The sequence below is a fragment of the Paenibacillus sp. Mc5Re-14 genome (assembly GCF_001049835.1).
GTDB lineage: Bacteria > Bacillota > Bacilli > Paenibacillales > Paenibacillaceae > Paenibacillus > Paenibacillus polymyxa_C.
In genome coordinates, this window is record NZ_CVPD01000001.1 from 3,576,029 (window position 1) to 3,633,419 (window position 57,391).

Sequence of the window (57,391 nt, forward strand, 5' to 3'; positions counted from 1 at the left end):
GTGCAAAAATATTATCCACCGGAAGATTTTGCGAAGTTAAAGGAAGAGGGATTACAGCGAGGATTCAGCCACGTCGAATCCGGTCCGATGGTCCGCAGCTCCTACCAAGCGCATGAGCAGGTGAAGTCGGCCGCTCAGCATAAGGAAGAAAGCGCCCTTTCGCAGGTTTGATCCGGGAAAGGCGGTCAGAATAGCTTGTTTCAAATCGGTGGTAAAAACTATGAAGTGTTGCAGGATCACAAGAACGGGTGGAATCCCGAAGCCTTTCGTGATCGCTATAGTGAAGTGTTGGATCGCTATGATTACATTATTGGCGATTGGGGTTACAATCAGCTTCGCCTGAAGGGGTTTTATCGAGAGGGGCACCCCAAAGCCAATAAGGATACATCCATTGTGGTATTGGACGATTATATTAATGAATACTGCAATTTTGGCTGTGCCTATTTTGTGCTGCAAAAAAGCCGAGAAGTTGAAAATAAGAACGGCACCAGTGATGACTTCGTTCCTCCCGACATCCAGCAGTTGGTAGATGCTCAAAGGGAACAAGCGGGAACGTTAGATTTCGAAGAGCGCCAAGAGGTATCGCAGCCTTCAGCTGGACAAACGGAATGGCCGCAACCACAGCAGGATTCCGCAGCTACAGAGGAGTCACGAGTGGAACAGCCTTCAGAAGCCCGTGAACCACGCGAGTTGCAACGTAGGGAACCGAAGGATGCTCAGGAAGTGCGTGAACGACAGCCACGTGAAGCTCGCGAAAGTCGGCCATCCAGAGAAGGACGTGAAGGAAATCGGCAGCGTGAAGCACGTGATTCGCGCCAGCCAAGAGAACCGCGTGAAGCAAAGGATGGGCGAAGTTCGGGGGAAGGGCAGCAAGCCCGTGAACCACGTAGGCAGCGCAATCCGCAAGGAAATTTCGATAAAAAAGAATCGCGTGGGCCACGTTATGATCGCCAGCCCAAGGAAAATCGGGAGGGACGGCAAGTTCGTGTCTCGCGTGAACCCGAGGGCCAGCGTCAAAAAAATAAAACATTCACATCTCCACAACAAAACGGTTCCTGAATTTTCAGGAGCCGTTTTGTTTGTAAGTTCCTCCAAGGCTGCCAAGTTATGACCAACTTTTTGCCTATTTAAAGTGGGGATATGCCCTCCTGATCAATTAAAAAAGAGCCGGAGTCGGCTCTTTTACAAGTTCTAATTGAGAAAAGCGTTACGTACCCGATCCCAAAATGGGAAAGGACGGTAACGAGCGAAGCTGATCTTCTGACTTGCAACCTGACATCGAACAGAGATTAAGTCATCCACAGGAAAGTTCAGGTGATCTACTGTCAGTAGAAGACGCTGATCTTTCCGTGAAAAAATATCACAATGATGATGTTTTGGCAGTAGCAGTGGTGATCCCAGTGTCCGATACACACGGTTATTAATGGAAGCGATCTCAGTTAATTGCAATGCTTCGATGGTAGGGTGAACCATAGCTCCGCCAAGTGCCTTATTATAGGCGGTCGTTCCTGAAGGTGTAGAAACACATATACCGTCACCACGGAACATTTCAAAGGTGATATCGTTAATATCTACTTGGGCAACGACCGTGCCATCTACCCCTTTTAACGTAAACTCATTCAGGGCAATAAAAGAAGCATTGCCTGACTTCTTGTGAATTTCCAACTCAATCAGTGGATACTTAACGATTCTCGGGTTAAGCGGTCCCTCAGATCCGCTTTGGCTCATCAGGTGGATTAGCTCCTCCAGCTCGTCCGCACGCCAATCCGCGTAAAAGCCCAGATGACCGGTATGTACACCAACAAAGGCTATATCCGGAATGCGGTCAATGAAGGTATGAAACGCATGAAGCATCGTACCATCGCCTCCTATAGACACGACGATTTCTGGCGATTCGGCATCCAGCTTGAAATTCTTTTCTTGGGCAAGACGGTGAAATTGCTGACTCAAGTCCATGGAGTGCTGATCCCCGCGATCCAGAACATAATATCTCAAGATGAAAAGCTCCTTTGTCATGGGTATATACCGATCATAATCAATTATGAGCAAGAACACAATCGTTCATTGCCGGTGTATTCCTCTCAATCGTACGAATAAGCGATTTGTACCCACGCTTAACCAGGAGAGAGCCAGCATTCCAGTCAGTATACAAGCAAGAAGCAGCAGACTTTGCAGTAGCATAGCGGACGAGAAGCCAGGGGACCATGCGATATCATGTACCGGAGAAAAGACCGGAGAGCTTCCCTGTCCCATTAACGGGCGCCATAACACGAGAGCTAGCAGTGCGGAGATGATCCCATGCGCAGCCCGGGCCAGCAAAAATGGCATATAGCGGAGATTCGTCATATTTAAAATACTTGCAACCTGTGCATGGACCGATAGCCCGCCCCAGGAGAGAACAAAAGCTGCTGCAGCTACCTTGAACGGTAATGCCGCTGCTGCGGCTCCACCTGCAGCTTGCGCACCTAAAGTGACTTCAAAAATACCACCTACGATGGACTCTGTTAATGCAGGAGGAAGACCACAGGCAGACAATAAGCTAGCCGTAAGCAGATGTAGCCCGCTCATTAAGCCAGAGTTCGTCAAAGCTTCTAAAATGACGCAGAAGAATACAACCAGCCCTCCTACGACAATAATAAGGCGTAGGGAGGAAGCAATCGCCTGACGAAGCAACTCACCCAATGGACGTCCGTCTTCCAAACGTGCTGTATGCATAGCATATAACGCTTGGCGCAGTGGTCCAGGCTGCTTATTGCGACCTGTTGTTATTGTGTTAGCAGACTTCGACCAGGTTTTTTGAGGAGGCTGAGAACGTTCGCTGCGAATATCGTTTTTTTCTGAACGGGAACCATGAAAACGCATGAGTAGTCCGATGATGAGAACACCACCGTAATGGGCCGCTCCCAGTACGAGTGCAATTTCGGGTTGATGGAAGAAGCCAACCGAAACTGCACCGATCAGAAATATCGGATCAGAGGAAGTCGTAAACGCGACCAAACGTTCACCTTCAATGCGTGTGATCCATTTTTGCTCCCACAGCTTTGCGGTTAATTTGGCCCCTATAGGGTAGCCGGATGCACAGCTGACCGCAGCGACAAACCCCCCGCAGCCAGGTACACGGAATAGAGGTTGCATCAGTGGGTCCAGTAGCGCACCTATGAAATGAACAATTCCAAAGCCGAGAAGAAGCTCGGAAATAACGAAAAATGGAAATAAGGACGGGAATAGCACATCCCACCAGATGGCAAGACCGCGAAGCCCGGCATTCAGAGAAGATTGCGGATACACGGCCATCAGTATGAATAGGAATAACAGCATAAGGATGAGCAAAGGAAGCGAGAAACGGTGGTACAGCGACATGGAGGCCCCTCCTTTGGAGTTGTACTATTATACCTATGTCGGGGATGGACAAAGAGTACAAAAAAGTAAAGAAAACGATTACATGGAATGCTGTTTTTTTGTAAAGAGTATGTTAAAATAAAAAAACAACGATTCCATAACCTTAAGGATGGAGTGATCAGGATGAGTATCGTTGCCGGTCTGTTTGTATGTGCTTTTGTGTATGTAATTCGTGCCTCTCTCGTCCATCCCGGTGAAGAGGATTGGCGGAGTTATTAGTGGAATTCATGGAATGACGAAGCGATGTGCAGCGAAGCAAACCTCTTCATATGTTAAATTGATAAAATGACGCTTATTTTTAGCGTCATTTTTTGATTTTTGTTATAATACGAGTGTATATTTATTACCATAGCACAGAAAGTTGGAGGAAAAGTGAATCCTAGCCTGAGCATTTATGACAACCTTGGGGGTGCAGAAGGTATTCGTGCTATTATTGAGGCCTTCTACCCGAGAGTTTATAAAGATCCGTTGTTAAGTCCCCTGTTTCCTAAAGACATGGAGCCGGTAAAGGAAAAGCAGTTTATGTTCCTAAGCCAGTTTTTTGGAGGGCCGTCCCTCTTTTCTGATGCATATGGTCATCCGATGTTACGTGCCAGACATATGAAGTTCCCCGTGACGGAGGAGCGAGCAGAGGCATGGTTGTCTTGTATGGCAGATGCGTTAACGGATACGGGAATTGAGGAGCCGCTTCGTTCCATCATACTTAGTCGTTTGTCCGGTCCTGCGCATCATTTTGTAAATACCCCGTAAGCTTTCGGGGATTGCCGAATTTTGGAGAGGGTTGTAAAAACATTGGAACTTGAACCGTTATATCAGATCAAAATCGTCTGCCCGCAGTGCGAACAAGAATTTCAGACATCCCGTGTCAGACCAAGCCTAAAGAAGGCTATTCGTACCGATTCAGATTTTTGCGCTTATTATAAGAACGAAAATCCGGATTTTTATGTCGTACGGGTCTGTCCTCATTGTGGATTTACTTCGACAGAGCACTCTACCGTTCAGTTAAGCGATCAGCAAACCAAGCTATTTAAGGATAAAATCGGTAATCGCTGGCAGCCTCGCGAATATGGCGGGCATCGTAGCTGGGAAGAGGCATTAGAAACGTACAAATTGGGTTTACTCTGTGCACAGGTCATCGGAGAAAAGGAACGCGTAGTAGCCAGTCTATTGCAGCATATTGCATGGATGTACAGATACCAGGGGAATGAGGAGCAGGAGCTTCGCTTTCTCAAATTTAGTTTGGATTCCTATGTTCGAGTCTATGAGCTGGAGGGCGTCGGTGCGAATAATGCCAAACTGCTTTATCTGATTGGTGAACTGCATCGACGTACGGGTAACTTTAACGAAGCAGTGCGCTGGTTTTCGCGTGTCATTAATGACAAGAAAATTATGGATGCAGCGATGATTAGAGCTTCTCGTGAACAGTGGTCTGTCCTGCGTGAACAAATGCTGGCAAAAAACTTCCAGCTACCTGAGGAAATGCAGAACGCAAGCTCCTCTTGAAGAAATAAAGGTGTGCACTATGAGCGATCTAGGCTCATGGTTCACACCTTGTTTGTAAAACGAGTTATCTTATCTTGCAACTGCCTCATAAGTTAATGATGGCGCAACGTGGTATCTGACAGCAAATAATCGTCGTCACAATCCACCAAAGTAACCTTGTTATGGCAGCATGGAAACACAAGCAGCTTTTTCATGCCTTCATGAATGAGCTTAAGCTCTTTGGGCTTCAGGGGTAGCAAGACGTTATCATGATTGCAAAACGGACAAGACTGTACATAAACATCTCCCATGACAATGTCATAAGGCCAGGTTTTATCAAAAGGAATCATGATTTGTCCGATTCTCCGCCGTTCGAGCCAGCGGTGTCTTCTTTAGCCAGTTCGGCCAGCTTTTGCATCAAAATGTGCTGGGGTGTATGCATAAGGTGTTCCAGCGGAATGCCGAGTTTTTCGGATAATTTCACAGCCGTTTCCGGCGAAATTTGTAAGGGTCTCATCTTGTTTTCCTCCTAATTGTAGTGATTGTATCATCACGATGTAGCTTTATTGTATATGAAACCACATGAATTCGCCAAAAAAGAAAGGTGGAACTATTATGAAAACACCGTTAAAGCAAACATGGGATCTGGAATCTATTTTTAGCGGAGGCTCTTCCTCTGCCTCATTTCATGCATTTTTGGAAGAACTGGAGAGCAAGGTCCAACAGCTGCAATCCCAGCTTAAAGTAGCCAAAGTGCCACAAACGGTGTTGGATACCGAGCGTCTGGATAGTGTTCTGAATAGCATACAGGAGCTGTTTAATGGAGCATCGCAGGCAGGTTCTTTTGTATCTTGTTTAACTGCTCAAAATCAGCATGACAAGCTGGCTGTTCAACTGGGGGCGCGTGTCAATTCATTATATGCCCAAGGGAAAAGTGCTTTAGTCGCTTTTCAGAACTTGCTGGCACAAACCAGTGAAGACATTTGGCAGAAGTGGATGGAGCGCGAAGCGATTAAGCCGATTTCTTTTGTCCTGACTGAATACCGGAACGAAGCGCGTGAAAAAATGGCTCCTGAGCTGGAGAGCCTTGCATTGGATTTGGCAGTGGATGGTTACCATGGCTGGGGTGACTTTTATGATACCATTGTCAAAAATATGACGATCCCTGTGCCTGAAAATGGTGAGATTGTAAACTTGTCTGTGGGTCAGGCAGCTAATAAGCTGGATGAAGCAGATCGCAGCGTACGTAAAGACGTATTTGCACGTTGGGAAGAGGCATGGACTCAGGTTGAGGACTATTGCGCCGATACACTGAATCATCTGGCAGGTTTCCGCCTCAAGCTATATGAAAACCGAGGCTGGACAGACGTGCTCAAGGAACCGCTGGAAATCAGCCGTATGTCAGCCCAAACGTTGGACACGATGTGGCAAGTGATTAATGAAACCAAGCCTATTGTAGTTAAATACCTGGAGCGGAAAGCCAAGCTTCTAGGCTTAGAAAAACTGTCCTGGCATGACATTGAAGCTCCGCTGGGAACATCAACCACTAAAATCCCTTACGACGATGCAGCCGCAACGATTGTTGAGCAATTTGGTAAATTTAGTTCGAGAATGGCTGACTTTGCCCAGATGGCTTTTGAGAAAAGCTGGATCGAAGCAGAGGATCGTCCAGGCAAACGTCCAGGCGGGTTTTGTACATCTCTGCGTCTAAGCAAAGAAACCCGTATTTTTATGACCTATGCCGGATCACCATCCAACGTTTCGACACTGGCTCACGAGCTCGGACACGGTTATCATCAGCATGTGATGAATGAATTGCATCCATTGAATCAAAATTATGCTATGAACGTGGCTGAAACGGCATCGACGCTGGCAGAACTGATTGTATCAGATGCTTTGCTGGAAGCTGCTGAGGGTCAGGAGAAAGTAGCTTTGCTAGAGGATAAAATTCAGCGTGGTGTAGCCTTCTTCATGAATATTCATGCCCGTTTCCTATTTGAAACCCGTTTTTACGAACTGCGGAAAAAGGGTGTTGTAGGGGCACAGCAATTAAGTGAGTTGATGGAAGAAGCGCAGCGTGAAGCGTTTTGTGGGGTTCTGGATGAGGCTCATCCTCATTTTTGGGCTTCCAAGCTGCACTTCTATATTACGGAAACTCCTTTCTACAACTTCCCATACACGTTTGGGTATATGTTCAGTGCAGGGATTTACGCTTTTGCGAAGGAAAATTCGGATGGCTTTGCCGACCAATATGATGCTTTGCTGCGTGATACAGGTCGCATGACAGTAGAAGAACTGGCCTCCAAGCACTTGGGTACCGATTTAACACAGGCTGACTTCTGGCGTAACGCCGCACAAGTTACTGTTCAGGATATTGAGCAATTTTTGCAAATGACAAAATAACCGAGTTATTTTAGAAGGTCTCCCGTAAGGGGGGCCTTTTTTGTGATTTTTGCAGAGGATGATGAATAAAGTCGCAAAATGTCGAAGTGTAATTGACACTACCTGTTAGCGAAATTTAAAATGATGGATATACTTAGAAAATAGTTATAAATACCCAATTATGTTGAATTTGATTGTAAGCTTAAAAACCTTCGCATATAATTGAGTCGTAAGACCTATTAAATATTTTAATACAAGGTATATAGGAGGGTTTTTTTAATGGATGAAGTAGGTCAATTGTCGTTGGCGAGGCAGATGGATATCGTTTTTAAAGAATTGGATAATGAACTGGCGGGTTTATCGTCAGGCATCGTATTTGTACAAATACGGAATAATGTAGTTGGTAAATTTGGGATTCGGCATAATCCAATTGCAGGCAAAGGAGGCACATTTGCAGCAGTAGAACCAGGCTTATCTGTACAGCATCGGGATCATTTTCGGCGTATGGCTCTGGAAACGCTAAATCACAAGCGTAGCTGGACTCATGGTGAGATTGCTTTCGATTTTGCCATCAGACAAGGAACAATCTTGGTAGATGCAACCTTAGAATCCAACTACAACATGGCGAATCTCATGATCCGCTATAACAAGCCTACATATCGCGCGGCTAAATCTGAATAATCATCGACATTAAAAAGAGCAAAGTAAAGAGCGGTCTTCTTATGAAGACCGCCTTTGTTATATACCCGTTATAACGTATTTTGGTAAATTACGATAACGGAATGCTCATGTGGAATAATGACGCTTATTGACCTGAACGACCGGATAATTGCTGTTCGGCCAGCTGTACTAAGCGTTTAGTGATATAGCCTCCCAGAGACCCAGCTTCACGGGACGGCATATCACCATAGTAACCGTCTGCCGGAATGGTGATGCCCAGTTCTTGCGCAGCTTCATATTTCAATTGTTGCAATGCGTTGTTGGCTTGAGGAACGACTAGAGTATTACTACGACGTCCTCTGCCTTGATTGGCTTCATACATGTGTAGTCACCTCCTTCGGCTGTGATGAGGTTAGTATGCGACAGAGTTATGAAAATATGCGCCGAAGGAAGGAAAGTGACTATAGGGAAATTACGGATATATGATATGAATCTGAGTTTTGAGGTCGATGGATTGTTGAGGCTCCAGACGGATCAACCCACCATCTCCGACTGGGTCTGGGAAATTGGGAGCATCAGATAGCCAGGTATAAGGCTCAATGCAAAGATACTGATCGCATTCCCCTTTGGTATATAGCACCCAATATTTAAAGTATTGCTCATCTGCTGTGTAGCGGATTTGATAGCCATCATCACGAGTCAAAACAGCTTCAGCAGGGCCTTCCGTTGCTCGCAGCACAGTATCCAAATTTGTTCCTTTCAGAGATAGACCTGAGGAGAGCTGTTCCAAATGATCTAAAGAAGTAATGACACCTGTAGGCAGCTGCTCAATATCCTGTTCGTATACTCCATTCACCGGTAGCTTCAGGCGCCAGCGCTCAGGTTCTCCATCCACCATAAACCAAGTGTGGTATCCCAAGCCGAATGGGGCTGTTTTTTCACCTAGATTTGTGACGCGCAGCGTTTGACTTAATACGGTGCCCTGCAAACGATACGTCATTTCCAGCCGCAAAGGAATGGGGTATTGTTCCATCCAGTGCGGATCACTTTCTGTCAGAAGCTCGGTTGTTACGCTGCAACCATCTTCATCCTCTTCAATATCGCTGCAACGCCAGGATTGATTGCGATGCAGACCGTGTATATGATTGTCGTTGGCTGTATTACGGTCAAACTGATATGGGACGCCGTCAAACTCAAATTGTCCTTTGCGAATTCGGCCAGGAGGAATCAAAATAGGTAAGCCAAAATGATATGGCTTTTGTAAATAAAATGCCAATTCTTCCTCGCCAGGTCGACGTACGATATCCCGGTTCAGCTTCAGATCACGCACGGAAATAATATTATTCCCGAGACGAGGGATCATTGTAACTTCCAATTCACCACTATGTAAAACATACGTGTCGTAACCGTTCCAGTGTTCTTTGGTCACTTGTTTCATATTCATGCTCCTTTGTCCACTATAATCGGTTGAAGCTTCGTGTCATTATGATAACAGATTTTTGGTCATATGGCACAATCGTCATTTGACAATAACAGTAAGCGGAATTATCATTAATGTAGCTTAGAAAGAAATGACATGGATAACACGATGATGAGGACAAGTAAGCTTTTGCATAAGCTCTTCAGAAAGCCGGTGGTGGATGAGAACCGGTGAGCCAGCACTGCTGAATGGACCTTGGAGTGCCGCACAGAACAGGATTTTGCTTTCCTCAGTATGACGGCCGATTGCTCCCCGTTAACGGAGCTTTAAGATTGCAGCGGCCACGGGGGATAGCTCCGACAACTAATAGGCTGACGGCAATGAATAAGGGTGGTACCACGGTCTCGCGTCCCTTGAGGATGCGGGGCCTTTTTGCGTTCTAAAATATTGAAATAAACGGAGGAGGAAGAATATGAAAACCGTACTTTCAGGTATTCAGCCTAGTGGACAACTTACTTTGGGTAATTACATCGGCGCAATGAAAAACTTTGTGAAATTGCAAGAGGATCACCAATGTTACTTTATGGTTCCAGATCTTCATGCGATTACCGTACCGCAGGAACCAGCTCAATTACGCGAGCAATCGGAGGCGGTGGCGGCATTATTTATCGCAGCGGGTATTAACCCAGAGAAATCCAACGTCTTTTTACAATCCCATGTTCCTCAGCACGCTGAGCTGGGATGGTTGATGACGACACTGACGAATATGGGCGAGCTCGAACGTATGACTCAGTTTAAGGACAAGTCTGCTGGCAAGGATTCCGTAGGAGCAGGGCTGTTCGTATATCCGTCGTTAATGGCAGCCGACATTTTGCTCTACAATGCGGATCTTGTCCCAGTAGGTGATGACCAGAAACAGCATCTGGAGCTGACACGGGATTTGGCGGGCCGCTTTAATCACCGTTATGGAGATTATTTTACTGTTCCCGAGCCGTATATCCCTGAAGTAGGGGCGAGAATTATGTCCCTGGATGATGCATCCAAAAAAATGAGCAAGAGTAATCCGAATGCAGGCAGTTTTATTGCGCTACTGGACGATCCGAAAGTTATACGCAAAAAAATCAGCCGCGCCACTACCGATTCGGGCAGTGAAGTTAAATATGATCCGGCCAATAAACCGGAAATTAGTAATCTAATGAGCATTTACAGCCAGTGTTCCGGTTTGTCGCTCCAAGAAGTGCAGGATCGTTATGAAGGCCAAATGTACGGGACATTTAAAAAAGAACTGGCAGAGACGGTTGTAGCTATGCTTGAACCGATTCAGCAGCGCTATCGCGATATCCGGGAATCCGGTGAAATTGGACATATTTTGGCCCGATCCGCAGAGCGTGCTCAAGAAGCTGCTGAAGTCACGCTGTCTGCGGTCAAAGAGCGTATGGGCTTTTTGCCACGTGTACGCTAGAGCCTATTGAAGACAAGACAGATGGGGGCTTCTGCAAATCGACTTAAGAGCGACGTTGTCGGGCCTTGATTACAAAGCCCCAGCCGATATTGCCGACAGATAAAAGCCCCAGTAATATAGCAAGCCATGCAGAATAGCTGATGGATATAGCGGCTGCTGTCAGCAGGACAATGGATGAAACGGCGAACCATAGGGATAGACCTTTGCTCATGGTAAAAACCTCCAGCCTTCGAATGTTGAATTTCAGGAATAAGTAGATGTAAGTGAGCCATAATAATCTTGCAAGCTTGCAATGAACCTCACTCACAAAGAACTGAAAGGAGATTCAAATATGAGCAGACGTCGTTCAAACAACCTGCAAGTACCGCAGGCCAACGCCGCTTTACAACAATTAAAATATGAGGCAGCTCAAGAACTTGGCATCACCATCCCTCAGGACGGTTACTTCGGTAATGTCGTTTCCCGCGAAACAGGTTCTCTTGGGGGATACATCACGAAAAAGCTGGTCCAACAAGCAGAACAATCCTTGTCGGGCAGCAGCCGCTTGCAGTAATACACATAAACACTCCCATCTTGGAAGCTGTATTATGAGCAGCTGTGATGAAGGAAATCCGGAGCGATCATGCTCCGGATTTTTTTGCGCATGCTTACGACCATTGTGAATCACGTCAGTCTGCTTCGTCAAGAGGGCGCTTACATGAGATGCTTTTTTTACGGGAATGGTCAAAAAAACAGCAAGCCCCCGTTTAAGGGAGACTTGCTGCCTGTAATTCACTGCGGCTTATTGTTAGCTTGTAAATATTTTTAATTCGTATGCAGGGAAAGACGTTTTTGCATTTTTTCGTCACTGAGCCATCCGATATAACTGTTGATCAGTCCGAATTGCTTATCCATCGCGACCACCGCCACGAATGGATATTGCCTCCGGTGGCGATACCTGACGTCTCCCCATCGCACAATATAACCCCACTCCAGTTCTTCCACCTCGGCAACGGCAAAGGAAGAAAAATAGCGAAATGCTTGCACGTCGCGATAGGATGTAGAGGCTTCTACGGCTGGGTGTGTGGATGGAGTTGCGTGTTTCGTCCAAAATAAATGCTTACCATTTAATCCGCCAATGTCATAGCTTCCATTCTGATGAGCTTTTACCACATGCCACCGGTTCCATGATACCGTGGGAATGATATAATAGGTGTCGCCTTCCTGACGCTTGTTGTCCATATCACGTACCGCTTTTCTGGTAATAAAATGACTCCAGGTTCGCCAAATGTAATAGAGGCCAATAATGACGTACAGCGTAATAAATAAGGGAGCGGGCGGAACCAATCCGGTGACCCATAGCATTATCGCAGCAACATGAGTGCCGAAAATAAAGGGGTCAAAAATATGGATGATATTCCAAGATATCCACTTATTCGTGAACGGCCGAAATGCCTGGGTTCCGTACGTATTGAATAAATCTGTGAATACATGCAGGCAGACGGCAATCGTTACCCATAATGCTACATGACCCGGGGGCACATCCCTGAAGATCAGGCAAATCAGTCCCGTTATGGACAAGATCCATATCAACCAGAAGGGGATAGAATGCGACAGTCCACGGTGATTGCGAATATAGGCTGCATTATTTTTCAACCGAAGCAAGGTATCAAAATCCGGAGCTTGTGACCCTACGACTGTAGCGAGCAGTATGACTGCTGCTAGCTTGGGATCTCCGGCGACGACAGGATCAGTATAGGCCAGCCCGGCCAACCCGACTCCCATGACAAAGTGTGTGGCTGTATCCATATCTGTCGCTCCTTTTGTATTGTTTCCTGTACTTATTACTACCCAAATTTACTGTAAACGATCAACAGGGGTGATTTGCCATCTGAATTGTGAACGTTTTGTGCGTTTTCTGTCAAACTTTTTGGGGTAGGTATATGATAAAATTTATATCGGAGTTCAACTTACTCCCGAATTCATACATCTCTAAGGGGGAGTTACTCACAATGGATAATATTAGTTATAAGACTTCTTCGGATGCGGCTACCTATTCTGTAAAATCTAAACCACCCGGCAAGGCGGGCACTTGGAAAGATTTTATTACAGTTACCAAGCCAGGCATCCTTCGTACTAATCTGGTTGCAGCCTTCGGTGGTTTTTGGTTAGCATCGCAATGGGACGTTGACTATATAAAGTTAATTCTTACACTTCTAGGTACAATGTTGGTTATGGCATCTTCTTGTGTCTTTAACAACTACTTTGACCGTGAGTTGGATTTGAAGATGGAGCGGACACGTAATCGCTCACTGCCGACTGGGCGTCTGACCCCCACAACGGTGCTGTCATACGCTATTATTTTGGGCATCGTCGGATTGGCTGTTTTATTCTCCTTCTCTGGTGTGAAGGCAGGGCTACTGGGCATATTAGGTATGATTGTCTACGTTGGCATTTATACGCTCTGGTTGAAACGTTCGTCTACATGGAGTACATCCATCGGCGGTATTTCTGGGGCTATGCCTCCGGTAATTGGTTATGTGGCCGCATCGGGCCGTATTGATATGGGCGCTTGGCTCTTATTCGCACTACTGTTCTTATGGCAACCGCCTCACTTCTGGGCACTTGCTATTCGCAGAGTCGAGGAATATCGCGCAGCAGGATTTCCATTGTTGCCAGTCGTGAAAGGTATCCATCGGACTAAGATTCAGATGATTCCTTATATTGTGCTGCTGATTCCGGTACCCATCCTTATGTATGCTTATGGATATGCCGGTATGATTTTTATGATCGTGTCCGTGTTATTGTCCGTGCTTTGGGCATTTTATGCCTTTAAAGGCTTTACGATTAAGGAAGAAGAAACGGATTCTTGGGCAAAAAAAGTATTTTTCTTTTCCATTAACCATTTGACACTCAGCTTCTTGCTGATGATTGTTGATACGGTTCATAAGTTCTAATATCAATCTTAGAGGGATTGGTGATGGTGCACTATAAAGCTGTCCAACAGGCATGAAATTGACCTGAGGACAGCTTTTTTATTTACAGGACTAAAGAACAGGAGGGTATATAATGTATTCCTCAAGCCCTGCTTTTTCCAACTGGGCAATCACATATTCATCCGGAGTACCTTCTACACCAGCATAGCCTTTGCGTGTATACATATGAAGTGCATCTGGAAAAGCGTCTGCAAGCACCCCTCTTATTTTTTTTCCTGAGCTGTCGTTGTCCATAAATAAATATATTTCGTCATGCTTAGTCCGCTGGCGGAGGGATTCCAATTTTATAGAGTTTAGTGTACCGAAGGTGCATAAAATGTTGACCTCCGGATCGAGTAATCGGCGGAGTTTACTGCGGTCATTTTTTCCTTCGACGATCACGGTTATCGCCATTTTGCTCACCCCTTGCTTGATGCCTGTGCTCGAAATTCCCCGGGAAATGAAAGAATATGTGTATAGTTTAGCTCTAAAAGGGGTTCCCATGCAAAAAACAACAAAACAGCCTGCCAGAAGTGGCAGGCATGGGTACATAGTCAGCATATTAGGGCATATCAGACATCAGATCCAGCAAGTACGAAGAATGATGACGAGCAGAACATAAAGAACAAGAATGGTACCAGTTGAAGTGCCGAAAACAGGGCAAGGGCTTACAGGATGACAGTGGCTCACGGGCTGCACCTCCCTTTGTAAATGAATTGTTCAGTCAAATTAGTCTATGTTAAGTAGGGTATTAGGTACTGTGCGTATGCCCTCTAGAACGTATTTTGGGCTTTAAAGGTAGTATCTCAGCATGCCCCCTTAGTTGTAATTAGGAATGGTAAGGACCCGAGGCAGATAGTGGTGGTGTAGGAGATAATCGCTGAATGGGAACGAATAGCAGGCCAGTCATCAGAATCAGAAATGCGATAAAAAAAGGAGATATGTGATTCGGAAGCTGACCCGCCAGTACAGGCCCGGCAAAGGAGCCGATAGACGTTGCAATGGATTGCAGGGCAAAGGTTTTGCCCAATCGAGCACCTCCAATCCGTATGAAGAGAGAGGCCAGCGCTGGAAAAATGATGCCTTTGGCTGTTCCCAAAATAAACAGGATAATGCCTATTATCGCTTCGGGCGTAGTGGCGAGTGCGTAGAAGCTTAAAGACATCAGAATAATGCCGCAAAGTAGCCTTACCATCGGTGAATATTTGTTCAGAAAAAGCAAACTGAGCGTACAGAGTGCTCCCAAACTGATGATGGAAAAGAGCAATCCGGTGGACATCATGGATGCAGAACCGTTATTTCGTAATGGGATCTCGTAAAATAAAATGCCTTGTGCGCACGCCAAAACAAAAGGTAGAAGCAGGTAACGCCAATTGAATGGTAACCGCGTCTGTGCTGGCGAGAGTGGAGCGGGTGTCGTATGACCATCAGATAATTGGGCCTGCGGAGCGGGTGCTTTTTTGGGTAAGGTGAAATAAGCCATAAGCCCCGTGATTACGAGAATGATACCAAGGGAACTAAATGTCTCGCTAAAGCCAAAGCTGGCAACGATAAATGCGCCTGCGGCTGGAGATAGAACAGAGGCCAACGTGTGGACGACACCATGTCCCGACATATATTTGCCCTGGGTAACCGGATGATCAGACAGTTGCGCCAGCATGGCCAGACAGGCTGGAGATAAAAAGGCCAACACATAGCCACTAATCGCACGCAGAAAAAGTAATTCCCACGGTGTATGGATGTACGATTGAATGATCAGGATCAGGCCTGCAGCTGTCAGGCTGAACATAATATATCGGCGACTGCCGTGTTTGTCGACTTTGGGACCTGCCATCAAGTTACCAGGCAGGTGAGTTAGAGAGTAAATCCCCATCATCCAACCGATAAAGGTAGGGGCTGCCCCCAGAGAGATTGCGAATGGTGTCAAAATAGGATATTGTGCATGCAGATCAAAAAAGGCAATGAACAAAAAGAGATACAGCCAGAGGGCTGTTTTCATGTGAATGACCCCCTTTCCTTAATGTAAACTTCCATCTTACTTCGTATTGGCCCTTCCTAAGTTGTACGCCAGATTGGACGAACATAGACCACTTTGTATGGACAAGAATTGAATGACAAGGTATGTATTAGACCTAAGCTGACAGGACATTGCGTAATCATGTATAATTACAGAGACAATTTTGCAATTTGAATCATGTAGTTGGAAACGGGAGTGTAGCGAATGGATAAGAACGTCTGGTCAGAGTTTTTGGAACATAATTGGCAGATCGTTCAGGATAACTGGCTGTATATAGTGATTGGGCTTGTCCTATTGTTAGTCATATTGAAGATTGTAAGAACTCTCGTAAAATGGCTGATCGTCATTGTTGTGATTGCAGGCTTGCTAGTCTACAGTGGTATTTCCTTTGAACAGGTCGGCAAGGTCGTGACTCAGGCAAAGGATGATGCAATTAACAAGGTTCAGAGCGAGGCTTTGAACATGATGATAAAAGAGGGCCAAAATGCCAAATACACCTCCAACGGAGATGGTACATTTACAGTGACCAGTTCCAACCTGGAAGTAAAAGGCCCGTTTGAGGGTGAGAAGGTCAAGGTATGGTTTCAGGGAATGTCGCTGGGCGAATGGAGTATGAGCGACACAGTCAAGAAATATATCGAAAGCGCGAAAGACTTGGCTGCTGTACAGCAGCCACAGTCGCCGTAGAGACAGGAGGAACACAATGAACCCATCCTGGCTGGAGTCTATTCTTCATTGGAATGGCGTGACGGTGTTTCTGATCGCCATCGTAGTATTGTCGTTGATACAGGGGTGGAGGCGAGGGGCCTCCAGATCTGTAGGTGCGCTGTTTAGTCTCATTGTGGATGGCATACTCACTGTGGCGGGCATTTTGTGCTCGCTCGGGTTAGCCATGTGGCTTTCACCGAAGGTGCAACAATGGCTGGCAGCTTACATGGAGCATTTGCCGCAGCGAAAACTAAGTGGGATTGAGCAATTTTATTATACGCTTGTGGCGGGGATAGAGGGCTTTCCGCTGCTGCGGTTCGCCGTATTGTTCATGCTCAGTTATGCTATTGCCCAGTTTATACTGCGTGCCATTTATGTGTTGATGGTAGGTGGCAAATCAGATTCCTCCCTCCATGAGCATCAAAAGAAATCGGGCTTTTTCAGCAGAGTGGCAGGGGCCGGCATAGGTACTCTTATTGGTGGAGCTCGTGCCATGATGATCATAGCCCTGCTGTTCATAGGAGTAAGTCTGTATCCAGACAGCGGGTTTAGCAGCTACGTACAAGCTTCGCCGGTTTATAAGCAAGGTGCGCAATCGGTCATTGAGCCGTTGTCCGGGACTCTGATTAAGGATAAGCTGCCCGTATTTACGCAGGCTGTTACCAAGGAATTGAATGGTATCATGCAGCGCAAATATGAAATAATCGACCGGGACATTCCAAGCGATATCGTTCAGGCAGCGGCCAAGATTACAGAAGGGTCTAGCGGTGACGAGCAAAAAGCCAGAGCGTTGTATGAATGGGTAGGCACCCGCATTAGCTATGATTACAGTAAGGTGGAAGCCTATGAGCAACGTGGTGACTGGCATGAACAGACTCCCAGAGATACGTTTGATACACGTAAAGGAGTGTGCATTGATTATGCCCGCCTTTACTCAATGATGGCTCGTTCGCAGGGACTACAGGTCAAGGTTGTAACAGGCCTCGGATACAACGGACAGGGAGGATACGGGTCCCATGCCTGGAACGAAGTATATTTGAGCGGACAGGATCAGTGGGTACCGCTGGACCCGACTTGGGCACAAAGTGGAGACTGGTTTAACCCGCCAGGTTTTGCCCAAACACATATCAAGGATAAAGTGATTTAAGAAGGAGTGGAAAAGGGCACATGAGAAAGATGGACAACGAGCAAGGAAAAGACAATGAGACATCCGACCGAAAAAGATTTAGCTTCCGGATCAATCTGTTCTTTTTCAGCTCGTTCATTATATTTACAGTCATTATTGTAAGATTGGCGATACTTCAATTTGTGGAGGGCCCTCAGCTCAAACAGCAGGAGGCCAGTAATGTTACCAAAAATGTACCACTTACGCCGATTCGCGGAACGATTTATGATTCAACCGGACAGAACAGACTGGCGTATTCTACACCTGTACAATCGCTGTATATCACGCTCTCCAAGAACTATAGTGACAGCGTGGAAGAAAAGCGTAATCCAGATAAAAAATTGTTGCCTGAGTTGGAAAATATGACGCAAAAGCTGGCTAATCGGTTTGCTGAATATGGCGATAAAAACGAGCCGAAAATGACAGCAGAACAAATTATGGATGCTATGGACCGGAACTATCAACGGCTTAGCGGCTTTACGCCTCGTCTGATTAAAACGAATCTCAGCAAAGAAGAAGTCGCCTATTTTATGCAGCATAAGAGCGAGTTTCCCGGAATAGATGTCGTAGAGGAAACGGTACGTCATTACGATCCAGATACGGTAGCTGTCCAAACGGTTGGCTACATTAAAAGCTATAAAAGTGCGCGTGAAACGTTGGATAAATATAAGAATATCCAAAAATCCATGTCAGCTGAAAATGATCCGGGCCTCATTTATATGGATAATGAATCTGTGGGCTTTGATGGACTGGAATATCAATATCAGGAACAGTTGCGAGGGAAAAATGGCTATAAAACGGTTCCGATTGATCCGCGTAATATGCCGGAGGGTGTAGATTCTGTTACACCTCCGCAAAAAGGGGATAATGTCTATTCCACGATTAACAAAGAAATTCAGGTGAAGACTGAAAATGCCATTATGGATCAATTGAGATGGCTCCATACACACGCTGTATCTGGCAGGACTCATCCTTATGCGAAAACAGGCTTTGCTGTAGCCATGGAAGTGGATACAGGGAATGTAGTCGCGATGGCCAGTATGCCGGATTATGATGCGAATTATTGGCAAACGGGTACGATTTCAAAAGACAAATATGAAGAAATAAAACATGTGTATCAAAACGCTACAATAAAGAACGTTGGCTCAGGCCAATCTGGACAGCACCCAGATTCTACCGTGCTTCTCGGATCAACTATTAAACCGCTGTCTGTTCTTATTGGATTGGAAGAAGGACTATTTACAACAAATACGTACTATCAAGACACAGGAGCAGCTTATTTCGGACGGAACAACTCTTCACGGGTGCGGAACTCGTCTGGTCATGTGTACGGTTCAATGGACCCGGCTACCGCTATTCGTCATTCCTCCAATGCCTTTATGGTCGATATGGTTGGCAAACGCTTATATAACAAATACATCAATAATGCAGCAGAAGACCAAGGCGTTAACGTATGGGATCGTTATATGAAGGAGTTTGGATTAGGTGTTTCTACTGGAGTAGACTTACCAGGTGAGTTCAAGGGGCTTTTAGAATATACGAGGAGTAAATCCGAGTCTGCACTTTCCAAATTAGCATATGCATCCTTTGGTCAACAAGGTAAATATACGCCTATGCAACTTGCTCAGTATACAACGATGATTGCTACAAAAGGCAAACGGATGGAGCCGCATTTGGTCAGTCAAATTAAAGATACCAATGGTAATGTTGTCCAGACGTTTAAGCCGAAGGTGCTGAATGAAGTGAACTTCCCGGATGCATACTGGAATGAAGTCATACGCGGAATGGCAACAGATGTCAGCGCATTTAACGGCTTTCCGTATGACTTTGCTCGCAAAACGGGGACATCACAGCAGGTTGTAGGCAGAGAACTAAAAGATAACGGGGTATTTATTGCCTTTGCACCACGTCAGAATCCTAAACTTGCAGTAGCAGTTGTTATTCCTGAAGGGGGCTTCGGGGCCTGGAGTGCCGGACCTGTAGCACGTAAAATCTTTGATGCCTACGACGAAGTGTACGGTCTGGACGGGGTGCCTAAGAAAAAGGATGCCACAGCAACCGATCCTAACACTACTAAACAGCCATAATCATTTTATATAATATCAATTCATGAAAGCTTCTCTTAGCCTTTGGGCTGCGGGAAGCTTTTTATGCTTTTTCTACGTTTTCTTACAAAATTGTCATCTGGGAATTCATCGTTTATTGCTTTGGATATGGTAGGATCAGGAATATAAAAACCTAACTGAAAGGAGTAATGACCAGCTAATATGGACAGAGGAAGTCTGGATAAAAAGTTTTCATTTAAAAAGAAAAATGTTGAAGAGAATGAAGAGTCACGAAAAAAACGGACGGTTTTACGAACCAACCTACTGTTTTTAAGTGCTTTTGTGCTGTTTGCCCTGATCATTACCAGACTAGCTGTATTGCAGTTTGTACAATCGGAGGAGCTCAAAGGCCAGCAGCAATCCGTAAATACTAAAAATGTCCCGTTAGCCCCGAGTCGCGGCACGATTTATGACTCCACAGGTACGGTTAAGCTGGCGTATTCGACTTCAGTACAGTCCTTGTATGTAACTTTATCTAAGGATTATAGCAAACGTACGGAGAAAGATCGCAAACCGGGGGAAAAGCTGCTCCCTGAGCTTAATGCTTTTGCTGCCAAGCTTGCTGCCAAATTAAACGAACTGGGTCGTACCGAAGGAGAGCAGCTTAATGCAGAGGAAATAAAAAAGCGACTGGACCCGGACTATAATCAATATAGGGGATTTACCCCACGTTTGGTCAAATCCGACTTGAGTCGGGAGGAAATCGCTTATTTTCTGGAACATCGGACAGAGTTCCCTGGTGTAGAGGTTGTAGAAGAAAGTGTACGCCATTATGACCCGGATCGGGTGGCGGTACAAACGATTGGATATATGTACAAGTTCAAAGGAGCTCGAACGAACCGGCCCAAATATAAAGAGCTCTATGAAGCTAATTCGGAGGTTTTAAAACCGGCACAGGTGTATTCGGAAAGTGAAACGGTCGGATATGATGGCTTGGAACTTCAGTACCAGGATGAGCTGAGAGGAAAAAACGGATATAAAACGGTAGAAGTCAATCCGCGCAGCATGCCGGAGGGTATTGAATCCATTACTCCTCCGGAAAAAGGACATCATTTATACTCCACCATCAACAAGGAAATTCAGCAGAAAACCGAACAGGCCATTATGGATCAGCTTCGCTCGCTTCATACTCATGCCGTATCAGGGGAGCTTCATCAAGACGCGACCACTGGCTTCGCTGTAGCGATGGAGGTAGAGACCGGAAATGTCGTGGCAATGGCCAGCATGCCGGATTATGACTCTAATGTATGGAAAAGTGGAAGTACCTCGCCTTCGGTATATGACGAAATTCAGCATAAAATGGGAAATGGAACAATTAAATCCGTACCTAGCGGAAAAGCGGGTCCACATCCAGAATCTTCGGTGATTCTGGGTTCAACCATTAAACCGCTAACCGTGCTGATCGGGTTGAAGGAAAACCTGTTTTCTCCCGGACAGACTTATCAGGATACGGGAAGTGCGTATTACGGCAAAAATCGCTCCAGCCGGGTTGGGAACTCTAGCGGACATGTGTATGGTTCTTTGACACCTAGCAGGGCAATTGAGGTCTCGTCGAATACGTTTATGGTGGATATGATCGGCAAGCCACTGTATGCCAAATACGGAAGTAATGCAGGGATGCATCAGGGAATTGATGTATGGGACAAGTATATGAAGGAATTTGGATTAGGCGTTCCGACTGAAGTCGATCTGCCAGGCGAGTGGGCAGGCAGACTTGAGTATACGAGCAAGCATGAAAGTGCGCTGACACGTTTGGTACAGGCATCCTTTGGTCAGCAAGGGAAATATACAGCGATGCAGCTGGCCCAGTATACGACTGTGCTGGCAACCAAGGGCAAGCGAATGCAGCCTCATCTAGTCAGTAAAATTGTGGATGACCAGGGGAATCTCGTACGTGAGTTTAAGCCGAAGGTGCTGAATGAGGTCGCTTTTTCAGATACGTACTGGAATACTGTGATTCGCGGCATGGCTACCGATGTTAAAGCCTTTAACGGATTTCCCTATGATTATGCCCGCAAAACGGGGACTTCTCAGCAGGTGGTGGGACGTACGGTTAAAGATAATGGGGTGTTCATCGCTTTTGCTCCACGCCAAAATCCGAAGCTGGCTGTAGCGGTTATCATTCCTGAAGGGGGCTTTGGTGCGACGAGTGCAGGACCGGTTGCGCGTAAAATATTTGATGCGTATGACGAAGTATACGGGCTTGATGGTAATCCTAAAAAGCCTCTGGTAGCGAAATAAGGACTTGAATACTTTTGTGGGCTTCTCTTTTTCATGGTAAAATGTCGTTGGACATAAGGGACAACAGGAGGAAGAGAGACCATGGGAGAAAACCAATATAAATACAAACTGCTTGCGCTCGACATGGATGGAACTTTACTGAATGATAATCATGAAATAAGCTTGGAAACGATTAACTGGATTAATAAGGCGATTCAGGAAGGGATTCATGTATGCTTGTCCACCGGACGTGCAGCGATGCATGCTTTGCCTTACGGTCAGCAACTCGGTCTGGAGACGCCAATGGTAACTGTAAACGGCAGTGAAGTATGGAAATCACCTCACGAATTGTGGCGCCGCTATTTACTTGATAAGGAGCTTATTCGCAAGATGCACCAGATTGCCGTAGAAACAGGCTCCTGGTTCTGGGCTTACTCAACCGAGGAGTTATACAACAGAGATCGTTGGCCGGACACATTGGACACACAGGAATGGCTCAAATTCGGTTTTAATACGGAAAATGACGAAATTCGCCATCAAATTTTGCTCAAGCTTCAGGAGATGGGGGGACTTGAAATTTCCAATTCTTCGATGACGAATCTGGAAATTAATCCGGCTGGTATATCCAAAGCCAGTGGCATCGCTGAAGTGTGCGACCTGCTCGGCATTACCATGGAGCAGGTGGTTGCCGTAGGTGACAGTCTGAATGACCTGGCTGTGATTCAAGCGGCTGGACTGGGTGTAGCGATGGGGAATGCTCAGGATACGGTAAAAGAAGCAGCTAATGTGGTTGTGGCTTCGAATAATGAGGACGGCATTGTAGAAGTGATTCGAGATTATGTGCTTGTGTAATAAAATGAATGGTGCACAAGCAAGATGAATAGACGAGAAGGAGGAGGCCCATGGACGTTGTAGGTTGGATTGTTGTCATTGTACTGTTCATTGTGGGCATGGCGGGAGCGGTGTATCCCGTATTGCCGGGGGCGCTCGCCATTTATTTTGCATTTTTTGTATACGGCTGGTTTTTCTCGTTTGCTCCATACAATGCATTGTTTTGGATTATACAAACACTAATCGTCGTTGCCCTTTTTATTGCGGATTATGCTGTGAATGCGTGGGGAGTCAAGCGATTTGGCGGCTCGCGTCTGTCAGCGATCCTTAGTACTGTGGGAATCATTATTGGCCCCTTTGTTATTCCAGCATTCGGTTTGATTTTGGGACCATTTATCGGTGCTGTGCTGGGTGAGCTGATTGGCAAAGCCCCGCTGGATCGAGCTATAAAAGTGGGCTTTGGCTCCGTCTTGGGCCTATTTACTAGCACCGTGATGAAAGTAATTTTGCAGCTTGCCATGATTATTGTATTCTTGATTTGGGTGTTTTAACCAGAGATTCGTTTATTATGATTTGCAGAGACAGAATCGACATGCGGCTCCGCACCGGTGATGGCTCAGGCCATGACTGTTTGTTGCGGGGCTTTTGCATGCATGTGAACAGCAAGAAAGAAGGGAACGCATTTTGTCCAATAAAGAAACATTCCTTAAAGGTACGCTTATTTTAGCCGCTGCCGCCTTGGTGGCCAGAGTGCTTGGTCTGGTACAGCGCGTTCCATTGGAGCATTTGCTCGGCTCCGTCGGGAACGCCTCGTTTACCATTGCGAACAACGCTTATTTGATGCTGCTCACGGTCGCTACGGCCGGCATTCCCAGCACACTGAGCAAAATGGTTTCGGAACGCTACGCACTGGATCGGCCTGCGGAAGCGCGACGTGTGTATCGTGCGGCTTTGATATTCGCGGCCGTGGCCGGTGTTATCATTACGGCGCTGCTGTATTTTGGAGCGCCTTATTTTGCCGAGCATGTAGCAGGGGTTCCGCAGTCTGCTTTGGCTATTCAGGCTTTGGCACCCGCTTTGCTGTTGTTTCCTGCCATTGCGATGATGCGCGGATACTTCCAAGGACGCGGTAATATGACCGCAGGTGGTATTTCACAGATTGTGGAGCAGGTCGCGCGGGTAGCCACCGCAATTCTACTCGCTTTTATTATTTTGAAGCTTGGCTATGGAGATCGTGAGGTAGCGGCGGGGGCCTCCTTTGGGGGTGTCATGGGAAGTCTTGGCGCTCTGGGGGTGATGCTGTACTACACGGTGAAATTGCGTCGTCAGGATCGCCAGGATCGTCAAGAGCAATTCCAAGAGGAAAGCTCAGCGCTACCAATGATGCGCATTTACAAAGATATTTTCAAGCTCTCTATTCCTATCGTATTGTCGTCTCTGACGGTTCCGGCGGTTAATTTTATTGATACGTCGATTGTAGTTAGACTGCTGTCTGGACAAGTGGGATTGGATCAGGCGACTACTCAGTTGGGTTATCTAGGCTCTAGGGCACAGAGTGTGGCAGGCATCCCTCCAATTTTGGCCATTGCACTCAGTCAATCGCTCATTCCGATCATTTCAGCGGCTTTTGCCCGTAAGGATGAACAGCATTTACAAAATCAGATGACGCTGGCCTTGCGCATCTCTATTCTGACTGGAATGCCGATTGTGCTGGCTTTATGTGTGACTGCCTATTCTATTAATGGCCTGCTGTTCAGCTCGCTTGGAGGCAGCGGGATTATCGCTGTTCTGACACTCGGAACGATCTTTCAGATTACGATGATGACCTCTAATTCGATATTGATTGGTATGGGGAAGCCGCGTATTTCAATGGTCAATGTGATGGTTGGTATCGTCGTGAAGTTGGCAGCGAGCTGGCTGCTGGCTGGTTGGCTAGGGATTTACGGAATTATTGCTGCAACCGGATTATGTTTTCTCGTCATTACGTTGCTGAATTTGCGTGTGCTGAAAGGTATTGTTTCCTTCTCAATCATGGGCCGTCGCTGGGCAGGCTTCCTAACCGCAGTCGTTGTCTCGGGAGCTATCGGGTACGGAGTAAATGAAGCCTGCATTTTGCTGGTACACCTGATGCCTGCGCGTGTAGCCTTCTTGATTGCGTGCTGCATTGCCGGAGCGGTTGTACTGGTATGCTACTTGGTATTGCTGGTTGTATTGCGCGTATTGCGCAGGGACGAGCTGGGTAACTATCCGCGCGTGTTGCAGAAGGTATTGCGTCCGTTAATGCGCCTACAGCGTGAGTCCACTGGACAACGAGGCTAAAAAAGCCCTCTCATCTGTTCAGTGAAAGGACCTTAAGCTGTTATGAGCATCATGGGCCATTGCTGTTTTTTGAATGCCATGGCGATGCTCATGGCGCATGGCAAATAACAGAGGCCGTCTTGGTTCACTGATATGCCCAAGTGTAGAACCGTCCTGAAACCAGTCATAACGGGGAATCGGATCATAGGCTGTATCTGACCAGACGGCCTTCAGCTCCGGGCTGTACAGACGTTGACTTGGCGGGAGCCATTCATGTGCTAAAAGCGTTGCACTCTCTTCTGGAGAGCGCAGCGCTTTTTGTACATTCGGAGTGAATAGTCCGGGCCAATAGTCGCTACGAGACCCGGTATGCGGTACGCTGGCAGCAAATGCGGATACCTGATCCAGTACCTGCTGATGGCCAAATAACATAGCGTAAAGACTTTTACCAAAACCGATCCGCTCATCCAGATGGCCGAAACGCTCCATGACAAGTCCGGCAAGTCCACCGTTTAGCCCAAGCGGAAATATAACCTGATTGAGCTGAAGCCAGTCATGCAAATAAAAGCCTGGCTTATGTGTCACAAATTTTTGAAAGTACGGATCTTTCACAACCCGTCCTTCAATATAGTTTTGTTCATTAATAATGAGCGCCACCGTCAAAAGAGAACTATCCCGCCAAGCCCAGAAACGTTCCCAAAAGGGCTTCATGAATGGCGAAACGTGAAAATGAGGCAACAAATGGAAGCAACTCCGTCCCAAATGACGGCTGTGCATGTAAAGCTGCAACTGTGGATAAGCGTCTTGAAAAATAAGAGCGTTACAGCGCTCAAGTAGCCGATACAGCCACTCCTTTTCCTGTTCGCCGAACAGGTTTCCAATGAGCTCCCCCTTCAGATCAGTCATATTATAGCCGCCATTACGAGAAACCAGATGGGCCAGTAATGCCCAGTGTAATTCCGGGTAGCCACGATAGCATTCAAGATAAGCGGCAGTGCGCGTGATGTTGCTGCGATTCTCCTGTGCTGTATCGTTCTTGATCCGCTCCAGCAGCTCACAGTCTGTTTCGCATAAGGGCATATTTAGAGAAGAGGGACGCGTAGCGGGTCCGTTCACCAGCATTAATGCTTCAGCTTCATTCATGGCGGCTTGTGCCGAATGATAATCCCACGGCAGATCACGCAAGGGATAGCGTAATTTACGGGATTCGGTCCAGGCCGCACGTTTGCCCTCCCATGCCTCCTCCGCAACACGCGGAACGGAACCCAGTAACTTGAGCCCTCCCTGAAGCTGTCGAGATGCGACATGGAGCCATTCGGTGAGAGACATGTTTAAATAACCTCCTTTCAAATGCAGGCATCCCCGTATTCCACCAAGTATGTTGGGTATGTTATTGGGATGTCGTCGCCTATGTGGATTCTTAAGTATACCTATAGTATGTCTCAATGAGAGGGCATCCAATCGGCATGTGAGCATAATAGGGGAGTGTGCAAAAGCTTCACTTGGCGTTACAATAGAAAGTACAGGATCTCCTGCACAAAAGAAGTTTAAGGAGGAATTATGTATGCAAAAAATCGTCTCTCATGAAGACTTTAATAAGGCAATATCCACTCCAGGTGTAACGGTAGCTGTGTTCAAGGCGGACTGGTGCGGGGATTGTCATTTTATTGATCCATTCATGCCTGATGTAGAGCAACAATATGCAGACAAGCTTACATTAATTGAGATTGATGTAGAACAGGCCGAAAGTGTCAGCCAAGAGCAAAATGTTCTAGGGATTCCTAGCTTTATCGCTTACAGTGAAGGGCGAGAACTAGTACGTCTGGTGAACAGATTGCGTAAATCCCGCGAGGAAATCGAGCAGTTTTTGGACCGGGCTGTAGAAGTCCATGCTAACTTGGCAAAATAACGGATAATAGTATGTATGAGGGCTCCGCAGGGAACCTTAATCATCAGGATATTCAGAAAGCCGCTTCCTTTCGAAGGAGGCGGCTTTCTTACGGACACGTTCACATTTTGTCAACAAAGCTCGTATGTCAAGGAACGATATATCAGTTATAATTACTTTAAGTGATCATTTCACAACATATAAAGTGAATAAATATTATATTTGGAAGGATACGGGTGAATTCATTGAATAACAAAATCAGAATATTAAAATGGCTGGCACTCGTAACATGTATTGTCATGTTTTTGGCCACCTTCGGTGGAGGTGTCGTGACGCGAACGGATTCGGGTCTCGGCTGTGGAAGAGAATTCCCACTTTGTAATGGTAAGCTGGTTCCGGCGCATACCATCGCATCCCTTATTGAGTTCTCTCATCGCTCCGTCAGTGCCATGGCCGGAATTCTTTCTATCGCCTCGTTTGTCGGCTTTTTGCTGTTTATGAAGCATCGGAAGGATTTACAGCTATTCTCCTTACTCACGCTATTGTTTGTTATCATACAAGGTGCGATGGGGGCATTGGCTGTCATCTTCTCCCAATCGGCTGCAGTCATGGGGCTGCATTTTGGCTTTGCACTTATTGCTTTTGCCAGTGCGACCATGATGACGCTGGGGGCCTGGCAGGAGCATGCGGATTCACGCTACACTCCGCGTCTGATTCCTGGGCGTGTCAGTCGGGGCTATCGTAACTTTATATGGCTATCAACGATTTATACCTATATTGCTGTCTATTCAGGAGCGTTGCTTAGTCATTCGGTCATCCAGAAGGTTGTAAATATCGGGGGTTTCATATCTCCACTGCTGCTTCATCAGATTTCAGCCGGTCTGCTGTTTGTCATTATTTTGGCTGTGGGTCACTACTCGTATCGTTATCACCCGAATCACCGGGACATTCGTACCCTGGGTGTCGTATCGGTCGTATTGATTATTCTTCAAGTGGTGATTGGCATTATCTTGCTGTACGTCAACAGACCTGAAATTTACATGTTTATCGTGCTGGGACATATGCTGGTGATTGCATCGTTGTTCTCCATTTTGGCTTATCTGAGCTATCGTGTATGGCAATTGTCACCGGACCGCAAGCTTGTTCCGACCCAAGCACAGCGTACCTAAGCATTTTGTAGATTATAATGAAGCGTATTTTTGCCCAAGAGGCGTTGGAACACGTATAATAACATCATAAGAAACAAACCAGGCCCACGAGTTTCTCGAGGGCTTGATTTGCTTAGGAGGAATCATCCAGTTGATCTACCAGAATTTGCGCCAATTTATTGAAGCGCTGCGTAAAGAAAATGATCTTAAAATTATAGAAGCACCTGTCGATCCTTATTTGGAGCTGGCCGAGATCCACCGAAGAGTCATTGAGGAAGAAGGTCCGGCGCTGCTGTTCACAAATGTCAAAGGAACCCCGTTTCCTGTAGCTAGTAATTTGTTCGGTACGAATCGTCGTGTGGACATGGCTTTTGGCCCTCGTCCAGAGCAACTGATGGATGCAATTGTTGGTGCGACCAAAACGTTGCTTCCACCTACCCCCAAAGCGTTGTGGAATGAACGTGGGCTGATTAAGGACATGCTAAAAGTAGGACTAAAAACAGTATCTCATAACGAAGCCCCTGTATTGGGCGTTCGCCGTACTGATGCTCCGCTGGCTCCACTGCCTAGAGTGACCAGCTGGCACGAGGATGGAGGACCGTTCATTACGCTTCCGCTCGTGTATACCGAAAAGCCAGGTCAGTCCAAGGATCATAATTTGGGGATGTATCGCATCCAGATTTATGATGATCAGACGACTGGGATCCACTGGCAGATCCATAAAGGCGGCGGCTTCCATTATCATGAAGCAGAGCTGCGTAATGAGCCGTTGCCTACGACGATTATCATCGGTGGCCCGCCTGCTTTGATTGCGTCTGCGATTGCTCCTGCCCCGGAAAATTTGCCTGAGCTATTGCTGGCTTCCCTTATTATGGGGGGCAAGCTGCCCATGACAGAAGACCCGCTCGGAGGTCACCGGATTCCGGCAGAAGCCGAATTTGCGATCAGCGGCTATGTGCCGCCTCATGAACGCCGCCCGGAAGGACCGTTTGGTGATCATTTTGGCTATTACTCATTACAACATGATTTCCCTGTGTTTCATGTCAAACATATGCATCACCGTAAAGATGCCATTTATCCGGCAACCATTGTAGGTAAGCCGCGGCAGGAAGACTACTATCTCGGCGAGTTTTTGCAACGTCTGTTGTCGCCCGCCTATCCGCTTGTAATGCCTTCCGTCAAGTCGTTATGGGCATATGCGGAAACAGGTGTACATGCGCTGGCAGCGGCAGTCGTACGTGAAAGCTACTCCCGTGAAGCGCTGGTATCCGGCTTTACCATTCTGGGTCAAGGCCAATTGTCGTTGACCAAATTCCTGATGCTGACGGATCGGGTAATCGATTTATCCGACTTTAACATGCTGCTCGAAACCATTTTGGAACGATTTAATCCAGCCAGAGATTTGTTTATTTTCAACCATACGTCTCACGATACACTCGATTACACGGGCCGTAAGCTGAATCATGGCAGTAAGGCGATTTTGATGGGAGTAGGCGAGCCTGTGCGTGAATTGCCTCGCGTTTATGAAGGGGGCGATCTGCCGGGAATTCGTGACATCGAACCCTATTGCGGAGGATGCCTCGTTGTATCCGGCTCGTCCTTTGAGCAGGAGCCTGAACTCGCTGCGCGTGTATTGGAGCGATTAGCTGCGGGTGAGCAAGAGTGGCCACTTGTCTTTATCGTGGACGATGCCAAAGAAGTTGTTCGCTCCCAAGCTTCGTTCCTGTGGACGGTATTCACACGCTTTAACCCGGCTACAGATATGTACGCTGACAGCGAAGTGCGTTTGCATCACCTGAACTATAAGCTGCCGATTGTGGTGGATGCACGTATGAAGCCGGGCTACCCTGATGAGGTACTGCCACGTGAAGATATTGTTAAGCTTGTAGATCAACGATGGACGAGTTATTTCGCTTGACGCCTATTAAAGCATCTTAACAGCCGGATTTTACAGATATGAAGGAGGCGTGAAGCATGATACGCAAGCTGTTGGGCGAGCCCCCGCGTGTAAATAATGGTTTCCTGCTGGATGCCATGAATAGCATGTCAGACATGTTACATTTGCTGGAACGACAAATCCAGGCCAGTGGTGATCCGACTCATGACTTTCGGAAGGCGGATATTTTGACACGTGGTCTGATGTCGTCATTGGATGAACTGGAGCAGAGCCATCATGCTGCCGCCTTTTTTCGTATGAAAGTAAAAGCCGGATACGCTGAAGATATGAGCAAGGATGAAAAATCCGATTATGCCCTGTACGTATTCTTTTATAAGGATGGGTTTGTGCGGGTATTCTCTATTTTGGATAAGTTGGGTAACTGGTTGAATGACCTGTATGATTTGAAAACAGGGCAGTATAAGGCGCACTATTCTTATTTTACCGTGTTGCGACAGCTGAAGTATCTCAAAATGCATCCTGTATTGACCGATAATCTAATTGATATCAAGGACACATACAACGATGCGATCAATCGCCTGCGTAAGCGGCGAAATACGGAGATACACTATATGAATACGGAAATGCAGGATGATCTCTGGCAACGTCACCGTGCTTTATATGGCAAAATCCAACTGGAGGACCTCGATCACCATCTGGAAGATTTGAAGCAGGGCTTGGAAATGGTATGCCGGTCGCTATCAAACGCATTTTCTTATACTGCGAAACAATGGGAGAACCGGGCAGTGCGCCCATAATTATGACAGAAAATATCCTTTGACAAAGCAATGTAAACTATCTATACTGAAACCTAGTTTCAGAAAAATGCTTGAATTATTTTTTTATATAAACTAAACGGACAGCTAAAGCTGGAGTTTAACATATTTTTCTTATCCAGAGAGGTGGAGGGACTGGCCCGATGAAGCCCGGCAACCCGTTCTTTCCCGGTGTAATGCACCGGGAGGGAACATATGGTGCTAATTCCTACAAAACCGCTAGAGTTATAGCGATTTTGGCAGATGAGAAAAGGTTCGCAAGGTGGGGCCCTTTTCATTCTGTGAAAGGGGCTCTTTTTTGTATAAATAAATAGCGATTTTATACAATCCTGAGAGATGACAACTGGTTAAAAGGGTAAGGAAGAAGTGAAGGGGGTCGCAGCACGTTGATAGAGCTTAAGCAATTAACCAAGCATTATGGTAAAGGCAGCCGACGCGTTAATGCGTTGTCCGGGTTGAATCTTTCTATAAAGCGTGGAGAAATATTCGGGGTGATTGGTCATTCCGGAGCGGGCAAAAGTACGTTGATTCGCTGTATTAATTTATTGGAGCGCCCTACTTCAGGCGAAGTATGGGTAGATGGGGTTAATCTTGCCACTGTGAGTCAATCCCAGTTACAGAAGCAACGCCGAAAAATCGGAATGATTTTTCAACATTTTAATTTGTTGTCTTCGGCGACAGTGTATGACAACATTGCATTTCCATTGCGTCTGGTAAATACCCCTAAGCAGGAGATGGACAAGAAAGTTCGCGAGCTGTTGGAACTAGTGGGGCTGAAAGAACACAGTGGAAAATATCCGTCACAGCTCTCGGGTGGACAGAAGCAGCGGGTAGGAATTGCACGGGCACTGGCTAGTGATCCGCATGTGTTGCTGTGTGACGAAGCGACGTCTGCGCTTGATCCGCAGACGACAGGGTCTATCCTGAAATTGCTGTTGGATATTAATCAACGCTTTAATTTGACCATCGTATTGATTACTCATGAGATGCATGTCATTCAAAGCATTTGTGATCGTGTTGGCGTCATTCATCAGGGCGATATCGTGGAGCAAGGTCCGGTGGCGGAAGTGTTTTTGAAGCCACAGCATCAGGTAACTAAGGACTTTATCCAGCGGGAGGCAGAACATCCCGAGGAGTTACAAGCAGCGATTGCAGCTGCAGGTAGCGGGGAATCGACACAGGTGGTACGTATCTCCTTCTTAGGCAGCAAAACTTATGATGCGATTCTGTCGCGTACGGCTCGAAGTACGGGTGTTGATTTTGCAATCTTGCAGGGAACCATCTCTACAATTAAAAATGTACCGTATGGACAGCTGATCGTTCGTTTTGAAGGAAACCATTCAGATATAGAGCATACGCTGCGCGAAGTATCTGGACAAGGACTTGATGTGGAGGTGATTGACAATGAGCGAACTTGATTTTTCGCAAGTGAGTTGGGAAGAGCTGGGGAATTCTACTCTAGAAACCCTTCAGATGCTCGGGGCATCTGCATTGTTCACCCTCGTTATTGGTTTGCCGCTCGGTATATTGTTGTTTCTGGCGAGCCGCTCCTCGTTGACTCTGATGAAAGTGATATACATTGTATTATCCTTCATCGTTAATATTTTGCGTTCCGTACCATTTATCATTTTGATCGTTGCACTTATTCCTTTTACACGATCGTTGGTAGGTACCTCGACCGGAGTGCTGGGAACCATTCCGCCATTGGTTATCGGGGCTGCCCCTTTCTTTGCACGTCTTGTCGAAACGTCTCTGCGTGAAGTGGACAAAGGTGTCATTGAGGCTGCACAAGCGATGGGAGCCTCGACAGGACAAATTATCCGGCGTGTGCTGTTGCGTGAGGCACTTCCGGGCCTGCTTGCCGCATTAACCATTACCGTCGTTACACTCGTATCGTACACGGCAATGTCCGGTATGATCGGGGGCGGTGGGCTGGGGACGCTGGCAATCAACTACGGCTATTATCGTTACGAAACGGCTGTAATGATCGTTGCAGTCGTACTGATGGTCGTATTGGTACAATTGCTGCAAATGGCAGGAGATCGCCTTGTGCGGCATTATACTCGGAAATAGGGAAAACATATAGATATCCTTATTGATCAGGACGTCTGATCCTGAATATTACAAATTATTGGAGGGGTAACAACATGAAGAAATGGGTATTGGCTGTATTGAGCTTGACATTAATTGCGGTACTGGCTGCTTGCGGTACAAAAAGCACAACATCGGATACAAACAATGCGGCCGAAAATACAGGCGGGTCACCACGTGAAGTCGAACTGAAAGTTGGAGCTTCTCCTGTGCCACATGCGGAAATTTTGGAAGCGATCAAGCCTCAGTTGGAAAAAGAAGGAGTTCGCCTTCAAGTCGTTCAGTTTAACGACTATGTACAGCCGAACGTGCAATTGTTCGACAAGCAACTGGATGCTAACTTTTATCAACATGTACCTTACCTGAATGTGATGAATAAAGAGCGTAAAATGGATCTGGTATCTATTGGCGCGGTTCATCTGGAGCCATTCGGTATCTACTCCCAAAAATATAAAAAGCTTGATGAACTTCCAGACGGTGCAACAGTAGCGATTCCGAACGATGCAACCAATGGAGGCCGTGCATTGCTACTGTTGGAGAAACAAGGTCTGATCAAGCTGAAGGATGCAAGCAACATTGAAGCTACCGTAAAAGATATTACTGAAAATAAGAAAAACCTGAAATTCAAAGAGCTGGAAGCAGCTATGCTGCCACGTCAGTTGCCTGAAGTAGATATTGCGTTAATCAATACAAACTACGCTTTGGAAGCAAAGCTGAACCCGACCAAGGATGCATTGGCACTGGAAGACAAAGATTCTCCATATGCTAATGTACTGGTAGCACGTCCTGACAATAAAGATTCCGAAGCGATCCAAAAATTGTTTAAAGCTTTGCAATCTCCAGAAACTAAAAAATTCATTGAAGACAAATATCAAGGCGCAATTATCCCTGCATTTTAAGCAGAAAATAAGAAACCGCTGAACGTAAACCCCAGATTCTCTTGAACAAGAGGACTGGGGTTTCTTCTTGGCTGGAGTTGTAGGGATTGCTTAAATATTTTATACTTGGGGGTGACCGTTCTCTGTGAAGAGGAGGAAAACTGTTGAGAGACAAAGTCGCACTCATAACGGGCAGTGCCAAAGGTTTAGGTAAAATGACCGCTCTGCGTTTGGCTGATGAAGGTTGTGACATTGCACTAAATTATGTCCATAGCCAGGTTGAAGCCGAAGCGCTTAAACAGGTAATTGAATCTAAGGGAGTACGCTGTCTGTCTTTACAAGCAGATATCTCTGTTCAGGAAGATATCACCAGGCTGATCGGTGAAGTGCAGGATCGTCTGGGCGGGGTTGATATTATGGTGAATAATGCCGGACCCTTCATCCGGGAACGCCGTCTTTTTGCGGACTACAGTGTAGCTGAGATTCATGCCATGATACAGGGAAATTTGGTCGGTACCATGTTGCTGGATCATTTGGTATTGCCGCACATGCGTAGCCAGCAATGGGGACGTATTATTCATTTTGGCTTTGGTCATGCTGGAGAAGCAAGGGCTTGGCCGCATCGGGCTGTCTACGCAGCTGCCAAGGTGGGGCTGGTGTCTTTTACGAAGTCACTAGCTGTAGAGGAAGCTCCCTATGGCATCACGGTCAATATGATCTGTCCAGGGGATATCCGAGGAGCGAACAAGGAAAAGTCGATTGCCGATGTCATCGGCATGCAGGATAAAGAGACACCGCGTGGGCGTCCAGGAAGCGGAGAGGACATTGCGCGAGTGATCGCCTATTTGTGTGAGGAGCATTCAGATTTTATAACAGGCAATATTATGGATGTGTCCGGAGGATTGGACCCCATTCGGCCAACCATATAAGCTTGAGAGAGCTTCAGACGCTGTAATACAAAAAAGAGTCTTGAGCTTCGTTACCGAACTCAAGACTCTCTGATCATTATGCATCTAGCATTAGAATACTTGTACCACTTCTTGGACGCCTTCAACTTCTTCGAGAAGAGCGCGTTCAATCCCTGCTTTCAGCGTAATTGTAGAACTTGGGCAACTGCCGCAAGCACCTACCAGCTTCAGCTTAACGATGCCGTCTTCAACGTCAACCAGCTCAACGTCACCGCCATCGCGTTGCAGGAACGGACGGAGCTTATCCAGTACGTCTGCTACTTCATCATACATCTGAACGCTTTGTGCTTCGCTCATTAGAATTCAACTCCTTTCCTATACCTTGTTTATTATATTACAAAGCGGGCCAAATTAAAATGCCCGTCATCCAAAGCAGGTGAAAAAAATGTTAAGACCTATTATTGAATTTTGCACCAGTAACATGCATTTTGGTACCGATGAGATTATGGCTAAACTGGAACAGAATCCAGATTATGATGTGATTGAATACGGCTGCCTAAGCAATTGCGGTCAGTGTAACGCTGAGCCTTATGCGATGGTTAACGGTGAAATTGTATCCGCAGATTCAGCAGAGCTTCTGTACGAAGTGATTCTAAACAAAATTAAAGAAGCCGAAGTATGGAACAACCTGGATTTGGATTGAAAATAGAAGTCTCCGCAGGGCCAGCCTTCTCTTGTAGAAAATATATATTATTCATAGATGCAACAACAAAGAAGACCTGAAAGCAGGTCTTCTTTGTTTGTTGAGTATCCAATTAGCCAAAATGGCGTTTGGACTTCCAGAGCACACCGCTTTTCAGCAGACGTGGCACTCGTCCACGCAATGAGGTACTGCCCATAAAGCCATAACCGAATCCGGCCTTCTTGCCCAGCGCACCTAATGTACCGCGTAGCTTTAGAGGATGCGGGTGAGGCGTTTGGCCTTTCCACAGGTCGCGTACAATGTGGGCAATCTGCTCTCCTTGAACCTCTGCCGCCTGAGCGCTTGGAGAGTAAGGAAGGCTCGCACAGTCTCCGACGACGTACACTTCAGGATGATCCGGTATTTGATAATATTCATTTAGCACGATGCGACCCTGAGGGTCTTTAGGAACTGCTAAATCCTGTACAATTTTAACGGGCTGAATCCCAGCTGTCCATACAACCGCATCGGTCATAATTTGCTCGTCACGGTTGTAAATAGCTCCTGGCTCAATACGGGAAACCGCAACATGATTTAGCGCATTCACATGATGCTCCTTGAACCAGGCATGTACATACGCAGACAAACGTTGCGGAAATGCTGATAGCACCCGCTCGCCCCGATCCATAATCGTAATATTCAAATCCGCGCGGCTTTCACGTAACTCCGCAGCAATCTCGACACCACTTAGGCCGCCACCTACAATATGGACATGTCCATAAGGCTTGATTTCATTCAAGCGCAGATACGTTTGGCGAGTATGATTAAAGGACTGGATTGTACAGCTGTATTCTTCTGCCCCCGGTGTATTATGAAAGCGGTCGGTACAACCTAGTGCAATGACAAGCTGGTCATAGGGTAAAGGCTCACCGTCTTGAAAATGGACCATTTTATTCTCAAGATCCATCGATGTGACTTCTCCATATTTGCGAATAAGGCGTTGTTCATCGGGAAAATGTACCCGCAAATCAAAATCAGATACGGTACCTGCCGCAAGGGCATAGTATTCTGTTTTCAAGCCCTGAAAGGGCATCCGATCCACTAAAATAACTTGAATATTGTCGGGAATGTGTTTATCCAGCAATTCTTTGGCAATGGTAAGGCCGCCATAGCCGCCCCCCAGAATAACGAAATTTTTCATCAAAATCCGCCGTCCTTTCGTTACCGTGTCCCCGGCAATGGTCTGGTGTCTTGTCGATCTAGCCACAAGTTTTTGTTGTTGTAAAACCCGGAAAAGCGGGCCTGCCTTTGGCAGACAGACCGGTATGTTCCGGGGCAGCATGAGGCTGCATGGTGTGAGTAATGGGGATAAAATGCACGCGGGAAATCTGAATCCGATGTTACACTTATTCGAAAACTTCGATTTCGTTATAGAAGGTGTCACGTTCTACAGGTATGCGTCCAGCACCTTTGACTAGCCAGATTAGCTCTTTACGTGTCAATCCGGAAGGGGTTAACGCACCTGCAGCATGGCTGATCTGCTCGCGCACAATCGTGCCATGGACATCTGATGCGCCAAAGGTAAGAGCGACCTGCGTCAATTGTGGACCAATATTAATGAAGTAAGCTTTAACATGGTCGATATTGTCCAGCATCAAGCGGCTGATCGCAATGGTTTTGAGATCCTCGTAAGCAGAGTTGCGACGCATGATGTTGGCGTTTTTGCTTTTCGGCTGCATGGACAGTGGGATAAATACCATAAATCCGTTCGTTTCGTCCTGCAATTCACGAATTTGCAGCATATGCTCAATACGATCCTGATAAGTTTCGACTGAACCGTACAGCATGGTCGTATGAGTTTTCATACCGAGATTATGGGCCGTACGATGTACTTCAAGATAACGGTCCACATTGGCTTTGGTAACACGCATCTTCTTCCGATATTCATCAGATAAGATTTCCGCGCCACCACCAGTCAGAGATTGAAGTCCTGCCTTTTGCAGCTCTTGAAGAACTTCTTTAATACTCAAGCCGCTTATGCGTGTGAAAAAGTCAATTTCCGCCGCAGTGTATGCTTTCAGTGTAACGTTGGGATACTTTTCGTTCAGCGCTTTCAGTGAATCTACATAGTATTGGAAAGGTACATGATTATTATGACCGCCGACGATATGGAATTCTCTTACGCCTGGATGGATATGTTGCTCTACATAATCAATCATTTCCTGTCCGGACAACGTATAAGAGCCTTCCTCCCCCTGATCCTTGCGGAAATTGCAGAACGCGCAGCGCGCTTCGCATACATTGGTGAAGTACAGGCTCATATTTTCAATAAAATAAACCTTTTTTCCGTTCTTGCGTAAATTAGCTTCGTTAGCCAACTGGCCCAATGTGAGAATATCGTCAGTTTCATACAAATATATACCATCTTCGAGGTTCAAACGAATCCCGTTTTGTACCTTTTCTACAATTTCCGCCATTCTGCGGTCTGTAAAAGGTGTAACTAATGTGGACATGCCTATTCCTCCTTCAAGTTGCTCTGTGCGAGGCTGCCCGCCAAATTAGCGGCACAAGCGCTTGATGCGCACAGGATGTCCCGTTCCGTCGGTAAGAATCCGGCAGCGCGGATATACGATATGTGAAAAATGTTACAATGCCAGGCTACAATGACGAATGTCTCTTAATTTCGCCTTTGAAATGACAAATTTCCGACAGTTTCTTTAACACACTCTTCACCTATTATAAACCTCACACCACTGGTGTTCAATACAAACGAGTAGAAAAAGAGGTGTTTAAGCCTGTAACGGAAGGACATTCCATGACTTGAGCACCTGCAAATAAGAGAGTATACTGAAGGGGAGCATGAAGTAAAAGAGGAGGATGGAGCTATGATTAACATCACCGATTCCGCTGCTGAACGCCTAAAAGAAATGCTGGAGCAGCAGGAAACGCCGAATATGTTTTTACGTCTGGGTGTTACGCCAGGTGGTTGTACAGGATTTTCGTACGCCATGGGCTTTGACGACAACGAGACGGATCAAGATATATATATGAATGTACAGGATATGAAAGTAGTCGTGGAAAAGGATAGTATCCGCTATCTGGACGGCCTGGAAATCGACTTTGAAGAGTCTGGTATGTCCGGCGGTTTCACGATTCATAATCCAAATGCTGTAGCTACATGTGGCTGCGGTTCAAGCTTCCGTACAGCTACAGATGCAGGAAAACCAAACGAAGAGCCTTGTTAATTTTTCGAATGGTGGTCTGAATTATTCCTAAAGATACACGTTTAGGTTACGGATAACGGCCTTTGTAACGAATTTTACTCGTTGCGAAGGTCGTTTTTGTGTTTAGGTTCATCTTTTGCATAGGAAATACCGATATAACATTGAGTCTGGAGAACTATTTTCTACGTAAATTTACCTAAAGGAAGTGGAAAAAGATGTTGAAAAAGAAATGGCTGATTACCCCTGTGGTTGCGGTGGCACTGTTGTTCAGTCAATCCGCAATGGCGGCAGTTACGTTTCCCGATGTGAATGCAAAATATGAATGGGCTGCCGAATCCATTCATTCGATGGTCGACAAAGGTGTTGTCAGCGGCTATACGGATGGGACCTTCAAGCCAGGCAAAACCATAACAAAAGCAGAATTTGTACATATGTTTCATAAACTTTTTCCAGAAGTCAATTATTCAGCGGGTAAATCTTCAGAGTTTGTAGATGCACGCAAGCACTGGGCGAATCAAGATTTTGCAGCTATATTCAACGGGGATTATGTATGGCCGTTTGCTGAAAGTGTAGGGGGCAAATATCCAAACTATCAATTCTATGTCAATCCTGACAAACCGCTGACCCGTTGGGATATGATGATGATTGCTTCTGTTCGAACAGATTATACCAATCAGACTCTTCATCCTGAGATTGCCGAAGTAATTTCCTCAGCTGCACAGTACAACGATATGAAAGTTCGTCAGGCAAATTACAATGACAAATTCTCAGCCTACTATCCGGTACTGTACATCGACACAACGGGAGAAGAGTACTCCTATGATGGAGATTTCCAGGATCAAAAGGCAGAAGCATTCTACACCCTTACCAAGATGGGCGTCCTTACCGCTGACAATGGATACCTTCGCCCAAAGGCACAGGTCACACGTGCTGAAGCTGTTACCCTTTTACAGCGTTTGTATGATGCTACAACCAAGTGACTTAACAAGACTGTAAAAATGAAGAGCGCTATCCCTAAAATGGTTAGTGCTCTTGTGCTTACACCGTGCCATTGATTTAATTACGAAGATTCTTGCCGTAGCTGCTCACCTGTCTTAGTCAGATTTAGCATCCATGGCGGATTCGCGACTAATCTTATTTTACCGTGCTACAATGCCCTGAGATGATCTTCAACGCACCATCTATATTGTGCCAAACGCGTGTATAGCACATTTCATCTTCAATGGGATCATTGCCTACCGTTCCTCGTAAAGAAACGCGGGTCACCGTAACGACAGTATCATCCAGCGGAATTACTGATTGATTAAGAACTTGAATATCCGTAAAATGTAAAACACCCGAACGGTGGGCTTCCAGATCTGCTTCTTTGTTTATTACTTGTCCAAAGTGATTCACAAATATAAGATCGTCATGAATTAGCTCGTTCAAGATCTGCACATCACTGGCCAGCATCGCCTTACGCAGTTTTTCCTCGTATTCGATGATTTGATTATTCTGCATATGAATAGACACCTCTTATAATAATGTTTCAAGTCATATTTAGGAAATATTATACACCTACCGAAATCCCGTGACCAATGCTCTATTGCTTCAAATCCGTAAACAGCTCCTGCGCGGTTCGCACAAATAACTGTACAGCAAGTGAAGCATTGTGTAGAGAGGGGATAGCGATACCAATTTGACGCGTGATCAGAGGCGTGGTTTCCTTGACGGTCAGATCATGGGGGAACGTAGATAAGGCGAGTGAAGAGACAATGCCCATACCTAGTCCTTGTCGGACCATGCTGACCAGCGTGCTGATATTGTGAGTAATAAATTGTGCTTGCAACTGACTTTGTTCGCGTTCAAACCCCTCCATAATGGCGACTTCATGTCCACCTTTACAAAAGATCATCTCCTGTTGATTCAAGTCTCGGATGGCGATTTTGTCGTGCGATTGAAAAGGATGACCGTCAGGCAAGAGAATAATCATGTCATCCTGACATAAAGGAATTACATCTACCTCAGGGTCTGGCAACAAGATGATTCCCGCTTCAATTTCTCTGGTATGCACCCACTCCTTGACCTCATTGGTAGAGCCTTCATGTAAATCGAAAACAAGGTTCGGATAGTGCTGACGGATATGATGAATAATGGGGGGCAGAAAATAGGCTGAGGCAGAAGGAAAGGCACCAATCGTGATTGTACCTACGTCCAAGCCTTTTTCAGCGGCCACCTGCTGCTGTACTTTTTCCATGCTTTGCAGCACCATGCGGAATTGCAGCAGCACCTTTTGTCCGATTTCTGTCAGGAGCACGCCTCTTTTTCGATCGCGCAGCAATAGCTGGACATCAAGCTCGTTCTCGATACTAGCGATGGCATGGCTGACCGCAGGTTGCGTCATATGCAGCTCATGGGCAGTTTGAGTAAAGTTTAGTGTTTCAGCTACGCGAACAAAGATCATAATCTGAGTTATAGTCATAAGTGAAAAGTTATCTCCCTTATTGAAAACATTCATTTTATTTATTAGTGACCACAGTATAAGCTAGTAAAGCAAAACTTTGCAAACGGCTATTCAGATTTTAGTCGTAAGCAATGCGCAATGAAATTTTAAGGAGAGAGACATCTATGAAAAAATTAACGCCTAAAGCTACGTTGTGGCTTGTCTTGATATTAGTGATGGTATGGGGGATCAACTGGCCGTTGACCAAGCTGGCTTTGCCAGATACGCCGCCGATATTTTTTTCGGGAATCCGCACGCTGCTGGGTGGTGTAATTCTGCTGTTGTTCGCTATACGTAACCGGGCAGGTTTACGACTTAGACAAAATGCGTGGACTTATCTTGTGCTGGCTATATTTAATATTGCAGGCTACTATGGCTTGCAGACGGTAGGGCTGCGTTATCTGCCTGCTGGGTTGTTCTCCACTTTAGTATTCCTTCAGCCGATCTTGTTGGGATTATTCTCCTGGTTGTGGTTAGGAGAGCGTATGTTTCCCCTGAAAGTCATTGGACTGGTACTGGGTTTTGGCGGAGTAATCGTGATTAGCTCAGGTGGAATGGCAGGTCATTTGTCTGTGCTGGGCATTGTGTTGGGGCTAGCCTCAGGACTGTGCTGGGCGCTCGGAACGATTTATATGAAGAAAAAAAGCAAACAACTGGACTCCATTTGGGCGGTGACGATGCAACTCATTCTGGGAGGGGTCCTACTCAATGGGATTGGGTTTACGACCGAGAAATGGGGCGATATCCACTGGACAGCCTCCTTTATCGCGATTCTATTATTTATTTCAATATTCGTGATTGCGATGGGCTGGCTGATTTATTTTAAGCTAATCGACAACGGAGATGCGGGAACCGTCGGCTCATATACGTTTATGATTCCGGTACTGTCCACGGTCTTTAGTATGGTCATGCTCAGAGAATCCCTCACTTTGACATTTGTAGTAGGGTTGGTGCTGATTGCAGGTAGTGTATATCTGGTAAATACAGCTTCTCCTGGGAAAAGAGCGAATCAAAGCTCGAAAGCTGATAAAACGAATTCCTGTACAAATGCTTAGAAAATATAGAATTAGGAAAAATATACTAGAATATCAGAGGGGAGAATAGTAAAATATGACTATATAAATAGAGAGGAAGTTTGGTATGGGAGAGTTAAGTGGTCATACTCAGACTGTGGAGCCGCAACCACAGTCTATTCGTAAGCTGGCAGTTGTAGCAACGGTCATTTCAGGAGTAGCTGTACTAGGCTGTATAGCCTTGGCGGTATGGAACTATAATCTGAATACGAAGGTCAATTCTTTAACTATAGCGAATGCATCGCTAAAACAGACAACACAAGCCTTAACCAAGCAACAAAATGATACAGAGGCGCTACTGGGAAAAGTTAAATTAGCAGCCAACCTGTCATCCATAACGCATCTGTTAGAGCAGACATCTGTCGTTACTGATGATTTTGTATTGGAAAAAGTGACTTTTAATGTGGCAGAGGATGGCAAGTTGAAGGGTGTGCTACTGAATGTGAACAACCAACCTAATCTCGGTTTTGGCGGTGCTTATCAAGGTTATGGCAAATATAATATGTCTTCTGCTGCATTGACGAAGAAGGCAGAGGAAGTCATCAACATAGCTATGAAAGAGTACAATACATCTGACAAGCTTCCGGTATGGGATAAGAATACGAAGGTGGAAATGACGGTTCAAAATTATCCGCTTGGTAAGCGGGAAGGCGGCATTTTTAAGCTCACTGGTCAGCAATAGGAAGGAACCTAACGTTAATCCGATGCTGGGCATTACAGATTTTTGTCCTATGGAATGTAAATTGAGCGGGGGAGCTAAGAAATGGACAGATACACACCTACAGCGAGGGAACGCTGGCAGATGAAACAGAGTGAGCCGCAGCCGCAAGGCTGGGTGCTCGCTCTATTTGGCTGGATTTTTTCAGGTTTGGGGTTCGTATTTAGTTTTTTTGTCATTGGAGGCTTACTTGGGCTTATCGGCCTTGTTTTCGGAATTTTGACTAGAAAGATGGAACAAAGAAACACGCAGGGCATCCTGATTATCGTCATCAGCTCCGTCGCCATTGGCATTGGCCTGTTGATTTTTATGATTTTTTTCGCGCAAGGTTTTGTAGAAGGTCTGAGAGAAGGCTATAATGAGCATTATTAGGTCAGGGAGGTAACACCATTGAGCGTCATTGTTTCACAGCAAATCTCAGCAACGGGTGTGAAGGAATATACGAAGGTGATCAAAACATTTGATTCCCCTTTTACACCTTTGGTTGGACAGAAAATCAGGGATACGGCATTTGGCGATATGCAATATTATGATGTCGAGGACGTATTTATTGATCTAGCGGAGAATGAGTACTGGGTAATTCTACCTGCCATTTTGCTGCATACAGATGATATTGAGGATATACGAGATGCTGTGCGTGAGTATCGTTCACACGGTTGGGAATGTACGAAACCTCTATAAATGCGTACTGCTTAAGCATCTACATGGAAACGTCTTTCTTTTGCCAGATAGGCGTTTTCTTGTGTATTTGTGTATAAACTATTCCTAATGATTGGCATGAAAAGAAAGAAATTATGCTGAAAATGCGCAAAAAGTATCATTTTTTATCATAAAACGACAAGTTGGGAAATGAAAACGGACTTAATGTGTTATACTTAGTATATCAAAGGACAAGAGTCTAAAACGACCGGTAAGGCCCTTTCTTTGAAGAGCCTCTGAAGGGTTCAACGTTTATCCAAAATAAATGGTCAAAAGGAAAAGGGGAAATGCTAACGTGAGAGTGAATTTGAAATTTACGAACAAAGGGCAAGTTGCAGTTGAGAAGTTCAACAATGAGGAGCTTATCGAAATCTTTAGCCGCTACATTAAAACGTTATGCAAGAAGTATGATATTTCGGTTACGGTACCTGAGGATCTGAATGAGCAGATTTTGGAAGAGGGCACCGTAAAGGTCGTGTTGGATAAGATTAATTGTGACATGGACGCTTTTTTCAAGGAGCTGAGTCGGGATATCAAGGTGCCGCTGGTCAAACGATTGGGTACCAAACTGGATAACGTGTTTAAGACCGAGGTCGTGGAGCAAGAACAGAGCTAAGAATAAGGATCAAGCGAGATCTCATGAAGATTTGCATCATGAATTGAAATCATAAAACCTCCCGAATGGGGCGCATGGCTAGGCAATGTGCTCGTTCGGGAGGTTTTATATGTTTAAGCTGCTTTATTCAGGAGATAACATGCGTGGCATGTCTGCCCCTTTTAACGTGTTGTTGTGGACGTAAGGCGCAGTTTGGCTAAATCAAACGAAGGCACCAGCCCTTCCTGCGCGGCGCGACCGAGCAAGGCTTCGATGGCGGCATAACCGCTATCGCCCAGATTAGCGGTAAAATCGTTCACATACAGGTCGATATGCGATTGGGCGACGTCAGGTGATAGCTCTTGCGCATGAGACAATACATATTCGCGCGAAGCTTCGGGATGTTTCCAAGCATATTCGACAGAGGCACGTATCCAGTTGGTGATCGCCTCCAGATCCAGCGTACGACGGGCAATAATAGCTCCGAGCGGAATTGGCAGTCCTGTATCTTCTTCCCACCAGTTCCCCAGATCAACTTGCTTGCTAAGTCCATAGGACGGATATGTGAAGCGTGCTTCATGAATCACCAATCCAGCATCTATATGTCCGTCACGGACAGCAGGCATAATTTGGTCGAACGGCATCACGACAATCTCGCCGACACCCCCAGGCACATGCTTGGCCGCCCATAGGCGGAACAGCAGATAAGCAGTGGAGCGTTCACTTGGAACAGCTACACGCTTGCCGGACAGGGCTTCCGGACCTTCGACGGTGGAACCTTCCTTGATCAGCACGAGCGGCCCACAACCCCGGCCCAGTGCGCCGCCACAAGGCAACAGGGCGTATTCATCCAGCACCCAAGGAAGTGCAGCGTACGAAATTTTCATGATATCAAGTCCGTCTGGTGTGATCGCCAGATTGTTGGTGATGTCGATATCGGCGAATGTAATGTCCAGCGCGGGTGCGCCCGGAATTAATCCATGAGCCAAGGCATGGAAGACAAAAGTGTCGTTAGGACAAGGTGAAAAAGCAATTTGCATCTATATAACCTCCGTTAATGTAGAAAATACGGCTTCCAACGCTTGCAAAGCCTCTTTGATTCGCCAGGCTGCACGGTCACGTGGACCAACAGCATTGGAAATCGTGCGAATCTCCATCATCGGCAGCTCGAACCTGTTGGCCGCCACGGCAACGCCGTAACCTTCCATCGCTTCGGCAGCAGCTCCGGGAATGCGTTTGGCTAGGCGTTCCGCTGTTGCCGCCGTGCCGGTGGCCGTCGAGACGGTCAGGATCGGTCCGGCGACGGCCGTCTGGCCAGCGTCACGCAGCGCCTGAACGAATCGCTGCGTGGTGGCAGCGTTCACGGCAATGCGGCTGGAGCCAAAACCCAGCTCGTCCACGCTGCTGAAACCCTCTGCCGTCTCAGCCCCCAGGTCGGCGGCAATAATCGCGTCAGCAACGACGACGCTCTCCAGTGCAGCGACCTCCACGAAGCCGCCCCCAATTCCGGCGCTAATGACTAGACGGTAATCGCCTGTAGCTAGTGCCAGCGCGGTTGAAGCCGCTGCGGACGGAGCGCCTACACCAGCCAGTTCGACCACAAAGCGAGTGTCGCCTTTCAGGCCGCGCAGCACAGCCTCCCGTTCGCCTTCAACCGCGGTCATGACCAGGATGCGCCCATCTGATGTTGTATGCTCCATGGGTTGATTCCCCTTTAAATTTAGGTAATATGCTTTCTTATCATACTGCTTTTCCAAACGATGTTCAAAAAAAAGTCGACAAAAAAAGCGCTCTATGGCGCTTTTTCGGAGAAACCTGCAAGATTCAACAGATATGAAAATTGGTAGTTTAAACATATAACCATTCTAATCTGGAAGAACAGCGCAGACATAGCATATAATAATTATATCGGCTGATCCTTCGTGATTAGCTGAAACATTGTGATATTGCGATCATAATGGCTTGGGGTCCCATTCTGATTGCGCACCCGAATCATCTCGCTGCTGAACAATTCGATATAACCACAGCCTATCTCACAGTACACGCCTGCAGGGTCTTCTTGCCAGACCGAAACGAGGTGTTGAGACAGCGCCGCGGTAAAAAATTCGATGTTTTTTTGCAGTACACGTGGCGTTTTCTTGGGTTCCATAACGTAAATCCTCCCTATATCATGCCATTTGAAAATCAGCAATTGAACGTGGCTACTAAGTGGCTATTAGACATCATAATGAACTTAAACAACTGAATAAGGTATTCTACTCTATGAAACAGACGTAAACACTGTACCGCTTAATGCTATTTTTGTAAAGCATCCGTTTGACCTTTTCGACATCCATTATGTGTTTACACACATTTTACATTGCGTTTACACTTCTGTGATGCTAGTGCGTTTCATCTAATAGTACAATAAAGGGTAACTATACTGCATGAAATTGATGGAGGCCATATGTTGATAGAGAGTCAGAAGAAGGATAAAGCCGGGTCAGAACGTTACTTTAACCGAGATTTAAGCTGGATTGAATTTAATCGCCGTGTGCTCCAGGAGGCTCAAGATGCAGATACACCGTTGCTGGAGAGAGCCAAATTCTTAGCAATTGTGTCCAGTAATTTGGATGAGTTTATGGCTGTTCGTGTTGCAGAGACGCGCGAGAAGATCAAGGCTGGTTTTATGCAAAAGGATTTTACGGGATATACCCCCTCCGGTTTGTACAAGCGGCTGATCAAGCGTACCGTCTCGATGGTATCCGAGCAATATCGAACCTATCGTGATATTTCTCGCCTATTGACGAAAAAAGGTCTTTTGCTGCTTGAATATAATGACTTAAATACGACACAGCGCAAGTCGCTGGATGCATATTTTCATGAAATTATATTTCCGGTGCTCACACCGATGGCGGTCGATCAGAGCCGTCCTTTTCCACTAGTTCACAATAAATACGTATATTTGGCAGTTGTCTTGAGACGTCCGGGAGATACGGAGGAGGATAAGCCGCTTTTTGCCATTGTGCAGGTGCCTTCCAATATTCCGCGTGTTGTTTCGGTGCCGTTACGTTCCAATAGCAAGAAGAAATCATTTATTTTAATTGAGGAACTGATTAAGCATCATATACAAACGCTGTTCTCCGGATATATACCCGAGGCGGTTCATGCCTTTCGGGTTACGCGTAACTCTGATTTGTCCATTAATGAAGAAGAGATCGAAGATTTGCTCGAAGAGATTGAAAAAGAGCTGCGTCGAAGACGGCGGGGAGCACCGGTCAGACTGGAAGTCGAGAAAGGGATTAACCCGTTTGCTCTGATGGAGCTTCAACGCGAATTCAAGCTGTTCGATCATGTATTTGAGATCGACGGGCCGTTAGATCTGACGTTTTTATCGTCTTTTGCCGATCATTTGGAGGGGTATTCGCATCTGAAGTTTCCGGCAATAAAACCATTGTATCCGGAAGAACTGCCTCCGCAAGAGGATATCTTTAACGTACTTCGCAAACGTGACGTGCTCGTGTACCATCCGTATGAATCATTCGATGCGGTAACTGATTTTATCATTGAGGCATCGGAGGACCCGGATGTAATGGCCATTAAGATGACCCTGTATCGTGTCAATGGAGAATCGAAGCTCATTCCGGCTCTGGCACGTGCAGCCGAATCGGGTAAGCAGGTGACGGTAGTGGTCGAGCTGAAGGCACGTTTTGACGAAGAACGTAATATTGCTTGGGCGCGTACGCTTGAAAAAGCTGGCTGTCATGTAGTCTACGGGTTGGTCGGCTTGAAGACGCACGCCAAAATTATTCTAATAGTACGCCATGAACGTAATGTGCTCAAACGATACGTGCATGTGGGAACTGGCAACTACAATGAAAGCACAGCTCGTGTATATACGGATATCGGGTTATTCACTGCGGATTCGGTGCTGGGTGAGGATGCCTCTGAGCTGTTTAATGAAATCACGGGTTTCTCGGCGCTCAAGACTCCGCAAGCTTTCACCGTAGCCCCGACGGGAATGAAAAATAAGCTGTTTGAGCTGATCCGCAGGGAAGCGGAGCACGCACTTGCAGGCAAGCCAGCGCGTATTATTGCCAAAATTAATTCTTTATCCAATCAGGAAATGATTGATGAACTATATGCGGCTTCTCAAGCAGGTGTAAAGATTGATTTAATCATTCGAGGGGTCTGCTGTTTACGCCCTGGCGTGGAGGGCTTTAGCGAGAACATTCGGGTTATCAGCATTGTCGACCGTTTCTTGGAGCATTCTAGACTGTTCTACTTTGAAAATGCAGGTCATTCGGAGCTATTCTTATCCAGCGCCGATTGGATGACTCGCAATCTGACTCGCCGGATTGAGCTGATGTGCCCGATTTATGACGACCGAATCAAAGAAATGCTGGTGGATATTTTACGTTTATCCTTGAAAGATAATGTAAAGGCGCGCCAGCTTTTACCTAATGGTAGCTATCAATTTGTAGCAAGAAACAACGAAGAGGCTCCCATTAGGAGCCAATTCGAAGCGATGAAGGTTAAAAACTGGAAGAAGGAAGAATGGACCACGACAACGTAAGATTCCAGGCCTTTTGAAAATCTTTTGCGACAGCCACCAGATCTCGTTGTTCCAGAATCGGTTCACTCCTGCTTTCCAGACGAATATGCAGCGCATCGTCTCCTGTCGTGGGATGGATGCTGGTGATGATGCCGGATTCGCTACGATCCATGCCGATTGCTAGCTGGAGCAGCGAGCCGAGCCGATGTACACGTTCTTCGTCGGAAGGCTCCAAAATATCTGCATGTGTACGCAGCAAGCGGGGGGTCCGATTTTTGGGGTGGTAATCAGCGATCAGCGCGGCTAGCACCGTTTCCCGGTGAGATAAACCGCCAATGCCTGCGTGCAAGATCCAGAACACGGAATGCTGGCGGAAATGATAGTAATTCAAGGCTGCGCCTGTTTTGTAAAGAGTTGCTGCAGTTAGTAACAAGCGTTTGTCCATAGCGATTGAGGTTCCCTCAGCTAAAGTGTCATAGAGCCGGACGGCGTACTCGTTAACCCGCTTGACATGCGCTTCGCTAACCGGGACAGCAAACGACAGGATATTGCGAATCGACGCGATGAGCGGATTAGCCACCACAGGTTGCTCAGCGTTGACTAGCTCATGAAACAGGCCGTCTCGCAGACCCGCTCCACTGACCAAATACGCGGAGCCTTGAGCAGCTTCAAAGATCGTTTTCAATATAATGAGCCCCGGTACGATAATGTCGGCTCTGTCTTTGGACAGGCCGGCTGTTTTTTTGCGTTTTTCATAGGGCAGATGAGGCAGACTGCTATAGAAATAATCGACATCTTCTATTGTCATTTCGTAATGGTGTGTCACAGGAAGCGAGTAATCCCGCCGTTTCTGATTGATTTTAGCCAAAGTACGGAGAGTTCCACCCAACCCGATAAACGGCAGACCCGGATTGGAGAAGATCCAATCATGGTTTTGCAGTGAAGAACGGACAAAGCTCTCCATTTCCTCAATCTGTCCAGGAGACCATTCGCCATTCTTGACCTCACGTCCAAAGCGCCAATTCATATTGACTGCGCCAAAGGGGAATGAAACTGTATGCAGTCGTGTCCGATCACGGAACAGCGTAATTTCGGTACTGCCGCCCCCGATGTCAATAATAATTCCGTCACTCACATTCATTGTATTCACTACGCCCAGAAAACCGGCATAGCCCTCTTGCTCCCCGCTCAGTATTTCCAATGTTAGATCTGTCTCTTCCGCAATCCATTGAACGATTTCGTCCGAATTCGCCGCATTGCGGATGGCCGCTGTTGCTGCTGCACGCATTCGGACAACCCCGTGCATACGGCACACTTCCATAAATTGGCGTAACAATGGAGCGATGCTGCGTATTGCTTCTCGTTCCATACGACCGTTGGCCCCAACCTTTTCGCTCAGCCGAGCAGCTTCTTTGCATTCCTGCACAATTCGATAAGCTCCTGTCTCTGTCATTTCATAGATCACGAGACGTATAGAGTTTGAGCCAATGTCCATGATGCCAATTTTGCTATTCATGAGTTGACCTCCTTGTTGAAAGAAACCATTTGCCAGCAAATTCAACTGCTCCGTTCTAAATGGTATTCAGATTATTGTCATTGTACCAGTGTTGTCCGGTGCATGCTACCGTTCACCATGATCTTGTCGAAATAGACACATGATCCTGACAAACATCCAAGAATAGCACACCCCTATTGAGTATGTATAAGTATACCTGACGGCGAAAGGAGAGAATTAGATGAGACAACTTGCAAGCAAATGGCTAAAGACGAAGGCCCTCCTCCATCATCCACATACCGCCGTTTATATACCGGAAACCTGTCTATATAGTGAAGAACAATTGCGCATGATGCTGCGGCGGCATGCTTTTGTATTTATAAAACCCGTAAAAGGAGGCGGAGGGGTCGGAGTCATGCGCGTGGCCAAGGAGGGGAGGGGCTATACCTGTACGCGTATGGAACGAACACATCGGTTCAGCCATTTTAGTGCGCTTGTAGTCGGAATCGATAAGCTCCGAATCCAACGTCCGTATCTCATTCAGCAAGGTATTCAACTAGCAAGTATCCAAGGTAGACCTGTTGACTATCGAGTCAAAGTCGTAAAGGAAGGGGGAAAATGGGAGTTTCGTGCAGTGGTGGCGCGTCATGCTCGCCCCGGACTGGTCATAACGAATTTGTGCAAAGGAGGAACTTTGTTGAAGGGAACAGAGGCACTTCGGATGATATATCCGCGACGGCTAGCTATACGAAAGCGGCGGGAGATCGTTGAACTTACACAGCACTGTATTCCTATACTCGAAAGGAGATTTCCCGGGATCGGACAACTGGGATTTGATTACGGGCTTGATTGGAATGGACGGATATGGATTTTAGAGGTAAACACAAGACCTCAATAAATTCATGTTTTTTTCAAAAAGTTACCATTATAGTCTATTAACAAGATGCTAAATATAATATATTTGTATAAACATAAAAAAAATTTTTTTTGCGTTTAATCGCCAAAATTCTGTGTATAAATATTGTCCACATTATCCCCTGTCACATATAAGGGTTAACGACACTTACCAACAATTTATACACAGGATTTCCACAATTGACTGTGGATAACAGAACGCTTGTTCCGTTTTTGGTATTTTGATAGAATAGATTTTGAAATAAAAGGAAAGGTTGTGTCGAGGATGGCTATGCTGACGGATGAAATGCTTTTGGATTCCTATCAGATGGCAATCGAGCTTAAACTTGAATGTGACTTCATTGCACTGTTGCTGGCTGAAATTCACAAAAGAAATCTAGAGATGAATACAGCCGTAGTCCTTCATTAGACCGGACAAGCTCTCGTACTGCGACTGTAAAGTCATTCAGGGTTCGGATGACTTTACGGACAATCACTGCAACGAATAGGCACACCGTAAAAAAGGGTATTTCACTCCAGAGATTCAAACATGGAGTAAAATACCCTTTTTTGTCATAGTCTAAATTAACTACATTTTCATGTTACTGCTGTGACCGGGAGACAACTTGGCGTCTGGATCTACATAGACCTTGGCGTTGTTGACTGCCGTAGGGGCTTCACCAAAACCAACCGCGATCAGCTTGAGCTTGCCTGGATAGGTGGTGATGTCTCCTGCAGCGAAAATGCCAGGAATATTCGTCTCCTGACGAGAATCGACCACGATGGAGTTACTTTCGATTTCAATTCCCCATTCAGCAATCGGGCCAAGTGTGGATACAAATCCAAAGTTAACAATGACATCGTCCACTTCGATTTCCTGAGTTTCTTTGGTTTTTACATGAGCAAGAGTGACCTTAGTAATCGTATCTTCCCCATGCAATTCTGCAATTTCCGTTGGTGTAATAACTTTTACTTTGGAAGCGAGGAGGTTTTCGACACTGTGTTCATGCGCGCGGAATTTGTCACGGCGGTGAATCAATGTAACCTGTTCTGCAATCGGTTCCAGCATAAGGGCCCAGTCTACAGCAGAGTCACCGCCGCCACTGATTAGCACCTTACGGCCTGCAAATTTGCTCAGGTCGCTGACAAAGTAATGCAGGTTCGTTTTTTCAAAACGATCGGCACTTGGAAGCTCCAGTCTGCGCGGCTCGAAAGCACCCACGCCAGCGGTAATGATAACCGCTTTACCATGATACTCGCCACCTTTGTCTGTTTTGACGATGAAGTGGCGTTCTTCTTTCTTCTCTAACGATACAACTTTCTCTTCTAGCTGCACCTCTGGATTAAAATGGTTCATTTGTTGAACCAAATTGTTGACCAGTTCCTGTGCAGTCACTTTAGGAAAGCCAGCAACGTCATAAATATATTTTTCAGGATAAAGGGCTGCAAGCTGGCCGCCCAGTTGGGGCATACTTTCAATTAAGGTGACGGATGCCTGACGCATTCCTCCGTAAAAAGCGGCGAAAATACCGGCTGGACCGCCTCCGATTATGATCAGATCGCGGATCTCCGCACCTGTGGATTGAGCTGTCACTCTAAAAACACCTCCGAAAGGGATAGTATGAATTGTAGATATTGAATCAGCCGCATAGAGGTTCAGATAGCCGCCGAACGTATGATTCACTGCTTATCATTATAAACTGCTGGGTTCCTCTTGCAAAGTTAAAGCGATTAATATTTGATGAAGACTTTCCTGTGAGTATAAATTAACCGTGTTGAAAGAAAAGCTGTGAATATTGAATGATTATGTATATCGGAAGGGGTAGAAGCATGAGCAGTATTCCCAAAATTGTCATTGTGGGCGCTGGATATGGCGGAATATTGACGGCTCAGCAATTGCAAAAGGAGCTCAAGCACAATGAGGCAACTGTCACGCTAATCAACCGTCATGATTACCACTATATTACGACTCATCTTCACATGCCTGCGGCAGGCACGGATACGATTGAGCATTCGAGGATTCCGATTGCGCAGCTCATCGATGAGTTCAAGGTGGATTTAGTCAAAGGAACAGTTAAGGAAATCATACCAACGGAGAAAAAAATCGTGCTGGAGGATGGCTCGCTATCCTACGATTATTTGGTTATCGGACTAGGTGGGGAGCCGGAAACATTCGGTATTCCAGGGATGGATCAATTCGCGCTGACGATTCGCAGTATTAACTCTGTGCGCCTGATTCGAGAGCATATTGAATATCAGTTGGCCCTATATAAAAATGATGGTAAACCAGGTCGCCTAAATTTCGTCGTAGGGGGCGCTGGTTTTAGTGGCATTGAGTTTGTAGCGGAGTTGGCGGATCGTCTGCCACAGCTGGCTAAAGCTTACGACATCGATTTTAATCGAATTCAAATCATTAACGTTGAGGCAGCTCCTACAGCATTACCAGGGTTTGATCCTGAACTGGTGGAGTATGCGATGGATGTCCTCAAACGTAAAGGGGTTAACTTCCGTATTGGAGTTCCGATTAAGGAATGCCTGCAGGATGGTGTAATCGTTGGTGAGGGTGAGAAAATTGAAGCCTGCACGGTCGTCTGGACGGGTGGGATCCGTGGGAACGGTTTGATCGAGAAAGCCGGATTCGAAGTGATGCGTGGAAGGGTGAAAGTCGACGATTTTCTGCGTGCACCGGGTCACGATGATATTTTCATTATCGGGGACAGTTCTCTGATGTTTAATCCCGAAGGCCGCCCTTATCCACCGACTGCCCAAATTGCAATGCAGCAAGGAGTGCTTTGTGCCAAGAATCTGGCCGCTACGCTCCGCAAAAAGGAGCTGCACAAGTTCGTATTCTCCAATAAGGGTACAGTTGCATCTCTTGGAAAGGGCGAAGCCGTCGCCGTAGTAGGTAAACGCAAAATCAAAGGCTGGGTGGCCGCACAGTTGAAAAAGATCGTAGATCTACGCTATCTGTTCATCATTGGCGGCATTCCACTGGTATTGAAAAAAGGGCGATTTTTCTAATCTCAGCCAAGTAGTCAAGATCACCTAAAAACAATAAGAACAGAAAAAAAAGGTTTCCACGACTCCTACCAGAGCCTGGAAACCTTTTTTCTATTGCTTTTCTTTTCTATATATTAGAGATCTACAGCTTCAGCATGTCTTCAAATGTTTCTTCGTTCAACACGCTGCCGACATAGAAGGAACCAAATTCACCGTAACGGGCACTTACTTCATCAAAACGCATTTCATAAATTAGCTTCTTGAATTGAAGTGCGTCGTCGGAGAACAGGGTTACGCCCCATTCCCAATCATCGAAGCCGATGGAACCTGAGATGATTTGCTTTACTTTGCCAGCATAGCTGCGTCCAATTAAACCGTGGCTGCGCATCAAGGTGCGACGTTCGTCCATCGAAAGCATGTACCAGTTGTCATCCAGATCACGTTTCTTGTTCATTGGATAAAAACAAATATAACGAGCCTTGTTTAATACAGGTTTCAGGCGTGCGACAATTTGTGGATTTTGCATTGGATCTTCTTCCTTGCTCAAATAATTACTCAGTTCGACCACACTTACATAAGAATAAGTTTTGGTCGTATATTTGGCGAAGGTTGTTTTGTTGAACTCATTTTCCAATTTATTGAGGTCTTCCAGCGTTTCACGCAGGTGCAGCATAACAAAATCAGCCTTTTGTCCGACTATAGTATAGACAGCCGAGCTGCCCAGGCCTGCTTCCTCGGTAACGCTCCATTCCTTCATAAACTCTTGAAGCTCGTCCAGTGCTCCCGCGCGCTCTTCATCGTCTGCGGTTTTCCATGCCGTCCAGTTGATGGACCGGAAATCGTGAAGCGCATACCAGCCTTCCAGTGTGGAGGTTACTTCGTTGGGTGTTGCTGGGGTTTGTTGAGGTTGATGTTGATTCACGATCTACACTCCTTTACGATCTGTAAATGTAATCGGCTTAGCCGAAATATGTGTACTTCCGTATATCGTTCCCGTATCCAATACGTGATGTTTAACCATTATATTGTAGCTCAATTTGGAGCTTTTCACCAATGAAAGAAGTGTGAAGAATATTATTTTTCCATGATGCAGGTCACAAAAGTCATAAAATAGTTAGTATTCTCGAAAAAAGAAGAACTCGGACGAATACGGCTGCCAAAAAGGAGGACAATTGCCCTTATTTTGTTGGTCCCACCCGAGGGCAAGTATGATAGAATAGTAAAACATCTTGGAGAACGTTATGTCAGGAAAGGAAGAATGTCGGAATGCGGATGAAAAACCTGCTGCACTATACTGAGAACCACCGCTACTGCGTTTATCGGGAATTTGGCTTGAGCGCACTGGATGAATTGATGCTGGGAAGTGTCTATCAGCCGATGGTAGGCGCATTTGCGGTCAGTCTATATCGACTGTTGTTCCAGCATGTGCCAGTCGGACAGATCGGTTATTCGCCGTTGGAACAGCAACGTCGACTTTTTCTGACACTGGGACTGGAGCCAAGTGAGAAGGGACGCAAGTATTTGATTGAACAGACCTCCAAGCTGGAGGCTGTCGGTCTGTTGCAGACGTCCAGGCTGTATGCGCCTGAAACGGACGATTATATGTATGAATATGAGATGCAGCCACCGCTCGCACCTGCTGAATTTTTCAGAACGCAGCACCTCACCCTTTTGTTGAGAGACAAAATCGGTAAGTTTGCAGTGCTTTCTCTGAGAGAATCGTTGTGGAGCAGGGAATCTAGCGAATGGTCGCAATCTTCCCATAATAAAGAGAATATTTCGGTTCCGTTTTATGAGCTGTTTGAGCTGAACACCCATGTTATCGATTATGAGCTGGAACAGGCGCTGTCCGAGGTGTCCACGAGCCGTCAGACTGGAGCATTAGCGTCCGAATCGGAGGAAGCATTGAACTATGCCGATATTATTCTTCGTTTTCCGCGTGAATCCGCCAATCGCAAGCACGTGGAACGTCTTCGATTCGAACACGAGCAATTAGGTATGGTCAATTACGTGGTCCGTAAATTTGATCTCTCTGTACAGGATATCAGCCGCTTGCTGGATGAGGACGGCATTTTTACCGAAGCAGGTGACTTATTGCTCGACGAGCTTCAGCTTCGGGCTAGCCAGCACTCCAGGCAGGAACGGAAGCGTCAGGAGGAACAGCAGGTGCAGGCCGCCAAGGTGGTTGCCTTGCGCCAGAGGGAAACTTCCACACCTGAAGAGCCGCCTGCAGAACAGGCTGTGGAAATGGAATTTTATGTAGAGGTACCACCACAATTCACAGCCAAGTGTGACATTCACCAATATAATATGATGCTGCGCAACGAGCCTTATCGCCGTTTGCTGCAAACCTTTTTTCCTGGCACGGTTCCCGGTAACCTGCTGGATATATTCGAGAAGATTGATATCAGCTATAAGCTGCCTGGTGAAGTCATCAATGTGCTGATCCATTATTTAATGTCACTGCTCGTATCGGGGAGCGATCAACGGATTAACCGCAACTTTGTCGAGGCCGTTGCCTCCAACATGCTGCTAAAGCAGGTAAACACTTACGAAAAAGCCGTTCAATATATAAGGGATCAAGCCAAGGTAAAAGGAAAACAGTCTACTGCTTCTTCTTCCGGGGGCAGATCCCGCACGTATGCCAAAAACAATGGGCCTGCCAAGCCGTCTATTCCGATCGTACAAGATCAACCTTCCGAGGAATCCGTATCCGAGGAAGAACTGGATGAACTGCTTCGCCTGGCCGAACGATTGCAATCCGGCAAGCAAAAAAAGGTATAGTGGAAGCCAATTCAATAATGTGTCGACTTTATGGCGGTCGGCAGCGAAGCGTCTCTCCCGCTCCATAACTCTGCACATTTTAGAAAGGAGGAGTGTCCTTGGAATCACTCGGTGATTTGCTACAGCAGATGCAGAACCCCTCGTTTCGCCAACGCACTCGCAGCGTAGCCGATCAGGTTCTAAATGATCCGCTGGTGAAGGAATTTTGTGCTGCCCATCCTGATGTGGACGAAACGCAATTGCGACTTAATATGAGTATGCTCTTTCAGTATACCCGGGATCGTCGAAATTGCGACAACTGTCCGGGATTGGAACGGTGTCCTAACGATTTTCAGGGTCACTTTTGCAAGCTGGGCGTGGAGTACCCAAATGGAACAGCGGAAATGGTGGACATTCGGACCCCGTGCGCCAAGCTGGTTGCTTCTCAGCATGAACAACGGGTGCGCGAGCGAATTAAAAGCTTTTATGTAGATGAGCGCGCGC

Annotated in this window: 60 protein-coding genes, 1 riboswitch and 1 other annotated feature (2 of these 62 cut by a window edge); of the genes, 38 read left to right on the top strand and 22 right to left on the bottom strand. The window is 46.3% G+C overall.

Going from position 1 to position 57,391, the window contains the following annotated elements:
- Both lipA and BN1546_RS16205 read left to right on the top strand, forming a co-directional pair.
- Positions 1–171: the final stretch of a lipoyl synthase gene (lipA, locus tag BN1546_RS16200; protein ID WP_016324696.1), read on the top strand. The gene continues 732 nt to the left of window position 1, outside the view; the window shows 171 of its 903 coding nt (coding positions 733–903); its start codon lies off the left edge, out of view; it ends in the stop codon at positions 169–171.
- A gap of 24 nt (positions 172–195) precedes the next feature.
- Positions 196–1,059, top strand: coding sequence for a YutD family protein (locus BN1546_RS16205; protein ID WP_090738320.1), 864 nt, complete (start codon positions 196–198; stop codon positions 1,057–1,059).
- A 132-nt stretch (positions 1,060–1,191) separates the two neighbouring features.
- Here the strand turns inward: BN1546_RS16205 and BN1546_RS16210 are convergent, their stop codons facing one another.
- Positions 1,192–1,995, bottom strand: coding sequence for an NAD kinase (locus BN1546_RS16210; RefSeq protein WP_013372943.1), 804 nt, complete (start codon positions 1,993–1,995; stop codon positions 1,192–1,194).
- A gap of 66 nt (positions 1,996–2,061) precedes the next feature.
- Positions 2,062–3,360 carry a sporulation integral membrane protein YlbJ gene (gene ylbJ, locus BN1546_RS16215; protein ID WP_090738322.1) on the bottom strand — a complete coding sequence of 433 codons (1,299 nt, stop codon included), beginning with the start codon at positions 3,358–3,360 and terminating at the stop codon, positions 2,062–2,064.
- Positions 3,361–3,771: 411 nt separating this feature from the next.
- On the opposite strand from ylbJ, the gene BN1546_RS16220 reads away from it, so the two are divergent.
- Positions 3,772–4,149 carry a globin domain-containing protein gene (locus tag BN1546_RS16220; protein ID WP_013372940.1) on the top strand — a complete coding sequence of 126 codons (378 nt, stop codon included), beginning with the start codon at positions 3,772–3,774 and terminating at the stop codon, positions 4,147–4,149.
- A 21-nt stretch (positions 4,150–4,170) separates the two neighbouring features.
- Positions 4,171–4,902: a DUF2225 domain-containing protein gene (locus BN1546_RS16225; protein ID WP_013372939.1), complete on the top strand. Its 732-nt coding sequence runs from the start codon at positions 4,171–4,173 to the stop codon at positions 4,900–4,902.
- A gap of 92 nt (positions 4,903–4,994) precedes the next feature.
- On the opposite strand, the gene BN1546_RS16230 is transcribed toward BN1546_RS16225, so the two are convergent.
- Together BN1546_RS16230 and BN1546_RS16235 are read right to left on the bottom strand one after the other, a co-directional pair.
- Entirely contained in the window at positions 4,995–5,231 is a 237-nt protein-coding gene (locus BN1546_RS16230; protein WP_013372938.1) for a hypothetical protein, read from the bottom strand.
- Complete coding sequence (locus BN1546_RS16235) at positions 5,228–5,398, bottom strand: YycC family protein (RefSeq protein ID WP_013372937.1); 171 nt, start codon at positions 5,396–5,398, stop codon at positions 5,228–5,230. Before BN1546_RS16235 ends, BN1546_RS16230 begins: the two co-directional genes overlap by 4 nt.
- Positions 5,399–5,496: 98 nt before the next feature.
- Here BN1546_RS16235 and BN1546_RS16240 point away from each other — a divergent pair, with 98 nt between their 5' ends.
- Together BN1546_RS16240 and BN1546_RS16245 are read left to right on the top strand one after the other, a co-directional pair.
- On the top strand, positions 5,497–7,284 hold the full coding sequence (locus BN1546_RS16240; protein ID WP_040102930.1) for a M3 family oligoendopeptidase: 1,788 nt from the start codon (positions 5,497–5,499) through the stop codon (positions 7,282–7,284).
- Positions 7,285–7,542: 258 nt separating this feature from the next.
- A complete protein-coding gene (locus BN1546_RS16245) occupies positions 7,543–7,944 on the top strand; it encodes a hypothetical protein (RefSeq protein ID WP_013372935.1) in 402 nt (133 codons plus the stop codon).
- A 124-nt stretch (positions 7,945–8,068) separates the two neighbouring features.
- On the opposite strand, the gene BN1546_RS16250 is transcribed toward BN1546_RS16245, so the two are convergent.
- Entirely contained in the window at positions 8,069–8,305 is a 237-nt protein-coding gene (locus BN1546_RS16250) for an alpha/beta-type small acid-soluble spore protein (protein ID WP_013372934.1), read from the bottom strand.
- A 90-nt stretch (positions 8,306–8,395) separates the two neighbouring features.
- Positions 8,396–9,361: an aldose 1-epimerase gene (locus tag BN1546_RS16255; RefSeq protein ID WP_016324695.1), complete on the bottom strand. Its 966-nt coding sequence runs from the start codon at positions 9,359–9,361 to the stop codon at positions 8,396–8,398.
- Between the two features lie 141 nt (positions 9,362–9,502).
- Positions 9,503–9,760: a binding site (T-box leader), on the top strand.
- A 55-nt stretch (positions 9,761–9,815) separates the two neighbouring features.
- Between BN1546_RS16255 and trpS the strand changes: the two genes are divergently transcribed.
- Positions 9,816–10,805, top strand: coding sequence for a tryptophan--tRNA ligase (gene trpS / locus BN1546_RS16260; RefSeq protein WP_058710786.1), 990 nt, complete (start codon positions 9,816–9,818; stop codon positions 10,803–10,805).
- Between the two features lie 43 nt (positions 10,806–10,848).
- Here the strand turns inward: trpS and BN1546_RS27340 are convergent, their stop codons facing one another.
- Complete coding sequence (locus tag BN1546_RS27340) at positions 10,849–11,016, bottom strand: hypothetical protein (protein WP_016324694.1); 168 nt, start codon at positions 11,014–11,016, stop codon at positions 10,849–10,851.
- Positions 11,017–11,136: 120 nt separating this feature from the next.
- On the opposite strand from BN1546_RS27340, the gene BN1546_RS16265 reads away from it, so the two are divergent.
- Positions 11,137–11,358, top strand: a complete 222-nt coding sequence (locus BN1546_RS16265) for an alpha/beta-type small acid-soluble spore protein (RefSeq protein ID WP_013311857.1) — start codon at positions 11,137–11,139, stop codon at positions 11,356–11,358.
- Positions 11,359–11,609: 251 nt separating this feature from the next.
- Here BN1546_RS16265 and BN1546_RS16275 read toward each other — a convergent pair whose 3' ends face one another.
- Positions 11,610–12,593: a metal-dependent hydrolase gene (locus BN1546_RS16275; protein ID WP_025674151.1), complete on the bottom strand. Its 984-nt coding sequence runs from the start codon at positions 12,591–12,593 to the stop codon at positions 11,610–11,612.
- 203 nt (positions 12,594–12,796) lie between these two features.
- Here BN1546_RS16275 and cyoE point away from each other — a divergent pair, with 203 nt between their 5' ends.
- Positions 12,797–13,741 carry a heme o synthase gene (gene cyoE / locus BN1546_RS16280; RefSeq protein ID WP_013372928.1) on the top strand — a complete coding sequence of 315 codons (945 nt, stop codon included), beginning with the start codon at positions 12,797–12,799 and terminating at the stop codon, positions 13,739–13,741.
- 90 nt (positions 13,742–13,831) lie between these two features.
- Here the strand turns inward: cyoE and BN1546_RS16285 are convergent, their stop codons facing one another.
- Together BN1546_RS16285 and BN1546_RS16290 are read right to left on the bottom strand one after the other, a co-directional pair.
- A complete protein-coding gene (locus BN1546_RS16285) occupies positions 13,832–14,173 on the bottom strand; it encodes a toprim domain-containing protein (RefSeq protein WP_040102932.1) in 342 nt (113 codons plus the stop codon).
- Between the two features lie 415 nt (positions 14,174–14,588).
- The gene (locus BN1546_RS16290; RefSeq protein ID WP_058830388.1) at positions 14,589–15,758 is read right to left on the bottom strand and encodes an MFS transporter; all 1,170 of its coding nucleotides are present in this window, start codon (positions 15,756–15,758) and stop codon (positions 14,589–14,591) included.
- A gap of 222 nt (positions 15,759–15,980) precedes the next feature.
- Here BN1546_RS16290 and BN1546_RS16295 point away from each other — a divergent pair, with 222 nt between their 5' ends.
- The 7 genes from BN1546_RS16295 (at position 15,981) to BN1546_RS16325 (ending at position 25,124) form a co-directional block, all read left to right on the top strand.
- Complete coding sequence (locus BN1546_RS16295) at positions 15,981–16,463, top strand: hypothetical protein (RefSeq protein WP_058830389.1); 483 nt, start codon at positions 15,981–15,983, stop codon at positions 16,461–16,463.
- A 16-nt stretch (positions 16,464–16,479) separates the two neighbouring features.
- Positions 16,480–17,631, top strand: coding sequence for a transglutaminase domain-containing protein (locus tag BN1546_RS16300; RefSeq protein WP_058830390.1), 1,152 nt, complete (start codon positions 16,480–16,482; stop codon positions 17,629–17,631).
- A 20-nt stretch (positions 17,632–17,651) separates the two neighbouring features.
- Positions 17,652–19,736: a peptidoglycan D,D-transpeptidase FtsI family protein gene (locus BN1546_RS16305; RefSeq protein ID WP_058830391.1), complete on the top strand. Its 2,085-nt coding sequence runs from the start codon at positions 17,652–17,654 to the stop codon at positions 19,734–19,736.
- Positions 19,737–19,916: 180 nt separating this feature from the next.
- Complete coding sequence (locus tag BN1546_RS16310; RefSeq protein WP_058710789.1) at positions 19,917–21,995, top strand: peptidoglycan D,D-transpeptidase FtsI family protein; 2,079 nt, start codon at positions 19,917–19,919, stop codon at positions 21,993–21,995.
- A gap of 81 nt (positions 21,996–22,076) precedes the next feature.
- On the top strand, positions 22,077–22,826 hold the full coding sequence (locus BN1546_RS16315) for a Cof-type HAD-IIB family hydrolase (RefSeq protein ID WP_013372921.1): 750 nt from the start codon (positions 22,077–22,079) through the stop codon (positions 22,824–22,826).
- A gap of 50 nt (positions 22,827–22,876) precedes the next feature.
- Positions 22,877–23,356, top strand: coding sequence for a DUF456 domain-containing protein (locus tag BN1546_RS16320; protein WP_013372920.1), 480 nt, complete (start codon positions 22,877–22,879; stop codon positions 23,354–23,356).
- A gap of 133 nt (positions 23,357–23,489) precedes the next feature.
- Complete coding sequence (locus BN1546_RS16325) at positions 23,490–25,124, top strand: putative polysaccharide biosynthesis protein (protein WP_013372919.1); 1,635 nt, start codon at positions 23,490–23,492, stop codon at positions 25,122–25,124.
- Between the two features lie 18 nt (positions 25,125–25,142).
- Here BN1546_RS16325 and BN1546_RS16330 read toward each other — a convergent pair whose 3' ends face one another.
- A complete protein-coding gene (locus tag BN1546_RS16330; protein ID WP_090738325.1) occupies positions 25,143–26,432 on the bottom strand; it encodes a DUF2515 family protein in 1,290 nt (429 codons plus the stop codon).
- A 235-nt stretch (positions 26,433–26,667) separates the two neighbouring features.
- Between BN1546_RS16330 and BN1546_RS16335 the strand changes: the two genes are divergently transcribed.
- The 8 genes from BN1546_RS16335 (at position 26,668) to BN1546_RS16370 (ending at position 34,749) form a co-directional block, all read left to right on the top strand.
- Positions 26,668–27,012, top strand: a complete 345-nt coding sequence (locus tag BN1546_RS16335; RefSeq protein WP_013372917.1) for a thioredoxin family protein — start codon at positions 26,668–26,670, stop codon at positions 27,010–27,012.
- Positions 27,013–27,227: 215 nt separating this feature from the next.
- Positions 27,228–28,160 carry a COX15/CtaA family protein gene (locus BN1546_RS16340; protein ID WP_013372916.1) on the top strand — a complete coding sequence of 311 codons (933 nt, stop codon included), beginning with the start codon at positions 27,228–27,230 and terminating at the stop codon, positions 28,158–28,160.
- Positions 28,161–28,290: 130 nt separating this feature from the next.
- Positions 28,291–30,057: a UbiD family decarboxylase gene (locus BN1546_RS16345; protein WP_090738326.1), complete on the top strand. Its 1,767-nt coding sequence runs from the start codon at positions 28,291–28,293 to the stop codon at positions 30,055–30,057.
- Between the two features lie 56 nt (positions 30,058–30,113).
- On the top strand, positions 30,114–30,833 hold the full coding sequence (locus BN1546_RS16350) for a Cthe_2314 family HEPN domain-containing protein (RefSeq protein WP_090738328.1): 720 nt from the start codon (positions 30,114–30,116) through the stop codon (positions 30,831–30,833).
- Between the two features lie 129 nt (positions 30,834–30,962).
- Positions 30,963–31,101, top strand: a riboswitch (SAM riboswitch).
- Between the two features lie 136 nt (positions 31,102–31,237).
- A complete protein-coding gene (locus BN1546_RS16355) occupies positions 31,238–32,269 on the top strand; it encodes a methionine ABC transporter ATP-binding protein (RefSeq protein ID WP_090738330.1) in 1,032 nt (343 codons plus the stop codon).
- Positions 32,256–32,924, top strand: coding sequence for a methionine ABC transporter permease (locus tag BN1546_RS16360; RefSeq protein ID WP_013311839.1), 669 nt, complete (start codon positions 32,256–32,258; stop codon positions 32,922–32,924). Before BN1546_RS16355 ends, BN1546_RS16360 begins: the two co-directional genes overlap by 14 nt.
- A 74-nt stretch (positions 32,925–32,998) precedes the next feature.
- Positions 32,999–33,841, top strand: coding sequence for a MetQ/NlpA family ABC transporter substrate-binding protein (locus BN1546_RS16365; protein ID WP_013372912.1), 843 nt, complete (start codon positions 32,999–33,001; stop codon positions 33,839–33,841).
- A gap of 143 nt (positions 33,842–33,984) precedes the next feature.
- Positions 33,985–34,749 carry an SDR family oxidoreductase gene (locus BN1546_RS16370; RefSeq protein WP_013372911.1) on the top strand — a complete coding sequence of 255 codons (765 nt, stop codon included), beginning with the start codon at positions 33,985–33,987 and terminating at the stop codon, positions 34,747–34,749.
- 90 nt (positions 34,750–34,839) lie between these two features.
- On the opposite strand, the gene BN1546_RS16375 is transcribed toward BN1546_RS16370, so the two are convergent.
- Complete coding sequence (locus BN1546_RS16375; RefSeq protein ID WP_013372910.1) at positions 34,840–35,085, bottom strand: NifU family protein; 246 nt, start codon at positions 35,083–35,085, stop codon at positions 34,840–34,842.
- Positions 35,086–35,173: 88 nt separating this feature from the next.
- Here BN1546_RS16375 and BN1546_RS16380 point away from each other — a divergent pair, with 88 nt between their 5' ends.
- On the top strand, positions 35,174–35,431 hold the full coding sequence (locus tag BN1546_RS16380) for a YuzB family protein (protein ID WP_090738331.1): 258 nt from the start codon (positions 35,174–35,176) through the stop codon (positions 35,429–35,431).
- Positions 35,432–35,543: 112 nt separating this feature from the next.
- Here BN1546_RS16380 and BN1546_RS16385 read toward each other — a convergent pair whose 3' ends face one another.
- Both BN1546_RS16385 and mqnE read right to left on the bottom strand, forming a co-directional pair.
- A complete protein-coding gene (locus tag BN1546_RS16385) occupies positions 35,544–36,611 on the bottom strand; it encodes an NAD(P)/FAD-dependent oxidoreductase (protein ID WP_013372908.1) in 1,068 nt (355 codons plus the stop codon).
- A 205-nt stretch (positions 36,612–36,816) separates the two neighbouring features.
- A complete protein-coding gene (mqnE, locus tag BN1546_RS16390) occupies positions 36,817–37,923 on the bottom strand; it encodes an aminofutalosine synthase MqnE (RefSeq protein ID WP_013372907.1) in 1,107 nt (368 codons plus the stop codon).
- Positions 37,924–38,295: 372 nt separating this feature from the next.
- On the opposite strand from mqnE, the gene BN1546_RS16395 reads away from it, so the two are divergent.
- Positions 38,296–38,655: a HesB/IscA family protein gene (locus tag BN1546_RS16395; protein WP_013372906.1), complete on the top strand. Its 360-nt coding sequence runs from the start codon at positions 38,296–38,298 to the stop codon at positions 38,653–38,655.
- A 194-nt stretch (positions 38,656–38,849) separates the two neighbouring features.
- Positions 38,850–39,614 (top strand): S-layer homology domain-containing protein, encoded by a 765-nt coding sequence (locus BN1546_RS16400; protein ID WP_090738333.1) that lies wholly within the window; start codon positions 38,850–38,852, stop codon positions 39,612–39,614.
- A gap of 154 nt (positions 39,615–39,768) precedes the next feature.
- Here BN1546_RS16400 and BN1546_RS16405 read toward each other — a convergent pair whose 3' ends face one another.
- Both BN1546_RS16405 and BN1546_RS16410 read right to left on the bottom strand, forming a co-directional pair.
- Entirely contained in the window at positions 39,769–40,134 is a 366-nt protein-coding gene (locus BN1546_RS16405; RefSeq protein ID WP_013372904.1) for a nuclear transport factor 2 family protein, read from the bottom strand.
- Positions 40,135–40,216: 82 nt separating this feature from the next.
- The gene (locus BN1546_RS16410) at positions 40,217–41,095 is read right to left on the bottom strand and encodes a LysR family transcriptional regulator (RefSeq protein WP_013372903.1); all 879 of its coding nucleotides are present in this window, start codon (positions 41,093–41,095) and stop codon (positions 40,217–40,219) included.
- Positions 41,096–41,241: 146 nt separating this feature from the next.
- Between BN1546_RS16410 and BN1546_RS16415 the strand changes: the two genes are divergently transcribed.
- From BN1546_RS16415 to BN1546_RS16435, 5 genes are all read left to right on the top strand, one after another.
- The gene (locus BN1546_RS16415) at positions 41,242–42,171 is read left to right on the top strand and encodes a DMT family transporter (protein WP_090738335.1); all 930 of its coding nucleotides are present in this window, start codon (positions 41,242–41,244) and stop codon (positions 42,169–42,171) included.
- A gap of 85 nt (positions 42,172–42,256) precedes the next feature.
- Complete coding sequence (locus BN1546_RS16420; RefSeq protein ID WP_025674124.1) at positions 42,257–42,871, top strand: hypothetical protein; 615 nt, start codon at positions 42,257–42,259, stop codon at positions 42,869–42,871.
- An 81-nt stretch (positions 42,872–42,952) separates the two neighbouring features.
- Entirely contained in the window at positions 42,953–43,279 is a 327-nt protein-coding gene (locus BN1546_RS16425; RefSeq protein ID WP_013372900.1) for a hypothetical protein, read from the top strand.
- An 18-nt stretch (positions 43,280–43,297) separates the two neighbouring features.
- The gene (locus tag BN1546_RS16430) at positions 43,298–43,588 is read left to right on the top strand and encodes a hypothetical protein (RefSeq protein WP_025674123.1); all 291 of its coding nucleotides are present in this window, start codon (positions 43,298–43,300) and stop codon (positions 43,586–43,588) included.
- A gap of 313 nt (positions 43,589–43,901) precedes the next feature.
- Complete coding sequence (locus tag BN1546_RS16435; protein WP_013372898.1) at positions 43,902–44,222, top strand: hypothetical protein; 321 nt, start codon at positions 43,902–43,904, stop codon at positions 44,220–44,222.
- 161 nt (positions 44,223–44,383) lie between these two features.
- Here BN1546_RS16435 and BN1546_RS16440 read toward each other — a convergent pair whose 3' ends face one another.
- From BN1546_RS16440 to BN1546_RS16450, 3 genes are all read right to left on the bottom strand, one after another.
- Positions 44,384–45,241, bottom strand: coding sequence for a 1,4-dihydroxy-6-naphthoate synthase (locus tag BN1546_RS16440; RefSeq protein WP_025674122.1), 858 nt, complete (start codon positions 45,239–45,241; stop codon positions 44,384–44,386).
- Positions 45,242–45,901: a futalosine hydrolase gene (locus BN1546_RS16445; protein WP_058830421.1), complete on the bottom strand. Its 660-nt coding sequence runs from the start codon at positions 45,899–45,901 to the stop codon at positions 45,242–45,244.
- Between the two features lie 203 nt (positions 45,902–46,104).
- On the bottom strand, positions 46,105–46,350 hold the full coding sequence (locus BN1546_RS16450; RefSeq protein ID WP_025674119.1) for a hypothetical protein: 246 nt from the start codon (positions 46,348–46,350) through the stop codon (positions 46,105–46,107).
- Between the two features lie 297 nt (positions 46,351–46,647).
- Here BN1546_RS16450 and ppk1 point away from each other — a divergent pair, with 297 nt between their 5' ends.
- Positions 46,648–48,756, top strand: a complete 2,109-nt coding sequence (gene ppk1 / locus BN1546_RS16455; protein ID WP_090738337.1) for a polyphosphate kinase 1 — start codon at positions 46,648–46,650, stop codon at positions 48,754–48,756.
- On the opposite strand, the gene BN1546_RS16460 is transcribed toward ppk1, so the two are convergent.
- Positions 48,716–50,251, bottom strand: a complete 1,536-nt coding sequence (locus BN1546_RS16460) for a Ppx/GppA phosphatase family protein (protein WP_013372892.1) — start codon at positions 50,249–50,251, stop codon at positions 48,716–48,718. The two genes, ppk1 and BN1546_RS16460, sit on opposite strands and share 41 nt — an antisense overlap.
- Positions 50,252–50,471: 220 nt before the next feature.
- Here BN1546_RS16460 and BN1546_RS16465 point away from each other — a divergent pair, with 220 nt between their 5' ends.
- Both BN1546_RS16465 and BN1546_RS16470 read left to right on the top strand, forming a co-directional pair.
- The gene (locus BN1546_RS16465) at positions 50,472–51,128 is read left to right on the top strand and encodes a YheC/YheD family protein (protein WP_090738339.1); all 657 of its coding nucleotides are present in this window, start codon (positions 50,472–50,474) and stop codon (positions 51,126–51,128) included.
- A 282-nt stretch (positions 51,129–51,410) separates the two neighbouring features.
- The gene (locus BN1546_RS16470) at positions 51,411–51,554 is read left to right on the top strand and encodes a sporulation histidine kinase inhibitor Sda (protein WP_007431918.1); all 144 of its coding nucleotides are present in this window, start codon (positions 51,411–51,413) and stop codon (positions 51,552–51,554) included.
- A gap of 159 nt (positions 51,555–51,713) precedes the next feature.
- Here the strand turns inward: BN1546_RS16470 and BN1546_RS16475 are convergent, their stop codons facing one another.
- Complete coding sequence (locus tag BN1546_RS16475) at positions 51,714–52,718, bottom strand: NAD(P)/FAD-dependent oxidoreductase (RefSeq protein WP_090738341.1); 1,005 nt, start codon at positions 52,716–52,718, stop codon at positions 51,714–51,716.
- Positions 52,719–52,954: 236 nt separating this feature from the next.
- Here BN1546_RS16475 and BN1546_RS16480 point away from each other — a divergent pair, with 236 nt between their 5' ends.
- On the top strand, positions 52,955–54,145 hold the full coding sequence (locus BN1546_RS16480; protein WP_058711979.1) for an NAD(P)/FAD-dependent oxidoreductase: 1,191 nt from the start codon (positions 52,955–52,957) through the stop codon (positions 54,143–54,145).
- Positions 54,146–54,266: 121 nt separating this feature from the next.
- On the opposite strand, the gene hemQ is transcribed toward BN1546_RS16480, so the two are convergent.
- Positions 54,267–55,046, bottom strand: coding sequence for a hydrogen peroxide-dependent heme synthase (gene hemQ, locus BN1546_RS16485; protein WP_013372883.1), 780 nt, complete (start codon positions 55,044–55,046; stop codon positions 54,267–54,269).
- A gap of 344 nt (positions 55,047–55,390) precedes the next feature.
- Between hemQ and BN1546_RS16490 the strand changes: the two genes are divergently transcribed.
- The gene (locus BN1546_RS16490; RefSeq protein WP_013372881.1) at positions 55,391–56,908 is read left to right on the top strand and encodes a replication initiation and membrane attachment family protein; all 1,518 of its coding nucleotides are present in this window, start codon (positions 55,391–55,393) and stop codon (positions 56,906–56,908) included.
- A gap of 98 nt (positions 56,909–57,006) precedes the next feature.
- Positions 57,007–57,391: the 5' portion of a primosomal protein DnaI gene (dnaI, locus tag BN1546_RS16495; protein WP_013372880.1), read on the top strand. 563 nt of this gene lie beyond the right edge of the window; 385 of the gene's 948 nt are visible here — the first part of the coding sequence; its start codon is at positions 57,007–57,009; its stop codon lies beyond the right edge, outside the window.

Excerpts from the sequence above, each read along its gene's own strand:
- BN1546_RS16330 (WP_090738325.1), bottom strand. The coding sequence starts at position 26,432 with ATGTCTCTCACCGAATGGCTCCATGTCGCATCTCGACAGCTTCAGGGA.
- BN1546_RS16360 (WP_013311839.1), top strand. The coding sequence starts at position 32,256 with ATGAGCGAACTTGATTTTTCGCAAGTGAGTTGGGAAGAGCTGGGGAAT.
- BN1546_RS16470 (WP_007431918.1), top strand. The coding sequence starts at position 51,411 with ATGGCTATGCTGACGGATGAAATGCTTTTGGATTCCTATCAGATGGCA.
- BN1546_RS16445 (WP_058830421.1), bottom strand. The coding sequence starts at position 45,901 with ATGGAGCATACAACATCAGATGGGCGCATCCTGGTCATGACCGCGGTT.
- BN1546_RS16395 (WP_013372906.1), top strand. The coding sequence starts at position 38,296 with ATGATTAACATCACCGATTCCGCTGCTGAACGCCTAAAAGAAATGCTG.
- BN1546_RS16400 (WP_090738333.1), top strand. The coding sequence starts at position 38,850 with ATGTTGAAAAAGAAATGGCTGATTACCCCTGTGGTTGCGGTGGCACTG.
- BN1546_RS16465 (WP_090738339.1), top strand. The coding sequence starts at position 50,472 with ATGAGACAACTTGCAAGCAAATGGCTAAAGACGAAGGCCCTCCTCCAT.
- BN1546_RS16415 (WP_090738335.1), top strand. The coding sequence starts at position 41,242 with ATGAAAAAATTAACGCCTAAAGCTACGTTGTGGCTTGTCTTGATATTA.
- BN1546_RS16250 (WP_013372934.1), bottom strand. The coding sequence starts at position 8,305 with ATGTATGAAGCCAATCAAGGCAGAGGACGTCGTAGTAATACTCTAGTC.
- BN1546_RS16320 (WP_013372920.1), top strand. The coding sequence starts at position 22,877 with ATGGACGTTGTAGGTTGGATTGTTGTCATTGTACTGTTCATTGTGGGC.
- BN1546_RS16300 (WP_058830390.1), top strand. The coding sequence starts at position 16,480 with ATGAACCCATCCTGGCTGGAGTCTATTCTTCATTGGAATGGCGTGACG.
- ylbJ (WP_090738322.1), bottom strand. The coding sequence starts at position 3,360 with ATGTCGCTGTACCACCGTTTCTCGCTTCCTTTGCTCATCCTTATGCTG.
- BN1546_RS16245 (WP_013372935.1), top strand. The coding sequence starts at position 7,543 with ATGGATGAAGTAGGTCAATTGTCGTTGGCGAGGCAGATGGATATCGTT.
- BN1546_RS16315 (WP_013372921.1), top strand. The coding sequence starts at position 22,077 with ATGGGAGAAAACCAATATAAATACAAACTGCTTGCGCTCGACATGGAT.
- BN1546_RS16405 (WP_013372904.1), bottom strand. The coding sequence starts at position 40,134 with ATGCAGAATAATCAAATCATCGAATACGAGGAAAAACTGCGTAAGGCG.
- BN1546_RS16375 (WP_013372910.1), bottom strand. The coding sequence starts at position 35,085 with ATGAGCGAAGCACAAAGCGTTCAGATGTATGATGAAGTAGCAGACGTA.
- BN1546_RS16365 (WP_013372912.1), top strand. The coding sequence starts at position 32,999 with ATGAAGAAATGGGTATTGGCTGTATTGAGCTTGACATTAATTGCGGTA.
- BN1546_RS16450 (WP_025674119.1), bottom strand. The coding sequence starts at position 46,350 with ATGGAACCCAAGAAAACGCCACGTGTACTGCAAAAAAACATCGAATTT.
- BN1546_RS16480 (WP_058711979.1), top strand. The coding sequence starts at position 52,955 with ATGAGCAGTATTCCCAAAATTGTCATTGTGGGCGCTGGATATGGCGGA.
- BN1546_RS16305 (WP_058830391.1), top strand. The coding sequence starts at position 17,652 with ATGAGAAAGATGGACAACGAGCAAGGAAAAGACAATGAGACATCCGAC.
- cyoE (WP_013372928.1), top strand. The coding sequence starts at position 12,797 with ATGGATAATATTAGTTATAAGACTTCTTCGGATGCGGCTACCTATTCT.
- BN1546_RS16410 (WP_013372903.1), bottom strand. The coding sequence starts at position 41,095 with ATGACTATAACTCAGATTATGATCTTTGTTCGCGTAGCTGAAACACTA.
- BN1546_RS16295 (WP_058830389.1), top strand. The coding sequence starts at position 15,981 with ATGGATAAGAACGTCTGGTCAGAGTTTTTGGAACATAATTGGCAGATC.
- BN1546_RS16285 (WP_040102932.1), bottom strand. The coding sequence starts at position 14,173 with ATGGCGATAACCGTGATCGTCGAAGGAAAAAATGACCGCAGTAAACTC.
- BN1546_RS27340 (WP_016324694.1), bottom strand. The coding sequence starts at position 11,016 with ATGAGCAAAGGTCTATCCCTATGGTTCGCCGTTTCATCCATTGTCCTG.
- BN1546_RS16275 (WP_025674151.1), bottom strand. The coding sequence starts at position 12,593 with ATGGATACAGCCACACACTTTGTCATGGGAGTCGGGTTGGCCGGGCTG.
- BN1546_RS16420 (WP_025674124.1), top strand. The coding sequence starts at position 42,257 with ATGGGAGAGTTAAGTGGTCATACTCAGACTGTGGAGCCGCAACCACAG.
- trpS (WP_058710786.1), top strand. The coding sequence starts at position 9,816 with ATGAAAACCGTACTTTCAGGTATTCAGCCTAGTGGACAACTTACTTTG.
- BN1546_RS16490 (WP_013372881.1), top strand. The coding sequence starts at position 55,391 with ATGCGGATGAAAAACCTGCTGCACTATACTGAGAACCACCGCTACTGC.
- BN1546_RS16265 (WP_013311857.1), top strand. The coding sequence starts at position 11,137 with ATGAGCAGACGTCGTTCAAACAACCTGCAAGTACCGCAGGCCAACGCC.
- BN1546_RS16240 (WP_040102930.1), top strand. The coding sequence starts at position 5,497 with ATGAAAACACCGTTAAAGCAAACATGGGATCTGGAATCTATTTTTAGC.
- BN1546_RS16255 (WP_016324695.1), bottom strand. The coding sequence starts at position 9,361 with ATGAAACAAGTGACCAAAGAACACTGGAACGGTTACGACACGTATGTT.
- BN1546_RS16310 (WP_058710789.1), top strand. The coding sequence starts at position 19,917 with ATGGACAGAGGAAGTCTGGATAAAAAGTTTTCATTTAAAAAGAAAAAT.
- BN1546_RS16230 (WP_013372938.1), bottom strand. The coding sequence starts at position 5,231 with ATGATTCCTTTTGATAAAACCTGGCCTTATGACATTGTCATGGGAGAT.
- BN1546_RS16290 (WP_058830388.1), bottom strand. The coding sequence starts at position 15,758 with ATGAAAACAGCCCTCTGGCTGTATCTCTTTTTGTTCATTGCCTTTTTT.
- BN1546_RS16350 (WP_090738328.1), top strand. The coding sequence starts at position 30,114 with ATGATACGCAAGCTGTTGGGCGAGCCCCCGCGTGTAAATAATGGTTTC.
- mqnE (WP_013372907.1), bottom strand. The coding sequence starts at position 37,923 with ATGTCCACATTAGTTACACCTTTTACAGACCGCAGAATGGCGGAAATT.
- BN1546_RS16385 (WP_013372908.1), bottom strand. The coding sequence starts at position 36,611 with ATGAAAAATTTCGTTATTCTGGGGGGCGGCTATGGCGGCCTTACCATT.
- BN1546_RS16335 (WP_013372917.1), top strand. The coding sequence starts at position 26,668 with ATGCAAAAAATCGTCTCTCATGAAGACTTTAATAAGGCAATATCCACT.
- BN1546_RS16440 (WP_025674122.1), bottom strand. The coding sequence starts at position 45,241 with ATGCAAATTGCTTTTTCACCTTGTCCTAACGACACTTTTGTCTTCCAT.
- BN1546_RS16380 (WP_090738331.1), top strand. The coding sequence starts at position 35,174 with ATGTTAAGACCTATTATTGAATTTTGCACCAGTAACATGCATTTTGGT.
- ppk1 (WP_090738337.1), top strand. The coding sequence starts at position 46,648 with ATGTTGATAGAGAGTCAGAAGAAGGATAAAGCCGGGTCAGAACGTTAC.
- BN1546_RS16425 (WP_013372900.1), top strand. The coding sequence starts at position 42,953 with ATGGACAGATACACACCTACAGCGAGGGAACGCTGGCAGATGAAACAG.
- BN1546_RS16235 (WP_013372937.1), bottom strand. The coding sequence starts at position 5,398 with ATGAGACCCTTACAAATTTCGCCGGAAACGGCTGTGAAATTATCCGAA.
- BN1546_RS16460 (WP_013372892.1), bottom strand. The coding sequence starts at position 50,251 with ATGAATAGCAAAATTGGCATCATGGACATTGGCTCAAACTCTATACGT.